Genomic DNA, 57,671 nt, shown 5'->3' with positions numbered 1-57,671 from the left:
ATACAGAAAGTAAGCATAATTCGGACATATAATTTAGTCATATTTCCATCTCACCTACTAAAAGTTGTTAACATACATTGTACCAGAATTAGCACGTTAGTTGATCAACTCTACTGCCTGTTACTTTAATGGAAGCATCCAAATCACTAATCGAATAATTTTCTTGATATTGGAAAATCTAATTTCGATGAAAGGAGGTACATGGATGGTTGATTACACTAATATTCAAGACAACTCCGAAGAAATAATGAAGTGTATTGTTAACTGCGATACCGAGCAAGATGTGAAACAAGATAATAACCTTTTGAACAGTATTCCGAGCGAAGAAGAATATATTGATGAACCGTAACTAGCTAAGCTTCAATGAGGGACTTTTCACCTACAATTACAAATCAACTAGAAGCACCGTACAAAGTGAAAAGCCCTGAGGGAAAGCATCCCCAAGGGCTTTTTTAATTGTTACATTATTACTGATTTTTGTGTTTCTTTTTTTCTCTGCTGCTATTTTGATTCGGTTTATTGTCATCCTGGTCTTTTGCGTGATTTACTTGTTGCATTTTCTTTTGGTTTGTTTCTGGTTTTATAGACATGGATATCGCCCGCCTCATCAGAGTGATTTAAAAGCATAAATATTTTACTCATCTAAAGGGAGTTGTACGCAGCCACTTTGTACCAATTAACAGATATCATCAAGCAATATATAAGCTTCCATTTCTGTATCAAACACTACGATCTCGCCAGAATCGCCATGCATCATGTCATTCATTTCTGAAGCAGTCAACGTCTTATCTTCGCCTGTTACCTTGTGCTTTACGCGGTATTCCAACGATCTCATCCCCTAAACAATAAACTCTTCAAACACCGGCAACCGCATCGCTCCGGACTTATACCAATCCCGATACTTCACCTTGCAGCGTACAACTGGCTGCACATAGACGTGATCCTTGCTCTCTCCACTCTTATAAGCTTGAAACACAGGCCACATCGACTGCCGCGCTGACGGTGTTATTCCTAGTTCCATTGCACCGATCGGGTGGATCCGGTCACCATCTGGATAGCCAAGCAGCCATGAGTGTTCCTTTTTGCTATAACCTGTTATGAAGACTTCTGTCTGCTGATAGTTAATCACCTTTTGCCAGGACCAAGAGCGCTGAGCTCTCTCGTACTTACTCATTTTCTTCTTAACGACTATGCCCTCGAGCCCATGCTTACACACTAGATCAAAGAAAGATTTGGAGCTGCCGTCAACAGGCCGCACAATCCGGTAATGTTCATTCTCCTGAACCGTCTCATAAAGTAGCTGCTTGCGCTGCTCAAGTGGCACTGCCGTAACATCTACGCCGCGGTGCATTAAGATATCAAAAGCCATAAATACTACTGGTTGCCGCTTCTTACGTGATCTAAAACCCGCGTTCGTAGCTTCAAAGTCCGCGCGGCCTTGCTCATCTAGCACGACCATTTCCCCATCAAGAATTGTCCCTTTGGGGATCGGAGGATTGTGAAGCTCTGGGTATTTCGCCGTTGCATTCGTGCTCTTCGTATATAAATTTAGTTCATCCAAGTTTGAAACGATCAGCCTTATTCCGTCCCATTTTAATTCGGCCAGCATGGAAGAATCGTCAAACGGAAGATTGTTTTTACTGTATTGAAGTAACATTGGAGGAATAAACATTTTCTTCATCACCCATAATAATGTTACACCTTAGAGATATTCATGACTAATGGTATTTGAAGGGAAGGTTCCTCCCGCCCTTCCCTAACATTATTTAGAAAAGAGGTGAAGATAGATGGATACAAAGAAAACCGACTCTGACAATAAATCTGATTTAAATAACTATGATTATATATGGGGAAGTGATCAGGATGATCTTGTCGAAGATGAGGTTAAATCAGATACAAAAGGAAAAGTAGAAGAGGAGTAGGTTTTATATTGGTTTCGGCAATTTAGTGATAAACCTCGCATAACCATCCTTGCATTTGATTAATTTCAAGCTATTGTATCGTGGCAGGTTCAGTAAATCCTCCTCTGTGTACGGATGAAGCTCACTTGCCAGCTCCGTGAAATTTTTTTTGTCACAGCCTGAAATAAGCATGTATGAGGCGTTTGGCATCCCCAAAGTTACCCTTATTATTTAAGCAAAGCTATAAAATTCTGCCAGTTACTTCAATGAAAAAGGGAGCAGCTGCCGGTCGCGGCAATTTACTCCCTGTTTGTTGAACTATAGTTCCCAGTTAGCTCAATAGTCTTATGTTTTAATTAGAGTCGCTGCTTATAGTTATAAGGCTTGCCGAACACCTAATGCAGTGACGTCCCGACGGGCTTAAGGGGCTGGATGTGGTCACTCGCTTCTCAGAGTGACCCAGAGCGTCAATATGGTGTTAGCCGAAGGAAGATCTGGAAGCAGCCATTGCTTTTAAGGCGTTCTCAAAATAGCTATTTACTTCATCTGCAATTCCCAGAAACTCTTCAACAAGTACATTACTATCCAAGTAAGAAGCATGCAGGTAATCAACTAAAGCGGAGTCAATCTCACAATAGTTTAATATGGCATTCTTCATCTTAATAATGTCATCTTGCCATATACCTGTATCTTCTAAAACCGAAGAGTATAATGCACGAATTAATCTCTTAGAGTAACCTTTAATATATCTAGTTTTCATTGTGTTATCACTAGCATTAGAAAGTAAACTATGTATGCGATTTACTTCCTCCTTGGTCTCTTTATTTAAGTCTAAAATGAACTCTGGAGAAATAATTATCGGTGGTACTTTTTCACCAACGTCATGACCATATATGCAAACACAAATTATCTTAACCCAAAAACCCCACTCATTTGGCTTACTTAATACATCGTCAATCGAGCAAATTATCGTATCAATCTTAGTTAATACTGGATATTCTTCCAAAAGCCTGTCTTTAATTTTTGACAATCTTTCGTAATCAATATCTTTGGGATTTACACATACGATAGTAAAGTCTGCATCTGACTTAAAAGGTTTAGCAGTTCCTTTTGGAATCGAGCCACACATATAAATGCTATGAACCTTACCTTTAAATTCGGTAAGTATATTATCTATATACTTATCAACAAAATCCTTATATTCACTTTGTATTACAATTTTATTTATAACTTTTTCTAATATCATATAGACTTCTCCTAATCTAATAGCTACCGAGAATAATCCGCGGTAGCCTGTTTTAGTATTGATCTTACGTTAGTGCAATGATCATATGTATGTGCTTCTTCCACCTTGAATGGGAAGTATCTTATAAGTTATAAAACTCCCCGCCCGAACCCGATCTTCAAGGGAATATAATAAAACTGCCTTTTTCACATTAAATTTTATCTTGGAGAAGCTTAAATTGACTTCATTCTTCACTTTCTCAAGTTCTTGATACTGGTTATAGCCATAGGTTAATGTCGAATGGAAATGGAACTCATGTCCGTCAAATCCAGACATTGGAACGGAATACTGACTCATTAATTCTGAATTTAGCTTATTATGAATGTTTCTTAAATGCATATTTTCTTCAATATCTACCCATAACACTTGTGATTCCTTTCCTTTGCTTCCCATATTGATTAAATCAACTTTATTAAAGGTTAATTCAAATGAATATAGCTCTTTAACAAACCGATCAAAGTAATCTTCAATCTCATAAATATCTAAAGTATTAAACGATTGCTTTAGTGAAATATGCTGAGGTAGTAAAGCAGACTCTATTCCGTAGTTACCTTCGCTTAAAACTTTATACAACATTTTCCTGATCGAATTATGTGCTTCATCATCAAGCAACAATGCAATACATGCAAACATTTATTCCCCTCCTCATTATATAGAATGAATTGTAACCTATGGAAATTACACTCTTCAAGGGTAAGTATTTTTTTATCGAAGAATCCTGCCCGTTAGCGGGGTGAAGGGGATGCCACACGGCAGCCCTTTTGTTTTTGAACTCTATTTTCTCTCGTTAGCTGAGTGACCGTTGCCCCCCAAAAAACTCTGGATTAAATTACCATAATAATGGAATTACTAATAATGTCAACTAGACATACTCTTGCTCCAACAAAAAGCCAATCGGTCCTCTCTCCGATTGGCTTTACTAATTCTTAGAAGGCTGCCGAGGAACTGCCGCGAAGCAAGCCCCTCAACTATAGTTCTCCGTTCAACGAGTTATTGAACTTGCCTCAATGAGTTCTTCCATCTTAAACAAGGATAAAAATGATAAGCCTGAATTTTCTAGATTATCTCTTCCTTGCTGTTCTCGTTCGATTACACACACCACATTTTTAACAATAGCACCGTATTCCTTCAAATCATCAGCACTCAACAATATTTGTCCACCTGTAGTCACGACATCTTCAATTATACAGACATTTTTCGCTTGAATTTCGATACCTTCTGCAAGTTTGCAAGTACCGTATTCTTTAGCTTTTTTTCTAACAAAGGTAACTGGAATGCCAGTTTTAAGTGATAATGCTGTCGCTATAGGAATACCACCCATTTCAAGACCCGCAAGTATTTCGGTGCCAGTTGGGATTAACTTTGATAAATGTTCAGCGATTTCGTTTAACAAAACCGGATTAGATTCAAACAAATATTTATCAAAGTAATCATTAGACACTTTTCCTGACCTTAATTTGAAGGTACCTGTTAAATGTGCCGTCTTATAAATCTCATTTGCTAATATGATTCTGTCCATTTTTACACCCCATCTAAAATATTTTCTTTATTTTACCATAAGGACATCTTGCTGAATATTACTGCCCGTTAACGTAATGAGGCTGCCACTCGTTTGAAGCGGCGGCAGCCTCATTTTGTAGTTTATTGAAGAAACGTTCCTCGTTAGCTTAATCTCTTTTTCGAAGTGAAACCTTTTAACTTCAAGTATCTATCCATTGGGAAGTCATTATTAACCCATTTTTCTTTGTAGCCTTCTCGACCATATTGCTTCAGCAATAGGTCCAGTGCCTGAACTACTGCTCCTGTAAACTCCAAAATAGAACAGGTTTCATCTAGTTCAATAACTTTTTGTTTCTTATTACGTAAATTTTCAAAAGATATAATTTGTACACGCAGGGAATCATTATCAATTTTACTTAATGTCCAAACAGTTCCACCTGGCTCCTCATTCCATTCAAATTGGACCCTTGAAACAGAGTATGGGCTGACTTCTGGAATAAGTGCATTAATTGCTTTTAACATGTCATTAAGTGCATCAGTTATATAACTTGTAGAGAAGTAAACCGTACTTGAGTTCATTTCAATACTGCCATCGGCCCAACCAATACCTGTAAGTTCATATTCAAACCTCATAACGCTCTCCGTTCTAAAAGGCATATTCTCTTCGAGGTAACCCCACGATGTAAAGCTCTTTAGCTTTATTGATACGTTTTTTCAAACTGTAGCAACATTGTAAAGGCAGATTCAATAAGTGTTTTTTGCGTGGCTAAATCCGATAGTACTTTTTGCTGATCATTGTTTAAGTAAAGTCCCTCTCTTGCTACCGCGGCTATGTACTGACAAAGGCTTTCTGTCTCCTCATAACCCATATAATAAATAGGCTGGAGTGCGATGATAAGAAGGTTTTGAGTTATATTGGTTCGAAGAGGTGATACGGCAGCTAGCAGCTCTAAATAGCCATTTGCGGCCCCCTCACAACCTTGACTGGGAATAAAACACCCCACTTTAACTGTAATTTCATCATCCGATAAATTACAGTCACCGTCTTCAAGTGAAGTGAGCAACTCGTCAATTTCCTCGCGAGTTGTCCGATTGTTTGCTTTTTTATAGATAGTTTGCCACATCGTATTTGTAATTTTGATTCAGTCCTTTACTCTGTTTTGATATTTCTCAAAGCAAATAAACCTTTCATACTTACACCTTACCGCGCAATTAATTTCCAAATGAGCTACTAAAATAATTCACCAAATATTGTAACTATCCTGCCCGTTACTTCAATAAAACAAGGGACAGCGTGCCTGCCGCGGCGATCTGTCCCTTGTTTTTGAACTATCGTTCCTTCATTAGCTTAATCTTCTAACTTGTATTGTTGATTGTTAAGAATCTCCTCGATAACCTGATGGATATCATCGGCATTTTTCTTGCTTGTATTGAGCAAATGTTTATTTTTTAATCCCGACTCTTTAAATTCATCAATTAAAATGAGGCACCGTTCCCCCATTTGGTGTTCAGGTGTCCTCATCTGGTCCCTTTTTAGTAAGGTCTCATGGTCAGTCCATAAAACCACATAGACAACATTAATGGTGAATGCCTTTAATTTGTCTTTTAACCAATTTGCCTCATCTGGAAAAGTTACATAATCTATAACAACATCGATTCTATTGTTAACAAAATTTTGAGTCAAACTCAAAATATTACTCCAAATAAGAGACAACTCGGATTCGCTTTCCCAGGGCTTTTGACGACCACTAACGTGCATATGACTTACATCGTCACCTGAGATATACGCACAGTTATTTAAAGCCCTCAGTAGTGCACCTGAAGTTGTTGACTTCCCTACTCCTGCTGGTCCTGACAATATATAAACAGTTTGCATTAACATTCCCCACTTCAATTATCAACTCGTACTTATGGGATATTGTACCATATTAATCAGGGGACTATTGAGCAAATCTGCCCGTTCGTTGAGCGCTACCGCGTGAAGCTAACACTTTATTTTCACCAAACATCATGGGAAAGTTATGCCCCCTCTACCCCTATACCCCACTCCCCTTGATCTGTCGAAGCAATTCTCGACAACAGTAGGAGCTGCAGGTCGAACTTGTTTGTTTCTAAGCTTACGAAAGGAGGCAATACCCCTGCATCAACGAGACGCTTGATATGATACTCCAGTAATGATTGATAATAATAAGGATTGTTCAGGTACTCAAATACTTTGGATAGGTCATAGGATACCGTTTTGAACCTGCTCGGTCTCGAGTGCAATAGATAATAATGGGACAGATTATCTTCGGAGTCAGTGTCATCATCTTCATCTCCAAATTTCATGCCTTGGAGTGCATCATACAGTTCATTGACTAATAGTTTAAGGGAAGTCAGGTACTTAGCTACCTCTTCCCTTTCACGCTCGGGAAAGTCTTGCGGAGCCGTGAACAGCTTAATCATCGTCTCGATCTCAAATTGATACCCAGATTTATCACATATCCGAGCATTGTTTTCTTCTAAAAGTATTTTCAGTTGCTCAACAATGTCAGAACTGCGCTTAATAGTCCGCTGCCGCTGCTTCTCGACAAAGCTACCCTTCTTTTCCTCAATTACGCTTACCACATTCGATAAGAGGGAGTATCGCTTTACTGTATACTCATGAATTTTTGCAAAACTCATTGAAAGAGGGATTGGTTTATCATCATCGGGATTGTTGCTGTAGTGGTAAACCGTATAGTCACCATTACCCCCTACATCGCTAGACCAAGAAGCGAAGTATTTATCTGCGCTCTTTCTTCCATTTGCACTTCTTAAATCGACCGGATGCGCCCCGAAGCTTGCCCGGATTTGCGCGAAGTACGTATCGTCAGGAATGTCCTCGTTAAATACCGAATTGTCCTTCTTTAGTGGGTGTTCCATTTCGAACACACGATGGAGCTGCTCGATGGATTGAAGGACAAGATCGTATGCCATAATCAGCTGTAAAACATTCAGCGAACGGAAATCATCATTTTGGTGATTCAGGTTGATGTGCGGCAACCCGTTCACGCTGACCGATAGCCAATCCTTTGCTGAGAAAATCAGGTTCATTAGGTTCTTGCCGTTGTAGTTTTTGTAAGTGTTAATTAAGAAATCGTCATGATCGTGTACTGCTTGCTTAAACCCCTCAAGCAGGGAGCTGTCTAGAATATATGGGTTCATTATGAGTCCTCATTTCAGGTTTCGGTAGCCTAATACCATTCTACCTGAAAATGCAAAACAGAAAAACCACCCTCTGGTGGGTAGTTGGGTACTTGGCATCAAATAATCAATCTCTAAGGGTAAATCCTTCTTTCAAGCTAATACCCCATTTTATGAAGGATACATCTGGATAGCTTGGTCTGTACTTATCGTATTCTCCTGCAATTTCATTACAAGTGTTTTTTCTATCCATTTCAAAACCTCCCATATTCCCTCTAAGTTCGATTATTTCAATAATAGTGAGTTACTGTTTTGGCTTCAATGGATAGGATTTATTAAACAATTCTGCCCGATAGTTGAATGGATACCAAAAAGAAGCTACCTCAAGGCAGCCTCTCTTCCGCTATCGTTTCTCTCGTTAGTTGAATAACTCTATACTATCATTCTTGAGTTCACAAGTAAGGGACGATCCATTTAATCCAATAAGCTGCGGGTACGAATATTATTTGTGCTAATACCGTGCCACAAAATCTAGAGAGCATTAGAGATCCAAAAACTTTATTAATTGATGTTAGCTTCGCCTCTTTTCTCAAAGCCTTATCTGTCAATAATGCCACTTGTGGATCAATAAGCAATGTTAAAAGTATAGTTGCCATTCCGTTTATTAATCCCGAAGATTGAGATGCTCCTATACTGTATTGTCCAGGTAAAAACGTTGCATATAGAGCTGCCAATACACCTACTGTATAAATTGCTGTTACTAAACAATTCATAAGTATTAAGCGTCTTGGGAACCCACCTACTCCAAGACGTTGAACCATTTCCCATTTTGGGATTCGAATATGGTAGGAGGCATTTCTTATCACATCGGCTCGGAGTGCATCTTTAAACATCTTAGGGACAGATCCAGCCTTCTCCAAATGTGATATCAAGCGTCCAGATAACGCTACAAATGTAGGAAACAATGCTATTGCTATTAGTGTACCTAGGGAAGCCGCAGCTAATATAATTCGAAAGTTTCCAGCAAGGTCAAATTCCAAATGGCTTTTAGCAAAATCAATAACTTTTCCCGTCATAGTTCCCTGAGCAATATTTGACGTTCTTGAAACTAGAACAATCATACCAGTTAAAGAGAGTGCTATAGCTAGCTTACCTGTTCTTATTCCTGCCATTCGCACTGCATATGAGAGTGTCTCGGCGGAATGGATGATTAATGTAAGTATTGAAATTAAAACGATTCGTTCAATCAAGTAAGATAACCCCCATCCTTTTTGAAATACGCTAACCGCCTCTAATTTTACCATATACTTCAAGTTATTACGAATAACTCCTTGGCTTTCCATCAATCCTTTGTTTAACTCTTCTGCCCTTTAGTTGAGCGGATCTCACAAAAACAAAAACAAGCGATGGATTGGTTCCACCGCCGCGCTATCGTTTTTCGTTAGATTCCTGTAGATGGATAAATTTCGGCTTTGTAAAAAAACGAGCGCCTCGGTACGATGGGGTTACGCACGAGGTCATTGCCTCAAAAATCCCATCCAGGAGGACGCTCTATTATGAAGTTTAAATCACAAGATAAGCAAAATCAACTCATTGAAAACATTACCTTTAATCATATTGTTGTTGGTATAGACATTGCTCAGGAGGCCCATGTTGCTAGGGCCGTTAACTTTCGCGGTGTCGCTCTAGGCAATCCTCTTGAGTTCAGTAATGACGAAGATGGATTCAAGTCTCTCCACCGTTGGATTCGTGACTTGTTAACTTTGTACAAACTAACTCAAATAATTGTTGGTATGGAACCGACCGGCCATTACTGGCTAAGCCTTGCTGGGTGGCTTAAAAACAACGAAATTGAAGCCGTACTTGTTAATCCTCATCTAGTTAAAAAGAATAAAGAAAACCGCGACAATACACGCTCTAAAAGCGACAAAAAAGATGCTTTAGTTATTGCCGACATGGTGAAAAACGGCTACTACTCCCCTGTCCGCTTTCATTCTTCCCAATACGAGGAGCTGCGAGTGCTTATGGCTAACCGAGATACGGTCGTTAAACGACTCGTAAGTGCCGTTAACCAGATTCACCGCTGGGTCGACATTGTCTTCCCTGAACTGAGACAAGTCTTTAAGATCTTAACTTGTAAGGGTGCGTTATTAACTCTTCGGCTTTTTCCGCTCCCGGCAGAGCTATGTAAACTTAGTCCTGACGATGTCATTAAAGGATGGCAGAAATCAATGAAGCGGCATTCTGGTGTGCGTAGAGCTCATCTACTCATCGAACTTGCCAAGAAATCTGTTGGATCTAAGCAGGCAACACATGCTTACAAACTTCATCTAGAGCAGCTCCTTGAGGAGCATGACTTAGCCACTAAACAACTGCAGAGGATAGAAAAAGAAGCCAAAGACGTTGTTGAACGAATCCCCTATTCAGGCAAAATCCTTGCCATTACTGGAATAAGTCCTATTGCTCTAGCTGGTGTTTTAGGAGAGTCTGGGGATCTTAGAGGTTATGCCCACGGGAATGCTCTACTCCGTCACGCAGGACTTAATATAACCGAAGCAAGCTCTGGAAAATGGAAGGGACAACTGAAACTCAGCAAACGAGGTCGTCCACGTCTGCGTCACTTTCTCTATTTAATTACGATGTGTATGGTCATGAGTAACCAAGAATTTAAAGCCTTACACCACTACAATGTTCAGGTAAAAAAGCTTAAAAAGATGAAGTCTATCATGAAGCTATGTGGAAAGCTAGCTCGACTCTTAGTAGGAATGGCTCGTAGTGATGAAGCTTATAACCCTGATAAAATCTTTGCACTAGCAGCTTAAAACTAAACCTCACCTCACGCAAGTTGGCGTATTCGCAGGAGAAAAAGAAAGCACGGAGTATCGGGATACGTTACGCAAAAGGGCTCCGACCCGTTCCGTTAGAAAGACCGACCTCCACCCCTTGGATAGATGTGACGAAGCATTCCTGTAGAGCGTTAATTTTCCGCTTTGAAAAAAATGGAGCCTCCTCGTAAGATGGAATTATGTACAGGGTCAATCGCTCTATTTCACTATCGAGGAGGAAGCTTTACTATGAAATTCAAACAACAGTATGCTCAAAATCAACGGATAGAACGTATCACCAGTAATCACATTGTTATCGGCATCGACATTGCCAAAGAGACACAAGTCGCTCGAGCTGTAACTTACCGTGGTATTGAGCTTGGCAGGCCTTGTTCGTTTAAAAATGACGATGTGGGTTATCTAAAACTATTAAGTTGGGTCAAATCGTTACAAAAAGAACATAACAAGAATAGTGTTATGGTTGGTATGGAGCCAACAGGTCATTACTGGCTTAACCTTGCCTGGTGGCTTTTAGAACAGCGTTTTGAAGTAGTGACTGTTAATCCTTATCACGTTAAAAGCAACAAGGAGAATCGAGATAATTCCCCAACCAAAAGTGATCTGAAAGATGCTCTGGTTATAGCCGATATGGTGAAGAATGGTTATTACTCCCCCTTACGGTTGCCAACTGGGAAATATCAAGCACTTCGTGTTTTAATGAGCGACCGAGAGTTTGTCATTAAACAGTTCATCTCGATCCAGAATCAGATTCATCGCTGGTTGGATATTTGGTTCCCAGAGTATCATCGAGTATTCAAAGATTGGAGCTGTAAAACCTCTCTAGTAACCCTTAGGTTGTTCCCATTACCTTCCGAACTAAAGATCCTTTCTCCGGAAGAAATCTATGCCAGTTGGAAACCTCATATGAAACGCAGAGCAAGTATATCGTTCGCTAAAGTGCTGGTGGAACAGGCCCAGCAGTCCATTGCTCAGAATGTCGCCCCAGAGCAAGTGAAACGTTCCCTGTTGTTTCTGCTAGATCAGTATGAACGATTGACAACACAATTGGGAGAGCTTGAACAAGAAGCTATTTCCCTAATGAAAGAGATTCCACAAGCCAAAAGTTTATTGACAATTCCAGGCATCGGTAAAATCACAATAGCTGGTATTTTAGCTGAGACTGGGGATTTAAGTATGTATCGCCATGGCCAACAAGTACTCCGTCTCGCGGGGCTACATTTAGGCGAAGATAGTTCTGGCAAGCATAAGGGGCAGGTTCGTATTACTAAACGAGGACGCTCCGGTCTTCGAAAGTTCTTGTATTTAGCTGTATTGCACCTAGTTGTGAACAATGAGGAGTTTCGATCTCTCCACCATCACTACACTCGAACCAAAAAGATGAAAAAGATACATTCTATCATTAAATTATGTGGGAAGCTGGCAAGAATTCTGGTAGGTATTACTCGTCAAGAACAAACTTACAATCCTGAGAAGGTAGTTACTGCTGCAATCGCAGCTTGAGTAGAATAATCTCATTAAATAACGTAAATTGGCTTGTTCGCAGGATTTCGGACAAAGAAAGCACCCGAGTACTGAATTCTCATTCCTTAAGGGCACAGACCCGTTAACGAAGCAGATCAGCCTCCATCCCTTGGATAGGTATAACGATGGAATGACAGGGTACATTGACCCGTTGAGTCATGGGAGGGAGAACCACCGAGGGAAACATGGAGCAGCGTGCAGAACATGGAACAATATGGGAATTTATAGATATCCCTCTATTTCCGCATGCCCTCATGTTTCAAGGGGACTCCCACTACAACCTGATTCTTTCGTTCACCACTTCTATGAGATGTGAAATCCTGCGAACTAGCGAGCATGCGTAAGAAAATCTCATCATTCTGAGGGAGGAATGTAAGGGCTATTGACCCGTTGAGACATGGGAGTGAAAATCGCTAAGGGCACCGTGGAGAATACGTGCAGCATTTGGAATGAATTGGGTGATTCAACTCCACCTTTGTTCCCGCATGCCTTTTTAACGACACATCCTAATATATCTCGCTATCCTTCATTTATCATTGAAACCTAAAGGGATGAAATCCTGCGAATAGACGAGCTTGCGTGAGAAAATCAAATCATACCGAGGGAGCGTAGCAGTTAGCATGTTATTCAATGTGGATTTAAAATGAAAAGTGTTCAGCTACTATTCCACCAAATAAGATTCCGCTAATTGTTATAATACATATCCCTAATATAAACATCCCCCACCGAAAACCAGTACTCATCCTTCTGAAAATAAAAATATTTAAACAAAGACAACAAATAATATATCCAGACCATATAAGTAAACAAAGAAACCATTCCAACTCAGTTGGTGACGGTCCCATAAAATGAAAGATAAAGGAAAACCCTAAGATAAAAACTGTTACTGAAAACATTCCAATTAACACATTTAGAAAAAGAAATGTTGCACACTTAATGTAGAATAAATTAGTCATATTCGGATGAAAATTATTATTCAATATCTTCACTCCCCAATAAATTTTGCCTGTATTAACTCTTTCCTACAACAGAAGAATACAGTATTTGGGGTTAATTAATTAGTACTATTTTCATCTAGTACCTGCTTATATTTATAGCAAGACTGCTCGTTAGCAAGTTACATCATCACCAAATGACAAGAACTTGAGGAGGTAAATAAAAAAGCCCACGGTATACGCGGACTTCATTCTGACAAGGTTCTTGACACCGACAAAGATCTTCCTGAACCAATTTACAAACTACTTCTCGAAGCCTTCTAACGCTACTGGCTCTGTCACTGGTAAGCAACTGATTCAAATACATCATACCAAGGAGCCTTTTTGTTTTCAAACCTCGTATTTCTACATAATAGGAATGCTGCCCGATACTTCAAGAAATAAAAAAGAAGCCCGCCAACAAGCAAGCTCCTCCACTATCGTTCACCCTGTAGTGTTCAATCTAATTTATCATCGATTTATTATTCCCCATAATAACCAATCCCAAAAGAAGAGTATAATCATAATAAAGATAAAGATCCCAATCGGATTCGGACCACGACCTAAAAAATAAAGAACAGCGCTGAGTATGATTGTCAAGATAGCGGCGATTACTACTTTTACAAGAATGGACTTAATCATTTTCCTCATTGTTATGTTCTCGCTCCTGTGATTTCCTTTGGGTTCATTTTCTTTAATGTTGTGTTGTATCCTTCATTATCAACTCAAGACCGCTAACTTATACTGTCCGTATACGTAACAAAAGCTGCCGAAAAACGTCCGGCAGCTTCACTTAGTTGTAATTGAATTCTCGTTTCCCGATAGCGCTTAATGAGTTTAAAAAAAGTACATTTAGCTCAACAATGGCTGATCACGAGAATATTTTCTTGAACGAAAATTTAAAAAAGATGGCTCCATAAATGATACCTACTAGCAAAGTGAAAACAGACAAAGGACTGTAATTCAGTGAGATATAATATTTGTTTATGTTAAAAAAAATAATCAAATATATAAATGTCATGATAAAAGCTAATTTCCATACGTATGCGGACTTAGTTGTCTTTAATAAGTAAAATGTAATAAGTATGCTGATAATATTCCCTATGATCCCCATTATAAAGCTCCTTTTTATTTAAAACTCCTTATGGCAATATCTCTCCTATTATAACCATTCTCCAGTATCGAATATCCTTAATTTCCTTAAGAGACTATGAGCTCAGAGTATTGAAGTAATCTGCCCGTTAGCGGGGTGAAAGGCGTTCTGTGAGTTAGGGCATCTGTTCAAATTTTTCAGTCACCAATATTTAACTTTTCATGTATGTACGTTTTGGGTCGAAATTGTTTGAGAAATATATATATTAAACGAGTAACTCCATACCCTAATATTGTACCAATTGTATTTAGAATCACATCATCTATATCAACGATTCGTGTATCCATTCCGCCGAAAATGACATTCTCAACCCCCTGTAAACCCTCGATCGAAGCTGATACCAAAATGCCAGTGAATATTGCTTTACGAAAGGAAACAAACCCTTTTCGTAATAATGGAATGTAGAAACCTAGTGGGAACATCATGACGATATTTCCTCCGTTTTGACGAAGCCCTTCTCCAATTCTTATTGAATTAAAAAAACTTCGGAAAGGTATGAAGTTACTATCTGGAAGAATTTGAATGTTTCCCGCATCTGTTAATCCAATATAGATAGGAAACAACGTAACAGAAATTAGTTTAAGTAGATAATACACGAATGAAAGTTGAATTAAACACGATCTCCAAGAAAACGTTTGTTTCCGTATTTTAACGACAAGATAAAAAATGATAACAGTAACCATGACGATTATTTGTAGAGGAAGACGAAACTCGATATGGATTCCTAATGGCATTAAGTACATCTCCTTTGAATCTTGTTTATCCATCCCCTTTAATTTCTTCAAATGATTTCCATTATCCTGCCCGTTACTTTAATAAAAACAGGGAGTATCTGCCGCGGCAATCTGCTCCCTGTTTATTGTGCTATCGATATTTCAAGCGAGATTCACAACATTTTTCCCATCATATTTGTCATGGTTAGATTGCCGTACATACATCGACTTGATGATTTCTTCAATATCGGGCTCTTTAATTTGCAAATCATCAATTTGGTGACGCCCAGTGATGTGAGAAACTGCTTCGGCAACACTAATATCTTCCTTATGGAAAGAAAAATGCTTCCTTGGCCCCTCCTGCTTTACCAATTTCAAACGTGGGTCGCTAACCAAGGCGCTCTCATCTTTGAAATCAACGATAAGCATATACCCGCCACTGTAAGTGCGTTTGAATTCATCCAATTTACCGTCAAATTGCAGCTGTCCCCTGTCAATCATAATAAGGCGGTCGCAAATTTGCTCGATATCATCCATATCATGCGTTGTTAGAATCACAGTCGTCTTTTTTTGACGGTTAACTTCACGTAGAAACTGGCGAATCCTACTTTTGGCTAGGACATCTAGTCCGATCGTTGGCTCATCCAAATACACAATTTCCGGATCATGGAGCATCGAAATCGCTAAGTTGGCTCTCATCTTTTGACCCAAACTTAGTTGGCGGACAGGACGATTTAGAAACTCTTCCATCTCAAGCAGCTCGATAAAATATTCCAAGTTTTCCTTGTAGCGTTTGTCCTCAATCTTGTACATTTTTTTATAAAGCTCAAACGTCTCTCCCATCGGCAAATCCCAGAAAAGCTGTGATCGTTGCCCAAAAACAACGCCGATTCGAAGTGCATTTTCCTTACGGCTTTCATAAGGCAACCGGCCATCAACTATGACCTGTCCAGAAGTCGGTGTTAGAATACCACATAGCATTTTGATCGTCGTTGATTTACCTGCGCCATTTGGCCCAACGTATCCGACCATTTCTCCTTTAGTTATAGAAAAACTGACTTGATTTACCGCTTTCTTTACTTCATATTCCCTCGAAACAAGACCAGCAAGTGTGTTCCAAAATCCTTTTTTTCGCTTATATACAAGAAACTCCTTCGAGACCTCAGAAACCTCAATTAATTCCATGTTAGTTCCTCCTTACGATCCTGTGCTGTTGTAATGTTTAAGACCTAGCTTCCAATATTGGTATGCGATGAAAAAGAGGACGCCACCCACAGCAAGCGTCATATACTGGAGCGTCTGTGGAAAGAGCACCGTTTCCTGCTTTTTCAAAAAAAACTGAGCAGGATAGTAGCTTATAAAAGCATAAGGCAGAACCACAGTCAAAATGATTTGAATCGCCTTATTGTAGGCTGTAATGGGATAACGAACAAAGTTACTAGGAACTCCCATAAGCAGAGACTGGAGTCGGTTATTCTTCACGATCCAGAAAGAAGGCGTATTTGTTAATATGAAGGCCGCACCTTGGATAAGTGAACCGCCCAGCACTGTCACAATTAGGAAACCAATATTTGCTGGCGATAATGGGATTTGTAACTTGAAGAACGTGAACGCTAGAACTGAAAAAGCCACAGTCAAATTACTGAGATACCCCGTACTGAATTCTCTGCAAGCCAAATAGAGAAAGGGATTCAAAGGTTTCGTTAAAATTTCATCGAACTCTCCAGACTGGATACGCGACGATAGCTTGGTAAACGGATGAAACAGAAAAAAAGCAGAAAACGAATAAGAGACCAAGTTAAGAGCATACAACAACATGATTTCATAGGTGTTCCATCCTGCAACAGATTGAAACCGATAAACTAACAGCCAGATCATGATGAAATCCGTTGCAAAACCAATGAATTTTGCGAAATACATAGTCCAAAAGGCACCTCTATATTCAGCAATCCCACGAAATTTTATCTGAACGAATTTGAGGTAAAGCGATAAGTATTCCATCTTCAGCCTCCATGAATGTCGACGATTTTATGAGCATTGTTCCATAGCATTTTCTCCACAGCAACAAACACAGCTATCCATAGAAACTGTAAGCCAATTACCGAAAGGGATCCCGAAAAATCTGTTTTCCCGACGAAAATGGAAATCGGCTCGAAAGTAAACAACCGGAAAGGTAAATACATGCTTATGTTGTATAGAAAAGTCGGATAAAACCAAAGTGGCACGAAGGCTCCTGCAAACAATTGGAACAGGGCGGCGCTAACCCAATCTATGAAAAACGGTGAATCCAGGTAAAATACGAACAGCCCAAGAATGAAATTAAAATAATAACAAAGAATGAGCCCATTGATTAAACTAATAATAAAGAAAATGATCTGATAAGGTTGTGTAGGTGGATGAAATCCCCATATCAGTGCGACGAGCAAGCAGGCTGGAATCGTGTTGAACAATAGTCTAAATAAGTTATCCCCTAGCTGCTCAGCGAACATATAGAATTTAAAATTCATCGGTTTAATAAAATCCAGTGACAAGGATCCATCAACTACTTTGGTTCCTATTTTCGTATGGATACTAGAGTCAATCAAACTGCCGATCAGCGCACTTACGATGATATAATTGATCATATCAGGTAACTGAATGCCCTTAACCATGGACTGATTATGAAACAGCGATGACCAAATATTTACTAGTACCACAAGGCTGAAAACGGAGGTAATCGTTGATATGTACGTATTCAGCCGATAGGCAAAACTTTGTTTGAAAGCCGTCCTAATTACTTCGATGTATAACCCCATCACTCTCTCCCTCACTTATTTTCATAGGATAAAATTTTTGGAGAAATGAAAATATCTCGTAGATTTCATTATGTGGTTCTGCGTTTCAATCCGGAGTCTGACTTTACGTGTTGAAACTAAGCTATCGTTCCAAGGGTGTTGTGAATCCATATACAAATCTCCATCCCCAAATCATTTTAAAAAATGCCTTCATAAACCAATCAATATAAAAAGAAGTATTCATTCAGAAAGTGGTTAAACCTAACCTAAATAAATTCATTAGTTTAATAAAGTCTGTACTAATTGAACCATTAACTTCTCTGTTCCCAATCTCATTTGCAATATTCGAATAAATAAGCGAACTTAATACAGAATTCACGATAACAAAAGTAATCATATCCTTTATAAACACCGCTAATCTCCTGCTGTCCTTTAAATAGAGCCGCCCATATACTAATTTGAACTTGCAGCACTTATATATGAGTTCATACGATAAACAAATTTTTGAGAGAAAGATATTTTAATAAGTAGACCCCCACCTTGAATGAACCTCCTGCTTTTTTTCTAGTTAAAATCTCCCGAAATTCATTAAACTATATCCTATATTTAACAAATATTAAATCACCAAAACCTAAAATACATCATTAAAATTAAAACAACCCTAGAACGTGATACTAATTACATATCCAATTCTAGGATTTTATTTAAATTACATTACTTAAACACCTCACACACCACTCGCTCCATTTCGGGGATACAAGATCCCAAACAATGAATAATGGGATTCATTTAAGCTCAGTAACTTCCCCTTAGCTCAATGAAAAAGCAGCCGATATCTAACTGGTCGGCTGCCGCGAAGGTACTATTGAGCTAAAGTTCTCAGTTAGTTCAATCATGCTCGAATATTATTTTTATTTGCATTACTGTTGAACCTGATTTACTAAACCTATGAAGTCGGATTGAGCTAATTTATTGCTACCTAGTTGCTCACGATTTCCGTCAATATAATAAACAAATCGAGCTAAGAAACCATTTTGACCTTCCCACCATATTGATTGGCTAGTCATATCTTCTTGGTAATACGCTTGTTTCCCACTTTTAAGTTCTAGGGGCTGCTTGCTTTGTTTGGGTAGTTCCTCTGGTTTATCAATAACCTTGCTTAAAATGTATTTTATTTCTTGCAGAGTCTGCTTGTTTTTATAATGAAATACGAATTGTTGGATATATTCTGGATTATCAATTGCGATCTCTGAACGAACCTCATTAACTTCAAATGGAAAGCTAAAAGGTTCTCTAAAATCATAAAGTATTGATTTGCTTTTTACTTCAACCTGTTTGCTACTACTACACCCAGTTATTAGTATGCAAAGTATTAATAACACATTAAATTTCCTCATTTATCCACCTCTTCTAATTTGACGCATTAGGATGGTAAATGTTGCGTTAATCTGCCCTTTAGTTAAGCTAAGGGCTGCCTCGCGGCAGCCCTTGATATTGAACTATTGTTCCTCGTTAGTTAAATCATCTTTTTCTTGTTTAGCCACTTGAGATTCTCTAAATGATCCGAGTATGCCTGTAATAAGCCCAATTAGCCCAAATGTAAATCCAAATCCAGGAGAATCTTTAAAAGCCAGCAAAACAATTATTCCGAACAGTATAATAATAACACCTAAAAGCTGAACTTGAAGAGCGCTTGGATTAATAAAGTCTAATAATACGCATCCATAAAAAATCGCTACAACTAATGGAGTTAAAACGATTAAACAGATTAAAGCAAAACTCCCCATCCTGACCTCCTCTAGATATGTAATCCTCTAAAGTATATTCGCTTAAATTAACTTTTTTCCTACATATTGTATTTTTGAAATTCCTTCAACCTTACCCATCTAAACTGCCCGTTACTTTAATAAATGACTATGTTAAATTATTAAGTTGATTTTAGACCAAAAAATAACCGCCTTACGCTGAAGGCGGCTAAATTGACAATCGTTTCCCAAAATAACTTTATAACTTTTCCATCGCTTTTTGAATCTTGTCACCGAACTTTGTATCTATCTCACCGAAGCTATAATAAATGACCAATGCGTTTTTTTGTTCATACGCCTTTACATAATACGCTAATTTGGCTGTTTCAAGGTGCTTATTAAATGTTATAAGTCCATCTATTCGTGCTTGTTCAGAATCAAAGATATAAACGTGGATGTTCTCAAGCTTAGCTGTATCTTCAAGTGGACTTCCGATACTGAACACATTTGGTTTCACCTTGCTAAGAACAACAAATTCATCATCAAGTTTACCTTTGGAAAATAACTCTGGTCCTTCGGCCTTTATTGCCGTAATTACTTTATCCAAAGTCAGTTGATTTCCTTTTTTTACTCCATCAGTACAACCTGTAATTACTGAAATAATGGCTAGAACGAGAATTATCATTCGAAATTTCAATTCGTTTCCTCCATTTTTCTAAAGTTACTTCCTAGACGAAATAATTGTGAAAAAAGTTACATTTGCCTGATTGGTAATTGTTGATAAATTTTATTAACTGTAATCATCAGCACTAATAAGTTCAGTAAGAAAAAGCTGTTCGTCGAAGTGTATCTTTGGAATATTAAATCCCCATTATCCCTTTTACACATTGATTTGGATTATATTACTTATCATTAACGTAATCTGCCCGATAGTTCAACAGGCTACCGAGTAATAAACTGGCAGCCTGTTGTTGTGTAATAATTTCCGTTAGAGTTTTTAACAAAGAACTTCTTTAATACCAAAAAATAAATCTTACTTGTAAGACCAACTATTTATAATATTATAAGTATACTTTGAAAAGTCTTCATAAGTTACATGACCATAATACACTGATACTTTTAACTTCTGCATTATTCTATTCCCTAGCTCTTCAATATTTGAAGGGAAATTTTTTAATATAAATATTACAGGGCATTCATATTTTCCATGCTTCCAATTATGTTCTCTTGCTATATCGAAATAACAATCAGTTCCATTTTGATCTCTAGCTACAGATTCACACCATTCCCATGTATCTTCATAGTCACTATAGTAGTCAGGTAAATTTAGACTATGTTTCAGGTCTTCAGTAATTTCTGGTAGTTCTCTTTCAATAAAAAACCAAAACTTATTTTGATTCACTAATTATCCTCCCTTAATTTTTAGCATTCCTTTCTCGTTAGAGCAGGAAAACATCAATTTATTGTAATTGCATACAAAGATCCTCTATTCATCAATAATTGCTTTAAATGGGGCATGTCCAGTTTCTGCATTTCTCAATAAAGTCGGTTTTCTAAATCTTAGGCTACAACGTAACTTAATAACAGCGGTATTTTCAATTATTTCGACGAATCGTACATCTATCCATATAGGTACTAATGGTTGTAATCCACAAAGCATATTTACAGTGTTGTCCAATGTTATTCTTCTGTTTCCGATATTTTCTTTACTTAAAACGTGCAGCCTCATCATATCATCTGCAGCATTTAGTGGCTTGTCTTTTTCCTCCACAGGCTCTATAACAAATTTGTAATCGGTAAAAATCAATCCTTCTTTCTTAATTGAAATTTCCTCAATTGTCTTCAACAAATTTTCTTTGAAAATTACTTTATTCATTTGTTTTAATTGAAGCAGGATCATCACCTACTATTGGATGGATTTGAATATTAACTTCGCGTTTGTAAGCGCCAGACGTTCGAATGACAAACTGCCTAAGTCTTTAAACTATAGTTCCCATTAGTTGAACGATTATCTGTTAAAACAATGCAGGATATTAGATGATTTTTTCAACATTATCTATTACTTTTATTATAATCGATTTTTTAGTGTTGAGTGTCTCAGATTCAAGAATTCTCCTTAATAAGTCCAATAGCTTTTCCCTGCTTGGAACCCCGTAGACCTTCAATTGTATGAGATCATATGGTTTTTTCCGTTCACGAATCATATCTTCTAGCGCATGAATAAGGGTTAATTGATGCCGAGTCTCCATTTTTGACCACTTATTAATATCTTCCCATGTCGGAGATGAAAATGCGAATAGTTCAGCCCAACCGTTCGTGGCAGGCAGCCGACCATTCTTCTCAAGCCAAGTTATCACACGATTTGATTGGAATGCTGACAAATGCTTTAGAGCTTCATAAGGATTAACCTTGGATTCTGATATTCCCTCTAAATATTCGATGACCAACTGGTAGCCTTCCTCAAATGGCAAACACCTTGCAGTCAAATACGACCTATCAGCAGTATCTAAAGAACTCTGCTCTGACCACAGTGTTCTGACCCATGCTTGTGCGTCACTTTTGACAACCTCTCCTATTATTAAACATAAAGCTTTCGATTCTTTTGCATTACAATTGGGTAACCGCTTTTGAACCTTTTCAAGAATATCTAAATGATTAAATTGACGAAGTGCGTTTACTTCTCTTGCTTTTACTTCCCCATGGTACAAAATGTATTGAAATATAGATTCGAGTGACTGACTGGCCTCTTCAAAGCGTAGGCTCCGAAATGATTGAAACCATTTTTTCCAGCGCTCTGCTTTGTCAGATTTAGTTTCAATCCCATTAGGGCCTATAAACTCTTCATATTGCCATATCTCTGCACCAATACAACTGAGTTCTGTCATCTTATTAAGATATTCCATAAAGGACGGAGCAATAGGAATTACATTGTCTGTCTCATGATCCCAATAAACAACAGGTGGATTATGATCATTATTCATACTTAAATCAAAAGCTAAATAATCACCATTTCCAACTTGAAAAAAAGTAAGTTTTCCCTTCAAGTTGATTGCGTAATCTTCTGTCGAATCTACACCCCAATATTCCAACCAATCAAGACTCCAACCTATTTCTCCACTAAATATTTCTGTAAATTCTTGCGGAAGTATTGCTTCATCGGGTAACGACCATCTAAAATAAAGCTGTTTTGAATCAATTAGTACCTTCTTAAACTCACTGGGGATATTAACTCCTAAATTGAATTCTTTATCTTTGATTTCCAATTCGCTTGAGGGTTCACTCTTCGCGAGTTCAATTATTTTACCACCATTGTTTTGTATCTTCTCTAGTATTGAAGACCATTCTTCAATCAGTCTATCGATAGCCACATTTATCACCCTCGAGTTTACTTTGTGCTCTATTTCATAATATATCTTCCTCGTCGATATTCAACTATCCTGCCCGATAGCTTAATGAGGCTGCCACTCGTTTCGCGGCGGCAGCATCATTTTGTAGTTTATTAAAGTAATGTTCTCTCGTTAGCACAACTATCCGTGTCCTACATTAAATAAAGAGAAAATCATTTTTTCAGAAAATCATCAAAGCTTGATGCGATGTAATAGTCTACAAGATCTTCATCATAAAAGTACACAACTGATGGATCTGTTAACGAATTTCTATAGTCCAAACACACATAACCATGGTTCTCAACACTGATAGGTAAAATCATTTTATACGATTGATAGATATCTCTATTATGATCGCTAAAAGCTAACTGCTCTTCAATTATGTTTATATGTTCCTGGAAGTTAATAGCTACTTTTTCTAAAGGATAAAACCTCCCCGTGCAAACAGATTTTGTTCCCGTTTTCTTTTCACAGTGAATTACGTTTTTTTGTAATTCGCCACCATTCTGAATCCCTAATAATTCTATATAGCTTTTTGGTAATTTGTATCCCAAAGTTGTTTCAACTTCACCCACAATATTTAAATCTAGTGGTTTGTATTTATTTTCATGATCAATGCGCCACAATAGTATAGCCTCCTACATACGAAATTCTTGAAACCGTAACGAGATTCTGATCATCTGCTGCAACCTCTAACTCATATCCATATTTTAACACGATTTATTGAAGTATCCTGCCCGTTAGGTGAGCAAACGGCTGCCGATCGTTCCGACAGCCTTCTCTTGATGTCTATTATGCTATCGTTTCCCGTTAGTTTAACGAATGGTTACCTTTAGAAGCCTTCCAATCAGATCCACAAAATTATTACTTATTTTCCATAAGTTCTTCTGATGACCATATTACAGTACCTGTTTCATCCAATTCGTATGTCTTACTTTTATAGGCTTTTGATTTTGGCACGATTTCATCCTTATTATCGAAAAAGTAGGTAATACGTTTTAACCCACCATGTTGACAGTTGACCTCTGAATCAATACTTACAGCTGGGTCATTACTAATTTTTGACTGGTTCATATAATAATGGGCTACTTCATCTATACCTGTCCATCTTCTAAATGCCCATTGTTTCTCTCTGTTCTCAGTTAATGCAAAGTCCCATACTCTTGGATGTAAAACAATCTTGATTACATCATCCTTTAACGAATCGTTCTTAAAACAACTTTTAAAGCTTTCTAGAACTTCCTTAGGTATGAATTTATAGTATCCTTTAGAAAACCACATTGACCAACAAGATCCAAACCATATTTCGTTTGCTATATGAGAATGACCAGGATTGTATTCCACATCTATAATTTGCTCACCTGTATAAATCGTTGAATACTTCGTTTTGATGCCTTCCATTGATTTTCCGTATACTTCATAAAATTGTGGATCTTCGTTGTTTTGCCAAAAGTCGTCCTCAAGTGAGCAAACCCTTGCAACGATTACATTATATTTGCAAACTATTGTATCTATTTCATTCATGATTTGGATCATCTTATCATCATAAACTGCATCTAACAAACACATTGAAACATTGACATAATGTAATGCTTTGGTAAAAGTAACCCAGTTTCCCAGCTCATCTTTCATACCATAAATAAATCCATTGTCTGTTTTTTCTTCTTTCACCAGACCGTCAATAAATTTTTTTTCGTTATATTTTCGATAAGAACCACCTGTTATAGCCTTACCCTTCATTTTGGATGGAACAAAAAACTTTGTACCGATTTGTAAAATGTCTTTTTCTAATACACTCGTTTCATAGTTAAAAGTTATCTGAATCAATACTCTATTTTTCATCCATCTACATCCTAACTAAATTCTTTAGTAATATATCAAATATACTAGAATAACAGACAATTGTATCAATTATTTATTAACACTCCCACACAATCCTGCCCGTTACTTCAACAAAAACGGGAGAAGCTGCCGGCCGCGGCGATCTGCTCCCTGAAGATTCAACTATAGTGTACCGTTAGCGCAACGAGTAGCATTAAGCATTTTAAGTTATTGTTTTATCTCTTTTTTAATGTCAGATACTTTATTACACCATTCTTAGTATCTGCATTGAGAAATACTTGGTAATCCCCCGCCTCATAATACAGATACCATCCGCTTTCAACGTCGTTTAATCCTTCATCTTTTGGCTCACCGATTACTTTTTTTAATTCATCAACTGTATATTTGACTGAATCTCCACCTACTCGAATTGCGCTGACACTGTCATCGGGATTACCAAAGAAATAATAATAATCAAACCATGAAAAATATTGCGTTTGCCAACTTCCTATTTTTTGGGGCTCTCCCCATTTTTGAATAATATCGTTTTTATTTGACCCGATCCCAAACTCAATTCCTTTGATTTTGCCTTCTGACGCATACGAATAAAAATCTTTATCCAACGGTAATTTTTTACTTAAATTAGTTTGTTCAATGGAAATCGTATGGGTAGTATCTTCATACTTGACCAAAGCCCCCATATTTTCAGCTACGAAACGAATCGGAACATATGCATGACCGTTATGATTCAACACTACATATTCCTTATTGTCCACTTCTTTGGTGATACCATTAAATTCAAATTTGGCAGGAAATAAGTACGCTTGGATTGTGTCTGCGGCATAGACAGCAGTTGTCGCGGTTAAACCAATTCCGCAAATTAGACCTAAAACAAACTTTTTCAAAACTCATCACTCCCTCTGTTTATTCTAACGAATTAGACGAAATGAAAAAGTAAAAAGTTACCATTCTCATTGATTTTTTTACAAAACATCTATTTAGTACGATATTCCATTAAACTGCCCTTTAGTTTAATGAGAACAGGAAGCATCTTCCGTTGTCAGTATACAACAAAAAAGCCAGCTCATTGCTGACTTAATGCAATCTTTAGCAACTGAATTGAAGCAACTCATTTTTAGTATTCTTCACCCTCGTCACCATAAACTTTAGCATTGAGTTTGCCTGCTATTTCTTTCATTTTTGGAATTTGAAAATCATCAACATAACGTGCAGATATTTCACTTCCCCGTCTACCATCTCGAAATGAAAAAGTAAGTTCAAACTCTTCATTATTAAACTCTGTTCTCCATACACCCATGCCTACAGATTCAATCCTTATTGTCTCATTTGTCTTAGGGTTAGTTGCTTCAATAAAATCAACATATTCAAGCTCAGAATCTAAACTGATACAATGCTTCCATTCATCTAGAGTTATTTGTGCTGCTGGTTCGATTCTTTTAATTTTCAAGTCATATCCCATTTTTTTACCACCCTTTGATTAATAACGAACAAGGAAATAATTAAGGCTGTATTACCTTTTACTACTATAACATCATTTTTACAATTTTAGCTTCATCAATCATTATTATCTCCTTCAAATTGAGTTAAATCTCTCTGTATAGTTTGTGCAATCACTTTAATTGTCCTTTTGCTGTATTTATTACATAGGCTATGTTAAATCTTGTTGTTGATAATTGATTAACTCCGAACAAATAAGGGCATAATAATAGATATAATAATGTTTCGGAGATGATTGAACATGGATTTAAAGGAAATAAAGAAACTAGCTGACGCATTAAATGAAAGTGGTAAACAGGAACTTGTATATTTCTTGCAGTCTCGAATGAAACCCATGTCGGCTCCTATTCGTGCAATTGATGAAATCCAGGAGCAAAAGCATAAAGCTGGTCTTGTCTGCCCACATTGCGACAGCCATTTTGTTGTGCGATTTGGAAAATACATGATTAAGATGCGTACTGGAATTGTAAAACGGCAGCGTTACCGCTGCAAAGCCTGCCGTCAAACTTTCAACGATCTTACTAACACGCCTCTTCAACGCACCAGAAGACCTCATCTATGGGTTCGGTTCATCGAATGCATGATTGAGGGCTTTTCACTAAGAAAATGTGCCGAGCAATTGGGTGATGAGGTGACTCATGTAACCTTGTTTTACTGGCGGCATAAGATTCTTTCCGCTCTGAAGCAAATTCCTACCGAATCGTTCCAAGGCATCGTCGAAATGGACGAAACCTATTTCTTGTACTCTGAGAAAGGGAAAAGAAACATCTCTGAACGCAAATCCCGTAAACGCGGCGGCAAAGCTAAATTTCGAGGTATCAGCAACGAACAAATATGCGTATTGGTCGCTCGCGACCGTCAGAAGATGACTTTTTCTGGCGTTCTTGGACGCGGGCGTATTCGTACTGCGAAATTGGATGAAGCGATTGGCGGTCATTTATCAGATTCGAACGTACTTTGTACTGATTCGTGGCGAGCATTTAGTTCGTACGCCAATTCGAAAGGGTTAGACCATTACCGCTTCAAATCAGACGGAAGACAGCGTGTGAAAGGCGTTTACCACATTCAGAACGTGAACAGCTACCATAGCCGACTGAAACGCTGGATTGACCGTTTCAATGGAGTAGCAACGAAGTATTTACAACATTATTTGGCATGGTTCCGTTACTTAGATAGTAAGGAATATGAGAATACAACGTCGAATAAGAAGAATATGTTGGTCACTTCTTGTTTGTTCACTGTAAAGGACACAAATAGCAGACTTCGACAAACCTCTTATTCCTCATGAACAAAATTGAGCAGGATAGTCTAGTTATCTTTAAAAGGGGGGTGTCATGTATATGCGGAGGAAATCCAAGATTAACTTGATAATACTATTCTCAGCCTTGCTTCTAGCCATTGTTTTATTTTTTCTCGTCAATCTATTTACCTTGAAATATAGAGGAGAAGGTCACAGTATTTCAGGGAATGGAAACTTAGGACTACTCTTCATTTTCCCTGCCGTTACCGTGTATTTATTCATGTTAATCTTCGTTTATAAAGTCGGCGGGTCATATTATCGTCATCTTAAAAACATTGTCAAATTACCTGCGATATTATCGTTTTTACTAATCTTTTTCATTTACGGAGAATATTATTTGGTCCAATCTTTACTCCATCATCTGGGAGGGGGACCAAATTCCCCAGAGTCTGTGATTTACAGATTCGGCTGGTTAAATCAATATACAAATACACTGTATTTTAACTTTTTCACCTTCGCTATTGGAGTTTTACTAACATTGTTGATTTGTTCGTGTGTAGAGATATTCAGGAGAAGGAAGATATGTCACGCACAGCAATTATGATTACTCCTCTGTACCAACGTGGGAAAGAGAAGTCAAACAACCGCCCTTTCAGATGGCGGTTTTCTTTTGAACAAAAATCAACATTAAGAATTAACATAGCCATTACATAAAAAGCATAACGGACGTATCCATTTCCCAGTCATCTAAATTACGGTTATTCAGAATCATTTCAACTTCTTTAAGAAGTTCTATCTTTGGAATGGCTGATTCTGACTCACAAAATAATTCTATGTTTTCTGTCAGTGACATTTGCAATACATCACGATATTGACTCATAAAATATGAGAAAACTGGTATCTCCATTTAATCCGTCCTTTAAATGAAACTTCTTCAGTTAGCGTAATGATGGTTCAATACTTTTCGAGCTCCTGCTCTAAATCATTTAGTAGAACTTGAATCTCAAGAACTGCAGAATCATCTCGGTTCCAAAAGATCGACGGCTTACGCTGATCCTCAGACATATTGGGTAACCAGTCATTAATGAACTCGTTTAATGAGATACCCTGTGCTTTATAATTTGACCAATCTTCATAAGCACAGTAATCTGCAAATTCTTTCTTAGGCCAGAATGGAATAAGCAAGCTCCCGTTTTCATCTGAAGACATTGCCCATCCGTCATCATACAACCCCCAGACTTCTTCTGAATCAGCAACCTTCTTTATAAAGTATTCATATCTAATATTCGCGGGGAGTTTAATAATAGCCTCGAATTCTTTCGGGTTTATCGGGTGCATCAATGCTCCTCCTAGTTAGAATATTTACTTAAATTCTATCATACCACACCACGTTAAACTGCCCGTTAGCGGAGCAAAGGGCTGCCATGCGGCAGCCAATCGTCTAGAGATATTTTTTAAATCCTTTACTAACAGATCCATAATATCCTTCTCGTTCGAAGAACTGATGTGCTCTTTAACGAGTTGAATTGCTTAAAATCATAATCCTATGACAATTTATTGGGCTTGAAAATGCGATGCAGTTGACGATTCTTTGGTTTTCTGGCTGACTTATTTTTCAAAAGCGATTTTTAATTATTTGTTATCTTATTAATCTGATCTTGGGTTATCTCTACATCCCATTTTTGGTATCGTGCAAAATCATATAGCGTTTCAGTAACATCTGACCCTACAATATTATATTTCAGTAAGCTAGGTACGATAATACTTACTTCATATTTACCAGGTGCAACTGGTGCAGCGTTTTGATCCGTAAGATTCCATGCAGGAAGGTAAGCTTTGTACCATGACATTGCGGGAATTTTACCCTTGAGATCAGATAATTTATAACTCTTGACGATCTCCTTTCGATCTCCAATTACTTTGTTAATTTGAAACTCGATTGAGAGTGGTTCGATATTTAAGTCATTTTTGCTTTGATTTTTAAATTGGAGACCAGAAATGAGAACTATTTTGTTTTCATCTATGGAAGGTGGGCCAAATGAAATGCCGGCAACATTATTTATCATTCCATCTGAAAAAAAATCTAAATTGGTTAGTCCCCACGAATCTTTGACCACAACTTCAAATGAGTTTGGTGTCCCATGTGAAAAAATGGGTGCTGAAAACCTCAGCGTGTCCCCAATTTTTGCTAATGAAATTCCCTCTATTGTTATCTCCGCAGTGGAACCCGTTACCGTCTTATTTGAATCTAAGGCGTGTATTTCAACAACTTTCCCTCGGAGTTCTTGATTTATTGTTATCACTCCTGATAATGAATAACTATTAGTGCCTGATGCGCTGCTTTCCAGATTGCTGATGGATACAAAATTGTCATGGTCTCGTATTACATCTTTATCATTATCCATCTCAGTAAGCTTGAACCAGACTGGCCCGAGCCACGATTCTGTGCGATACCAATCGCGCCACACTGCATTCACTTTTACTCTTTGGGGGCTCAATGCTGCACCCGTTTCCAACCCAGAGGGGGAACGAAGCAACTTTATTTCATTATGGAGTTGAACCTCACGTACTACCTCCTCCACACCGTACAACGATTCGTAGCGTGGAGCGATCCACCTATCGCCCTTTTGTGTTTCGATTAGATAACGGTCTCCCCATTTCGACTTGACTTTGACGGTTTGTGGAGCTAATTGAATCCAAGTCGGATTAGTAAGACCAGGATCGAAGTATAACGGTTCAACACCGAATAATTCAAGATTCGCTTGGGAGGGAACTTGCTCTCCAAGAGCAGCATTTAATGGCATAACCCACGCCTTTCCGAGCCAAGTAGAAATCTGATAGATAGGTACAAAATACCCTTCCCCATGCCCTACTCTCCTTTGACCAGTTTTAAGAATTGTAACCGTTTGGGGAGACAGTATTCCGAGCGTATTCCCGTTATCGCTGAGCAGAGGCGTGTTTTCAAACAAGGTAATAGTAGTTTCTTTCGGCTTGTTCGTCTCGGTTGACATGGCAAAGGCTGAGTACTTCTCCCAACCCAAATTCCCTACGCATAAAGCCATAGTTATTACAAGTACCAACTTCTTTTTCATGATCAGCTCACTTCTCCCTTCATAATCTGTCTCACGGCTTGAATAATACCTGATGCATACACTACTGTACTTGCAGTTAAAGTAATGCCATAGCTAAAACCCTATATAAACTTTCTCAAAATGACTCCTCATTTTATTGTTTAAAATGTAGACGTTAATTAAATGAATTAGTTTCCAATATTTAGTATTTGTTTTAAAGAATTATAAGAAACCTTATTTAATTAACCTGCCCGTTACTTTAATAAACAAAAAGAGGAGCTGCCGCGAAGCAATCCCCTCAACTATAGGTTGCAATAGGTAAGCATTTGATGTGATCTCCAGCTTTTCCCCTGCTCCACACGGAGCGTACGAGTTTCCCAGTACTCCGCGTTCCCTCTAACTGAATTTACTAAATCATAAGTTCCTCGTTACTCATTGATTTGGGATATGTTAAACTGGTCTTAATGCATACTTTTCACGGTATTTGTTGATCTGAACCATCATCAATTCCGTTAGATCCAGTTTTTCCTTGAGTACGTCAATTGTCTCTTTGTGTGTTTGTAGGATAAGTTTCCCGACCTCCTTGTGGAGGATACGCAAGTTGTTAAACTTGTCGTTTCCACCTGCGTGGGGTGGGATATAGTGGTGACAGTGAACATCGGATGCGAAGAGATACATGCCTGTAATTTCGCATTTCCCCATTTTCATGCTATACCGACTAATCCGATTATCTATATACTCTACACTCTGATTCGGGATGCTAGATTTCGTTAGGAAGTAAATCTCCTGACGTAAATCTGGTCGAAGCTTTTTGTATATTTGTTCTCTGCCTGCTGTGGTAAAGAGCGAAAGACCTTGACTAAAGCCCATCGTATTCTTTGTTTTTACATTGGCCAGAGGGTATAAATAAACATCTGCTACTTTAAAAGTCCTGTACCCCAAGCTGTAAAATTTACTGTATGTTGGCGGTGGGTTTGCAGGATGTTCATATTTCCCGATTTGTTTAAGACGATTATACATGAAAGCTCGCAGATCATAGGCAAGACGTGAGAACGCAACATTTACATGTGTTGCCCGATTGAAATAGTTGTGAATTCCTAGAACAAAGCTGTTGAAACGTGCAGCGGTTAGCGCCGTTGGCGAAGCCCTCATTTTGAGAATATGTTTCTTGACTTCGCTCCTCATTTTCTGTATTTTGCCCGATTTGATCCCCGTATGCGCTACTCGCTTTTGACCCTTTTTGTTTGCTCGGATTGTAAAGCCAAGAAATTCCGACTCTCTTTTTCGCAGGTTAATGATTTGCGATTTCTCTGGAGAGATGTCGAGCTTTAAGCGGTCTTTGAGATACAAAACTACCGCATGATACCATCTCTGAGCCGATCTCCAATCTCTGCAAATGATTTTAAAGTCGTCGGCGTAACGCACCAAATAGCCTTCTTTAAGGGTCGTGCGGATTTTAGCGTATCTTTGGCTGTCCCTTGACTTTTTAGGTTGCTTCTTCAAGGGAAATAGCTCCCATTGACCTGCTACCCAGTGGTCCAAGTCGTTCAGTACGACATTCGAAAGCAACGTCGACAACAGTCCTCCTTGAGGCACGCCTTTTGACGGTATTCCTTCTCCATCGATTTCAGCTTTTAGCATTTTAGAAATGCAGGCTAGTACCATTCTATCTTGGATGCCCATGTTCCAAAGTTGCTTCATAAGCAACGTATGATTGACGTTGTCGAAGAAACTCAATATGTCGATGTCTACTACATAATGCATCGACGCTTGATTGATAAGAAATTGGACTCTTGCCATGGCATGATGTGTCGATCGGAGGGGTCTGAATCCGTAGCTGTGGTTGTAGAATTTAGCTTCAGCTATGGGCTCAAGGACTTGCTTGAAGCACTGCTGGATGATGCGGTCGAGAATGCATGGGATGCCAAGCGGCCTCATTTTGCCGTTATCTTTTTCGATGAGCTTCCTTCTGACATTCTTGGGACGATAGTGTTGCAGTCTGTTTTGGATTTCACTCACTAATTCGTTTTCGGGGCGTTGTTCGATGTCTTTGATGGTTAGCCCATCTGTTCCTGGTGTCTTTGATCCTTTATTGGACTTCATCGTACGGTAAGCCAACAAGATGTTCTCTCTGGATGTGACGATTTCATAGAGACGTGAAAATATCTCATTGTTTGCTGATCTTTCGTACAAATCCGTAAAAGCTTCCGTCATGCCGTAATACTCCCAATTTCGTAAAGCTTGCACTGTGGCATCCCTCCTGACGAAGCGATGTCCCCACATTCCTACCTGATCGGTGCAATTCACGTATGGAAAATGATCGTTCTTTTCAATTAGACTTGGGGCTATTCCTCCGCCTCTATTACAGAGGTTTCATCAGTCGTGCCCCTGCCCTCACAAGGATAAATGCATTTCGGCATGTGCCTTATTGTAACCGTTTCGGGTAACAGCCCTTCTTGCAACGTCCCTTGCTTTCCAAGTACCTTACAGCCTAGCTATCTTTTCTGAACTTAGGTGCTTCCTCTAAGCCTGTGAGACCAATGCCTCCTTAGTTTGGCATAGCGTATTTCATAGAAGAAAGTTTTACTTTACGCCACTCACCCCATCGTCTGATGGTACATACGTTTCCGCATGCTCTAACTTTAGACCCGTACATTCAGAAGTTCGTCATGTCGCTTTAATGCGAAAATTCTCACCATATTCAATTTTTCAGCCGCGCGACATATCCGTTGGCATACCTTTTCTATTTAGATGGCTTTAGCCTTCGTTCTGTCGAATCTACCTGTACTTCACACCTCATGTTCTGTTAAACATGACGCATGCAGGAGTGTTGGCGGGATGGTTTCGGGATACATGGTTCCGTCATTCCCATCCTCGGTTGTAAAGTTGAGATTACTACTGTAATCTCCTGCTTTTCGCACTGTTGGTGCTTATAGCAGAACTTGTCGTACTTTCTCGTTAGCTGAAGAAAGTGTTTAATTTATATCTCCCGTATAGAATCCATGTGGTATTTCATCATTTGCAATTTCAATTATGTTTTTAATCAATCCTTTTGGGAAAAACCTAAATTCATTAAGACATGTTACTGGAATCCACTCAATCCCAATGTAGTCCTCATCTGGGGCAATCCCATTTCCGATATTATGCTCATCCACTATTTCACAAATAAAAACGTGGTCCACCACATGAGTTTTTGGGTCTATCAAATTGTTCCCATGATGATTCTTACCAATGTACTCCCTAAGAAACACAAATTGCTTTACTTTTATAAGGCATCCTACTTCCTCTAGAAATTCTCTCTGAAGGGCTTCAACTAAATTTTCACCATGTTCTTGACCGCCACCTGGTAGTGTATAGTCAGCTTCGAATTTATCGTCATGTTTCTTGATGGTTAACAAACTATTATTTTTAATTACGATTCCCTTTACACCACTTCGAACTTTCAAAACGTTTCCTCCTGTCAAAAGGAATTTTATTTATTTAGTTACTAATTCGAGGGAGATTTCGTGATTCCTGTATGGTTTCTATTGAAGTAATCTGCCCGTTAACGTAATGAGGCTGCCAATCATATTACGCGGCAGCCATGTGGTGTTTGTTTATTCAATTTTAGTTTCCCTTTAGGTCTATACCAAACGATTATAAAAATGACACATATGCTCCTTTACCTTGAATCAGAATTTACTTTATTGCTTTAGCTATGGGAGCGACTCTGCCATTAAGTATGAGAATAGTAACTTTTTCACCAGTAACACTACCTTGTAGGTAGACTCTGACTTCACAACCTCCTATCATATGGCACTCTTTTTGTGATTCTCCAATGTAGTTATACATTTGGGTATTGTCAAATTCCTTAATGTATTTTAATGCTTTAGTTCTGTAACTACTATTGTGCAAGTGTTGATTGTAGAGATATCCGCAAAAAACAATCAACATAAAAATTATAATAATACCCAACTTTGTAGCATTGCTTTTCAGTATTTTCACCCCACGGATACAGATAATTCAATTTTAACACATATTGGAAGTATCCTGCCCGATAGTTGAGCCGATCGCACAGAAACGCAAACAAGCGATGTATCGATTCCATCGCCAGGCTATAGTTTCCCCAGGGAGCCTTAATGATCTAATGCCCGATGCGTGAATATGATGTTAGATTAAGTCCTCAACAACTTCCCCAAAGTCACTAAATTTCATCTATATATTCTTTATATACTTTTAAAATTTCCTCGGTTGTATCTTGAATTCTTCTATTAAATGATTCTTTATATTCTTCTCTAGTATCTTCTGGATCAAAACCATAATATTTATAAGAATCGATAAGTTCTGTTTTAAGTTTTTCCGTTTTATTAGCTAATAGTAAGTAGAGGACATATGCAACTAAGACCTCATGTTCATTAACAGGTGCACCATTTCTTATTAAAGATACGGGATCAAATTCATTGATAACACTTCTAACTTTATAGAATAGATCAATGTTAGTTTCTTTTATTGATTCAAATTCGAATTTACTCATGTAAATGTTCATCCAAGCGCCCTTTCGTTTGAACTAATTTAATCTTTAACTTCTCTGTATTTAAGGATTTTATCAAACGTCATATTTGCGAATTTCGCAAACACCTCAATACTTTACATATTCGTGAATCGATTCAACAATTCTGCCCTTTACTTCAGCGAAATAGGGACCGTCCATACTGCGCGGCAGCTGGCGATCCCTATTTAAGTAACGTTTCTCGTTAGCGCAAATGGTTCCCACGCTATTAATATTCGCCATTGTATTCAACAAAACTCGTTTTTTTAATGAGAGAAATATGATAAGGTACATAGCGATTCTTTACATCTGGTAGTATATTTTCGATGAAATCAATTGCTGCTTGCACTATTTCATCATTTTTAAAGAAACTTTCATCTAAAAATCCGCTTAGCAATGCCGTATCTTTACCCTTATACTTCAAACATAGGTACCCGTGACCAGGATGAACATGAACTAAATTAATAATTTCATCTTCATGTTGTTCACTTTTTTTATCATAAAATCTTACCACTGTATTTCGGTCATTTAGGAACAGTTCAACATCACACGAGACGCATTTGTAAATAAACTTCATTCGTTCCTCCTTACTATCAAGGCACTTCGATAATCTGGGATGATTCAGCTATCGTTCCTCGCTAGCTTAATGTAGGGCGAATTCCCGATGCGTGATCACATTGTTATGCGAAGTAATTGCGCACGTCCGTCACCTAAAAATCTTTAAAAATTTGCTCAAGACTGATAATTTTGCTAAATACAAGTTCTCTAGTATCTCTATCAAAATGACTTTTAGCTTGCTTAATGGCTCCAATCATTTCCAGTCGCTCTTCCTCATGGCCAACGATAATATATGAAATGTCTTGTGGAGTAAAATCTAAGCTTATTGATTCTCCCAGTTTTGTATTCAAATCGCTGTTATAAGAATCATATTTATTCTCAAATCTAACTAATTCATCACCTGAAATCGACATCGGTAACCCCTCATCCAATCTCTTTAACTCATCAAGAGATGGAATATAGCGCCATTCCCTTTCATCATAAAACTCCTTTTGTAAAATTTTATCTTCTGATCTGTTATACTGCTCACCTGTATATGGTTTCAAAAACCACAGATTATAATAATTTGATATATAAGCATCAAGATTACTTGTACCATTTTTTATGCCCTGTCTAATGTTCAACAATGCATCTGACAAATGCTTTATAGCATGTGAATTGGGATTATAGTAATGAACTGGAGTTAATCCTTTTTTTAAAGCCCATTCTTTCTTCATTCCAATACCGTATTTACCATACCACTTAACGTGTTCATCAATACTTGACAGCTTAATATCGCAAAAGCAAAGCATCGGTAAAGCAATTTTAGCCAATTCATTAGATTCAAATGAAAACTCTTCTTTCACATACCTCGGACGAAAATTATTTTGAAGTATACTAATTAAAAAACTCTTTTCACGTACATAATGAAATAAAGTTTCAGAACTTAACCTTGACATAATCTACCTCCAAACTAACTCACTTTCGACACAAAGCAATTATTTCGTATAACATCTTTTCTGCGAACTTCTTAAATTCGCAATGGCTTAAGTTATTCGAGAAGTCATTCAAGTATCCTGCCCGATAGCTGAGCAACTGCGCAGAAATGCAAATGAGCGGTGGATCTGTTCCACCGCCGCGCTCTCGTTCCCAGATAGCTTAACGTAGTGCCTCTTGTCAAAATCGGGAATGACAAGAACTTTATGTGCAGCGCTTTGTTTGTCACGGAGCTCATTGATTCGTGAGGCCCCGTTTTTGTTATGACTATATGAGTAATAGATTAGGTTCTCGCAATTGCTAGTAGCGTATTCGCCCATTCCTGCAAGTCCTCGTTGGAATCGGTCATTTGTTCAGCTAATGCTATGCAGTTTTCACGCTGGTCTTCTGTAAGCTCTCCTGCAAAATGTAGTGCTTCCTGATAATATGCGATGAGCTCATAATCATTGCGTTCAAGAGGCTCATTCCAATCAAACTTTTTCAATCGCTCCAAACACTCCCTAGCAAGAGAGTTACTGTAACACTCCAGACGCATAAATAGATCATATTCGAATTTGATATATTGGGCTGGTGACTCTGGCACATAGTCCGAATGAACAGCAGGGAGCCAGTAATCCAATGCTTCACTCACGGATAAGCCTGCAGTCTTATCAATTTCCGCTTGGAAGAGCGCATCCTTCTCCTTAACATCTGGAAACAAGCGATAAAACAAGTCTAGATCTATTGTTTTTCGCATCGTCAAGCTGTAGTCCACATAATCATTTCCCGTCGCAGCAAATGCGATAAAGTCTTCTGTGCGTTGTAACGGGGCAAAGGCATTTTCCTCAATAAGTTGAGCTGCTGCCTTCAAGGTTAGTAGATTAAACCCATCTTTCAGAATACCCGCTTCGAAGGCAATCACAGGCTCATCCTCTTCGCTTAAGCAGTCGTCCTCATCCAGGTCCATAACCGTATAAGCCAAGTTTTCAAAAGCTCTGATGATGCGGCTGCTTTCCCCCATATCATCTGGGAAGAGCTGAAAGCCAAAGTCCCCTTGACTGTATTTTAACGAAAGCACCTCACTGTCTTTCTGGTATTTGTCTCCGTACTTGCCGCCCCGATACTTTTCCAGCGTTTTCTCAAATCGATCTAGCGTGTTCATATAGATGTAGTAGCTATTATGTTCGTCAGCATATAAATTAAAAGCGTATACGTTCTTGTTATCTGGGCCCTCCGCAAAAGATTGGATGACAAACTTACAGCCTTCCACCAGCGCATGGATAAAGGCTTCCGCTGAAATGAGTTCTACGCCCTCTGGTTTCTCTGGACTGAATTTAGCCTCGTCACCTTCACACATCACGTAATAACCTTCCTGGTAGATAGGTGTTTTTTCATCCAGAAGTCGTCCAAGTCTTGAATAATAGGTGTTCATATTATTGCTCCGATCTGTTTATTTTCAAGAATTTCGATGAGCTTAATCTATTCTCTAATTTCTTCAACGATAAGTTGAAGGCATCTATTATATTGTACCATCTTTCCCGTAAAATGGTATGTTCTACCTTCTTGAAGAAAAGGAAACCTGAAGATCATGTATCAGCTCAAGGGAGTGAAAAGTGTATTCGCTTTGGTTGTCGGGAATGGAATAATGTTCTTGTCATACATCGGGAATTGGATAAAGTTCTGTCATTGAGATTTGACAACAACCTTATCCCATAAAATAAAAAAGCCGCGTATTACACGAATATTAATGGGATAATGTTCTTGTTACCCGACAAAAATCATCATCCAGTCAATCGGTCAAAGTAACTGGACAAAACGAAGTATATTTGTCGGTTGGACGCTCGATGCCACCACGCAAATCTGCCCGATAGTTGAATGGATACCAAAAAGAAGCTACCTCAAGGCAGCCTCTCTTCCGCTATCGTTTCCCGTTAGCTTAGGGCTTTGGTGGACGATGGTATGGTATGTACATTGGTTTGATTCTGTCAATATTCTTTAGTTGTTCATCTGCATTCCAATTACCACTGCGTCTAGTATCGAACAACCATTTCGCACCATTAGATAACCATTCCATTCGGTATGTTTCAAACGTATAAAGCATGTCATCAACGCCAAACTCAAAACTGCAACATACGCATATCTCGAATGATTCATTACCCTTTTCATCATATGGTTGTTTTTCTAATTCATCATAACCACAAACTGGACAAATGTAACCCATTTTTCCCTCCAGAGAAGTTAGATTATTGAGCTATCGTTCTGCTTAAGCAAGAATACGATGCCCTTGCTTAATTGAATCTACCCTACCATTCAATTTCTTGAAAAAGTTCTTTTAAATATTGTTCTCCGATTTTGGCGTTTTCAAATAATTCTTCCGAGTTATCAAAATCTTGTGTATAACCATCTACATTCCTTGTGAAATAGACTCCCGTAGAGTTCTGGCTAATCCAATATCCCTCGTCTTTATGGTAAATAAGGAACTCTTCTCCCCAACCAACTCGTTGTTTCATTTCGAGGAATTTTTCATTTGTCATTCGATAATTCCTTTCTTGAATTTTTGTTTTGATACAGGATACATAAAATCCATAATCGAACTATTCGTGAAGGGTTTGAACTATCCTGCCCTTTAGTTTAATAAAATGAGCAGACTGCCGCGGCACCTGCTCATTAATGTTCTGCTTTAATTTGTGTTTTTTAAAAACCAGAGCTTTTTAATTTTCATGGGAGTTCAATGAGTATTGGTCAATATCTTAGCTACTACTCTCCAAGGCACATATCTTGGAAACTCCTCATCGAATATACCCCAGCCACATGTCTCCAGTACTTATAAAATAGCTTTTTTCTTGTTTCCCATTGATCACATATTCGTTGACTTCAAAAGCTCTTCTTTGAATGTCTTCTATTTCTTCCTCTGTTTCCAAGTCACTTTCCCAAACATAATATCCATTCACATATCTCTCCCAAGTAAAAAAAACAAAACTAGGATGAAGATTACTATAAGGAAACGATTTGGGTACTGGGTTATTAATAAATATCTGTTCATAATATTTTATTTCTGATCCTAGAGCCGTTACAACTTGAGAATCAATAAATTCAGGGTCCCCTAACCATATTTTTAAGTAGTAGGGTTCATCCAATTGACTTAGCTTCTCTTGCCATGCAAGATAAATCTCGATTAATTGATACAAAACTTGTTTTCTAAATTTAAATGGTGGGTTTTTCTTCCCAACTTTATCTTTACCGATCTGATATAAGTTATAGAATGGATTAATCCATAACTTAACATAATGTTTCTTCCTGTTTAGTAAGGATTCGAGATTTAGTTCCTTTTGATAGTTTCCCCATAAAGGAAGCTTTCTAGCTCTCCTCTTCATTCCCCGTACTTTTTTATAAATTGATGTAAACTTCATAGAAAGCTCCTTCACAGGCAATTTCACCTAACTCCTTTTTTACGAACCTCGTAAATTCTCCATAATTGTAGTATTCGCGAAGGTTATTAAACTATCCTTCCCTTCAATGTAACGAAGGCTACCAGGTCAAATCTGCCGGCAGCCTCATTCTGAAGTTATTGAACTATCGTTCTTACGTTAGTTCAATCCGTTGGAGTAATAGTAATTCTGATAAAAAAACAAAAAACCAACGTTGAATTTAAAAAGGTTGCCATGTTTTTACTGGTAACCAAGTTGATATTTATATTATTATCATTCCAGCTATTTCTTTATCAAAGCCTTCCTACGACGGCCAATAAACTTTCTAGTTAAATATATTGAAATACCAATACTGAGTACCAAATTTATCTGATTTGATAACTGATTTATTGGATGTATTACCGCTCTTATCAAAGCACTACTAACAATAAAAATGACCAAAAACACACAAATTGAATAGCAGAATTGTTTTATTGAACTTGTTTTCATTATAAGAAATCCCCTTTTTTATGTCTTCGAAAAGAAGCACTAATTATTCGGAAATTTGGAATATATTGATCTCAATCTATATTAACATTATTAGGATATCAGCGTCTCTCTTTTATTAAAAACCCTTAAATTTCAGAGTTTATCGACGCTCGTTTTGCGGGTCACAAGATAAAACGATTATTGCGATAATCTGCCCGTTACTTTAATGAAAAAAGAGAAGCAGCCGCGATGCAGTCTCCTCCATAATATGTTCCTCAATACTTCAATAAGTATAATTTCATTTTTACAATGTTCTTCCCCCGAATGAACGATGGGGATTCCTTTCAATAATCTCATAGAATGTACGTTTGTTTATTTCAAATCCACAACATGTACAAACTTCATGCATAGATTCAATTTTCATCATTTTAGTTCCACAATTCACACAAAAGAATTTTCCTGTTTCATTGTTTTCAACTTTTGGTATCCGTACTTTAACATCTTTACAATTATCTATTGCTTCATTAAAAACTACTTCCATATGCTTTGAAAAATAACTATCTCCAGCATTGCAATATAACTCTCCATCATTAACTCTCAGTTCTTCTTTGCAATATGGACAATACATTTCGTAAACCTCCCTCACATTATTTTGTTAATTATTTCTCGCAAGTCCCTAGGAGTTTAGTTGTTAATATCGGCAGTCTGTAGTCGGTAGAACTATCGTGTCCCGTTAGCTTCACTATGCCACTCCCAAAGTGCTTTAGCCTTATCAAACACCCAATTCAAGTCCATATAGCCTCGTTCCATGTGAAGTTGAAGTGCATCTTCCCATGCTAAATATTGAGCACTTTCAACTTCGTTAGCCTGGTGAACAGGCTCATCCTGTTCTTCGATGGCTTCTAGAAGGAATAAGCGGACCTGATTTCGAATGGTTAGTCCTTTTTTCTCGATAGGATATTCAACGTCGCCAAGCGGCGAAAGAATTCTTGAGTTAATTCCTGTTTCTTCGAATATTTCTCGGACTGCAGCGTCCTCCCATGTCTCTCCAGATTCCAGATGTCCTTTTGGGAAACCGACATGTCCATATCTATCGTGAATAAGTAGAGCTTGTAATCCTATCCGAGAATTGCGAAGAAACTAATCCCCCTGCAGCACGTTCAATGAGTTTCATTGTCATAGTTAACCCTTCCTTTGTCAATAAAAGCCGAAAGCAAGTATCTGTTGTCTGTGATTACAAAATTTTAGTTCTTTCTACTTTATAACCTTATTATACCAAATACTCAGATAGAATCTCATAGGAATTGGGTTAGCAAATCTATCCCTTACTTCCATAAAATCAAAAAGGAGCTGCATCGCGGCATACTCCTTCAACTATCGTTCTTACGTTAGCTTAAGCCAGTTTGCATAGTCAATCTTCGAATTACTTCGTTTTTGATATCTTCTGTAATCCCTGTTCTAAAATCTGTCTCAACCAAAAATGGTTCTAATTCACCCATTTTTTCCTCGTCATCGATAATAACAAAGCATTCTACGTCACGACTGGTATCTAGAAATGCTTTGATTTCTTTTCCCCTGATTGTTTCCCCGTTAAAGGAAGGAGTTAAACCAATTATGCAGTCATCGATTCCATTAGCTTTAAAGATCGATTGTAACTGAACCAAGGTTCTTCCTTCTCTCCAGGAAGAAGAAATAACGATTTTTGCATCAGTGGCATCAAGAATGTCAATTAGATATCTAACAGAAATAGGATCAAATTTGTTGCCAAAATATTTATCACTGGGAATTAGTGAATTCGTGGTAACTAAAACACCATCAATATCTAAAAAGATTATTTTCAAATTAGATTCACACTCCTCAGTAAAAAATCAACCTACGTGCTCGCTACATCCATATATTAACATGAACTATTGAAGATAACTGCCAGTTACTTCAATAAAACAAATAGGAGCTGCCGCGAAGCAAGCCCCTCATCGTGTTTCCGTAATGACCAACACTTTTATTTATTAGTTGCCTCTAAGTTGGTCATTCGGTGCAGCTCATCGAAATGTGCTGTAACCGTCAGCTTATCAGAAACACCCGTTAAACTGTCATTCGATTCAGAAACTTTAAACCCTTTGTCCTTCAGATAAAAGTATAATGCTTTTCTGTGATTGAGTCCAAATGCCGTAATCAGTTGAGGAAATACAGTTAATACCGATTCGGGTTTTTCCAGTAAACCTTCTTCTGCTACATCAATAGTAAAAAATGCTGTTCCTACACCATAGTTGCCAGCATAATAAAAGCGTTTTTTAAACATTCCAGATGCTATACATGCAATTACATGTCCTTCATTATCGGTCGCAGGGATTGTTTTTTCTGTCAGTTCAAGAATGTTGTTCTTTATGCCATAAGCTTTCAATTGCATTGCTTGTGTCAAACTATCAGAGGAAATCTGTGCTTGAGCGTTTCCCCAAGCCCATAACCAAGTGTTTGATTGGTGCGAAACACTACCCAACATTTGAATAGGGAAAGTTAAATCATTACCAAAAGTCGCTGTTCCTGCACTCATATCAACATTCCAATCAAGGTTACCGATTGAATCGTTAATTGCTAGTTGTTTCTCGAAAGCAATACCACTATATCGCTCTAATAATTCTTGCATCGATGAAAAATTCTCAATATCTTGTAAATTTACGTTTCTTACTTCCTGCTCCGAATTTTTTTGTTTCTTTAGAAAATCGAATAATCCCACTCTGCCACCTACTTAATAAATTTACATAACACTTCTCATCCATAAATTACATGTTTAAATTCTGCATGTTCTTGCAAGTATCCTGCCCGTTACTTGAATGAACAAAAAAAGAGCAGCCGCGAAGCAAGCCCCTCAACTATCGTTCACCGTTTAGTTTAGTCAATGGTCGTCGTCAATCATCCATGGAAACTCTAGCACTTTTAGCGTAACAAACAATACTTGCTAAGTTCAAAGTGATTACATTGAAGTAATGCCGATCGCTAAAACTAACAACCCTAAAAGTCCAAAACCCAATATGATTTGCAAAATAGAAATAACTGAGATAAGCCTTGGACAGTTAACGCCTATAAAGCCAAAAATAATTCCGCTCAAACCAGCACTGACCCAATATATATCCCCCCAAGGGTTAGAAAAATTAGCTAAATGATCAGATAAATAGACAAACATGAAGCTTAACTGATAAAGGAAGGAAAGAATCGTTGCTAACGTAGATAAGGTATTTAATTTTCGTTGTGGAAGAATATCAAATTTCGGTGAAAATTTACTTCTTAACCATAGTGCAATAGGCACAATGATACAGACTCCAATAAAGCCAAGAACTAAAACCAATAAAGTTAATGTCATGTAACCCTCCTAAAACTAAAATAGCCTCTAGGCATTCGCCGAGGCAGATGGGACAAGGCTTCGCCGATCCCATTAAATTGATATTCTCCATTTAGACGTACACTATTGGAAAATGTTTCAACTTAATATTGAAAGTTCACTAAGCATTTCTGCCCTTTAGTTGAGAAGAGGCAGCCGCACCATTAAGGTCAGCTGCCAGTTATTGAACTCTCGTTCCTCGTTAGCGTAATGATTACCTGTCATCTATTGTTACGTGGAGTAAAATCAAATCCATGTTGCTAGTGAAAAGGAAAGTGTATTGATATGCTCCATATTATTGAAAATACAATGAATCCAAACATTATTGCACCCAAAGCCGTATTATAAGCGGTTTTTTTATCGCCTTTAATTTTCTTGACAAGTGAAACACCGTTAATGAAAAACAGAATTGCTATTATTGGGGTAACATAGAGAAATAAATAGAGTAACGATGCCATTAATCCCATTCGACTCATTCCCTTCGTATATAAAATTGCTCTTTCATTAAGATATGATGTAGGCTAATCTACGTGAACTGTATCATAAATGAATAAGGACTATAAAAAAAGTTAGTACCACGCTATTCTGCCCGTTAGCACAGTGAAGTTTCCCGATTATTCCCACGGTAGTGTGGTTTACTAAGCTTTTGTGCTCCCGTTAGCTGGACAAAACGAGGTTGCCAGCATCCTGCCCACGGAGTAACTGGCTGGCCATGTTGGCAGCCAGTTGGTCTCAAGATGTTGTCTCTTGTTATTTTAAAAATGCATTGGATAATCTTTGGGATTAAACGGTACTTTCTTGATTTCTTTTTTGATCCATCCCACAACGCCGCCGCGGATATCTTCATTTGATACGGGGTCTTCTATAATGCCAACTCGCCACCATACATCACCAGCAAGAATATAATGATTTGGTGGCACATCGATCGAGTCAGGCATGGTATACGAATTTTTAGTTCCATTTATAAATTTGCCATCATAATATTCTTTACCATAAAAAGTATCAAGCCTATGGCCATTGATGTAGACTTGCCCTTTTTGAACCGTCACAGTTTCCCCAGGCAAGGCGATCACTCTCGCCACATCAAATTCCATTCTTTTTTTATTTTTGATTTCTTCATCTGTAGCCGATGTTTTATAATAGATGACATCACCTCTATCGACCAATTTGGCATCATAAAAGTGTGGATCTACAACCAAGGTATTACCGCCAGCATATTGCTCTGATCGAAGCATCCCGTCTTGCATAAGTTGGTAAGGCAACTGGTTTGGACCTAACTGTTCCATACGCGGTAAGTCATACTTCGTTGTGGAATCTGTAATCGAGCGGTTTTCTCTGCAGCCACTGAGCAGCATGGCTGTCGTGAGAAGAATGGATAGCAGCTTATTCATGATATCCCCCCTATTACCATCTTACTCGAATCAAAGGATTATTACCTAAATAATTCCAATAGTTTTTTGGAATTAACCTAAATATATGGCGAGAGCCATAAAAAAAGGAACTGCCGCGAGGCATTTTCCTCCACTATAATTCTTACGTTACTTTAATAACAAATATCTGAATACGAAGGACAATAAATTGTTCAAAGTAATACATTTTTACCGAGACTTACTACTCTCGGACATCTATATATTCCGATACTCTAGCTTTAAGTATTTCAATAAGTTCTTCATCCATATAACTATAATCGTCGGGTATATCTAGGTTCCAGATCGGCTTTTCAATTAGTGTTGATCCAAATTTATGTTTGAGTCGGCTCAAATGCTTTTTTTCCATTACAAATATGAGATCTGCCCATCCAATGTGTCCACTTGTTACCTTAATCCTAGCACTATCTTCTGTCCCAGCAGACCTCACATCATAACCATTATATTTATGGAATATTTTTTCGGCTGTTGGGCTTCTCCATTTGTTTCTGCTACATATAAACAAAATTTTTATTTTAATCATCCTCTTATCAAATTCACTGATTTTTACCACTCTATGGATAACAATAAACTAAAAATGGCATCTATATTTGCGTTCATCTGCCCGTTACTAGAATAAGCTGCCCAATAGCAGCAGCCAGTTTTTGTATTTCCGATATCAGTTCTCGGCTAAATATTACTGAGCAAATATAACTATACTAATAAAGAGAATAGCTGCAAAAAAAACCGAAGTCGTGAAAATAAGCACATCACTTTTATCTTTGTTTACAATTGCTCGAATTGTACTTAAGAATAACAACATAAAGAGAAAGGACAATAACGCAAAGGCAATATCCACTTTTTCATCCCTCCGTTCTAAATATTCCTTCTACGAGTTATTTAGGGAACTGCTTCGATGCCAATCTCCCAAATTAAATTTTAATTAGTTGCAGTAAACTTTAGGAAATTATCCCATATATAAAGACGCTACACATACAACGCAAGTTGCGCTTTACTGCCCGTTACTTCAACAAAAATGGGAGCAGCTTCTGACCGCGGCGATCTGCTCCGTGATGATTCAACTATACTGCCCGTTACTTCGACGACACCAGGGAGCAGCTGCCGCGGCGATCTGCTCCCTGGTTATTCCGCTAACGTCTCCCGTTAGAGCTTGACGAATCTCGAACTAGAAATATGACATAGTTCGATTCATATCAGTTATTAAAAACGGATTGTCCTTCTTCATATTCTCAATTAAAATCTCAAGTTGATTGCTGTCCTGTTTCAATAATTCTAATTCTCGTTGTGTAATTCCAACGAATTGAATAAAATCAACTTTTCCGTGTAGTGTATTAATCCCTTTCACTTCAGTATCGTTTACTGTTATTAACGCTGTAATCTCCGACTCAACGCCAATATGAAGTGATTTACAATTCCCAGGAACATACTGATAAGGTTCAAATATTCTTTCTTTCGTGTAGGTATAGCGAGCAAGATTAGAAAGCATATCTATTGCCCATAGACAACTTTCAACTGATTCCTCTTTTAATTTTATCGTCATTTCGTACCCCCAACGACTCCACTCACCACCAAACGATTCCTCTTCAACATAAAGCTCGGTCATTCCATATGTCAGTAAATGCTTATACCCATTTGGAGATTGATAAATGCTATAACCATCTAGATACTCATTCCCACCAAAAATTGCACGTTTATGCATCTCTGTCCCATAATGTACTGGATTCTGTTTAGGATAGAGCTTTTCAAATTCCTCATCGATGGCATCCCATCCAGGAGCCCAATCTTCCTGTACATACGCCCGATTTTTATACTCATCTAGTGTCAATTCATTTGACCCCCTCGAACTTCTCTATAACTACTTCTGGTAGCTCTGAACTAACGTTTCCCGTTAGAAATTATTCCAATCATTTATTTTTACCTCAAAACTCTTGGAAGCACAATGTATTGCCTCTTCAATAGAATCAAAGTCAAAATCATTTTGAACTTCCCAGTTCATATCACATAAAAATAGATAATACCCCTTCCCATTTTCATATTTCGCTATCGCCATTCTTGTAATGGGTACTTCCTTTTGAGAACCATCATCTTCTTCAAACTTCATTATCAAGAATGGACGCTTGTCATTTTCAATGTACATTATCACTTTCGCACCGTCTAATTCAGCAGGCACATTCACAACATTTCCCCCAAAATGTGATTTGAAAAATTGAATTTACTATTTCAATCGTATCATAACCTTTATCACGCTATTCTGCCCTTTCGTTCAACAATCGAAAAGGAGCCGATGTAAAGCACGACACCCTCAGCACTCAATTTTTAAACCATCTGGAAGAATAATTTCACCATTATCACTACTGACATTGAAAAAACCAACATTATGCTTAGTTGCTAACATGCGAACATGTTCGTACGCCTTTTCAGCTACTGACCATGCAAAGGCCATGTAAATAGCATTCGATGCAACACAATAATCAGTTAATCTTTCCTCAAGCTCCTCATTCCCATTAAATTCCTCATCAGATGGTGCAAATGAACCGTTCATAGCAGGAAATGACTTGATACTTTCTTGAAACCAATTTTGTAGTGACATAGTTGTGTGTGATATCTCGTTATAGTCTACATCTTCACCCCAAGTTGTTAAGTTTTCATACCAAGACATAAACTCTTTCTTTGTTTTTGGAACTCTCGTATTTTCAAATACCAATAAATAGTAACTCATGATTCGTTTACCCCCGCGGTAATTTGGTAAATCAGGTGTTAGTGTATATATTTTAGCAAGTGTTGCTATTGAAGAAAACTCCCGTTACTTGAACGAATAAAAGAGGAGCTTCTACAAGGCAACTCCTGCACTATCGTAACCGTTAGTGTTATGAAATAATTAGTAATTGCAAAAATATACTGACTTGATTCTTTCTTGTGGTTATCGCAGTATCCTTGATCGGTTAGGTACTTGCATCCTGGCTGATGGCTGAGCGTTTCGGTTTAGATAGCACAAGCATCAACCCCTAAAGAAAAAGCACCCGAAGGTGCTCTTGTTATCATAGTCTCAATGATTTGCTGCTCAGTTTATTTTGGCGCTTCACACGCCAAGCCGTCCTTATCAGCATCTAAACGGTGTGGATCTTTTTCCGGTCCACCCGCCGCGATAAAGAAAGCCTGTGCCTCTTCATGCGTTGCAAAGTCACCACAATCGCGGTCCGGACCATTAGGATCGTAATTAACTGTCGGTGCCGGTGATGCCGGTAATTTAGCCCATAATCCGCGATTTTCACTGCGAGCATCCGTCTGCAAGTGACGGAACAATTCAACCCATCGTACATTTGGTGGGAATGTCGCCAGTTGGGCGTAGCCTTCCGCGACTAACTTTGCATTGTAAAACGTACCATCTGCAAGGTACACGTACCCAAGGAGACGACCGTACTTATCGCGTTCCTCGACATCAACTTCTATAAAGATACTGGCATCGGTCAGTTCTTTTCTCGTATAGTCGGAAGCTATCTTACCAAGCTCCGAATTTCGCGTCGCATCAGGATGAACAGACTCCGCTGTATCGACTCCAATTAAACGGATCGATTCTTCCTTTCCGTTCCAATCGATTTTTACCGTATCACCATCGACCACACGCTTAACTTTCGTAATTACCTTCACTGCCGAAGAGATCGTAATCGTGCGACTTGCTCCTTCCCAACCGACTGTCGCACCAAGGGACTCACTTACAAAACGGAGTGGTACAAGAGTAGATCCGTCAACAATCTGACCTGGCACAGATAAGGCAATATCAGCGGAGTTTTTCTTTGCCATGGTATCACCAATCACATAAGTTATCGTAATATCGCCTTTCTTAGCAGTGACAGTTCGAGTGCTACCCTCCCATTCTATCAAAGCACCCAAGCTTTCAAAAATTTTTCGCATCGGAACGAGTGTCGACCCGTTAATTACGGTCTGCGGAACCTCAAACGTGATCTTCTTACCATCGATGAAAACGGCAGGTGTGGTATCTGAAGGGGCTGCTATTGCAGTATGGATACTAGAAAATAATAGGATTAGTGCTAACGTGATGGATACGAATTTCTCTTTCATTATCAAGCTCCTTTTATGATTTGGATTGAGGCGTTTTAGTATTTGCCTTCCAAGGGGAATTCCTACCATTTTATTACGAAATAAGAAGTTTCAGACTGGCGCTAGCAACAACGTAATATAACTCCTTTATTCAAGGGTATGTTAAATCTTAATGTTGTTTTTTACCCCAAAAGAAAACCGCCCTTTGAAATGGCGGTTAATTTAAATATCGTTCCTGCGTTAGCTCAACGATGTTTTGAATTAATACTTGTTTCTTAGCTTATTGAAGTTATTAATTGTAGCATTTACATCTTGAATATCATTCAAATTAACAATTTTGCGAAGTTTCATACCCCAGCAACATAAGTTCAAGGAATCGCATAATATCCTGCAAATATGTAATGCTTCAGTTACATTTCCTTCTACTTTATAAATATTAGTTCTGACAGATATCATTTCAGCCTCTTCAGCTATAGTACCTGTATTTAGTTCAATTTCAACTTTGTACTTCCCGTCGTTATAGACAAAATAACACGCATCATCGAATGAGTTCCAACTTTTCAAGGTTGGGTCATTTTTCATATAACGTAATTTCTCGAGCTCTTTGACTGCTTGGACAAAGTTAAAATAATTAGGTCCAACAAATTCCATTCCATCTTCCGTTAAAATAGGCGAATTTCCTATTGGATAAAGAATAAATTGATAATCCCCTATTGCCATCAAATATCACCTCCGAATACGGTTGGTAACGCTTCGCATATTTATTAATCATTTATTCAAGATAGTTTCCACGCTATCCTGCCCGTTAACGTAATGAAGCTACCGACATATACCGCGGCAGCCTCAATATCCATTTTTTAATCCTGGATTGTTATGTTGTGCTCCTTACACCATTCAATTACTAATTGCCTTATCTTACTTTCTTTGTATGTGTACCATTGCTTATCAACTCCAAGTTCTATTATTTTATCTTTAAATCTTCGAAAAGCGCCTCTTCCTTGAATGGCGTTATACAGTACTCCTCTATTTTTTTGATCCTGATGACTTACAATAAACTCCTCCATGATTTCATATTCATTGAAGTTGTTTCTTAATGTAAAGTCCACGTAAACTCCATCATCATCCTCAATTATGCCGATAGCTTTTTCAATATTCTCTCTTTGCCAGTCAGGGAATTTTTCAAGTGGTTCTTCATCTTCTGCAGCTCTCATTTCTTCTCTCATTAATGTAATAACTTCGCCTGTATTAGTATTTATAAAAGTAAAAGTATCATCAATTTGAAGCTCAATCTCACTACTTAGATCCTCCAATTTTACTGGTTTGTTATTCTTCAATTGATTTTCCCCCTTTCTCTATATATAAATAGCATATCCAAAAAAATACAAATGAAGCTCCCAATTGGCAGCTTCAATCATTTAAGATGGATAATCCAAATTCCGTCATCAAACTATCGTTCTTACGTTAGTTCAATGCGTTTCGATAAAGAATACAAGAATTATCTATTAGAGTGTACTGTCCTTCAGGCAGTTTTTCATTTAAAGATTGATTTACTAAGATAGCTTGAAACTTATGTAGGTTATCTTTGAAAGTAAGATTTGCAAAGTTATATTTTTCATTTGGCCATACTTTATTAACATTAAACAAACCTTTCATATCTTCTTCAATTGCTAGACCACCCACACTAAACTTTAATTCTCTATAGAGTGAGATTAATAAACAGATAATCTCATCAAGCTCATCATCTCTTATACCTGGCTGATTCCACTCTGGGGCATCATCTTTATCTCCGAAAAAACACATTGAAAATGATAATAACTCCAAACTTATTTTCTCAACAAATAGTATAGCTCTCCGTTGTCGGGTTGTGTGCACAGTTAAGTTGATTTCGATTCGATGGATCATCACACTGTGCGGATCATCCTCGTCATAAGGATAACCCTCGTAAAATTGCTGAATATGTTCTGGTGAGTTGTGCACTTCTATTTTGACGTTAGTATTAATCAGTTTAGCGATTACTTTTTCGATTTTCATTGGTTCATTAAATATAAAGCTTAGTTCTAAAAAAGGTCCCCCTTGTAACCACCTCAATATTAATCACCTCACAATAATAATACCACTTTTTGTAACTACCCCGCCCATTACTTTAACGGAAAACGGCAGCCGGTCAGAGCCGGCTGCCGCTGTGTCAATGTTCAACTAACGTTCCTACGTAAGCTTAATCCCACAACCCTTTTTCTTTCGAAAAGCAGGAGGCCACTAATCATTGGGCAGTCCTTCTTACATGACATCAGTTAAGCGGTCGAAGCTCTTCCATCAGCTGAGTTATGAATACTTCCAAGGTTATAGCGCCAAGGTCGCCTTCGCCCCGTTTGCGGACCGAGACATTCCGGGTTTCCTTCTCGCTTTCGCCAAGCACGAGCATATACGGCGTTTTCTCAAGCTGCGCTTCACGAATTTTGTATCCGAGCTTCTCTTCCCGCGCGTCGATTTCTACTCGGATTCCAGCCTCAACCAGCTCTTTCTTCACTTGGAAAGCATAGTCGTTGTACCGCTCCGAAACGGGCAGCACCTTCACCTGCACAGGCGCAAGCCAGAGTGGGAAAGCACCTGAGTAATGCTCGGTCAGAATACCCATGAAGCGGTCGATCGAGCCATAGACAGCACGGTGGATCACAACGGGCCGATGCTTCTGATTATCCTCGCCGATATACGTGAGATCGAACTTCTCAGGCATCTGGAAATCCAACTGGATCGTTCCGCACTGCCAGCTCCGCTTTAGCGCATCGAGAATGTGAAAATCAATTTTCGGCCCATAAAAGGCCCCATCACCCTCATTGATTCGATACGCGGCTCCGCGGTTGTCCAGCACATTCTTAAGCGCTTGCTCCGCTTGGTCCCATAACTCTTCCGCCCCCATCGAATCTTCCGGCCTAGTCGAGAGCTCGATTCTGTACTCGAAACCAAATACGCGATAGACATGGTCGATCAACTCCATAATATTGTTGATCTCATCTTCGATTTGCTCCGGCAAGACGAATAGATGCGCATCGTCCTGGCAGAAGGTGCGGACCCGCATCATTCCGCCCAGCGCACCTGAAAACTCATGGCGGTGCACTTGGCCGAATTCCGAAAGCCGGATAGGCAGCTCACGATAGGAATGCAGATCATTTTTATAAATCAACATATGGCCTGGACAGTTCATCGGTTTAAGCGCGAATTTCGTTTCGTCTACATTAGTGAAATACATATTTTCCTTGTAATGATCCCAGTGTCCGGATTGCTCCCATATCCGGTTATTCATCATAAGTGGTGTCCGTACCTCATCGTACCCGAGTTTCCGCTGAATATCCCGTGCAAAGTCCTCTAGTGCTGTGCGAATCGTCATCCCTTTCGGCAAGTAGAATGGCATTCCCGGCGCTTCCTCCGAGAACATAAACAACTCCAGTTCTTTCCCCAGCTTGCGGTGGTCGCGCTTTTTCGCTTCCTCCAGCATAAACAGATGGTCGTCGAGTTGGGTTTTACTCGGAAAGGCTGTTCCATATATACGCTGCAGCACCTTGTTATTCGCATCTCCGCGCCAGTATGCCCCGGCCACACTGAGCAGCTTGAAAGCTTTAATTCTACCTGTTGAAGGCAAATGCGGCCCCCGGCATAAATCCATGAATTCACCTTGATCATAGATTGTAATGACGGCATCATCTGGCAATGCCCCGATTAACTCCAATTTCAACGGCTCATCCAGTTCCTCGAACGTACGTATCGCTTCCGCACGGCTTACCGCGCGCCGGACAATGGGGAGGTTTTCTTGGATAATCTGCTGCATTGCCTTCTCGATTGCCTTCAAATCCTCGGTCGACAACGGCTTTTCTATATCAATATCGTAGTAGAACCCATCTTCGATAACCGGCCCAATCCCCAGATTCACGACTTGCTGTCCATAGATTCGCGTAATCGCTTGCGCCATTACATGAGCTGTACTGTGCCGATAGATCATTAAACCATCCTCGTCAGCGAGTGTTATCACTTCCAGGCGGCAATCATGGTCGATCGGTTGATCCAGATCAACGAGCTTGCCATTGATTGTCCCAGCTATCGCACTCTTTCTAAGTCCCGTCCCCAAAGAGCCCGCCACTTGCTCCACGGTGGTTCCTTGTTGATACCTCCTAACTGTTTCATCTGGCAATGTTACTTTGATCTCCATGATTGTAGCCTCCATTTCTTCGTTATTAGAACGTATTGAACGCAAAAAAACGCCTCTATCCCAGAAAGGGACGAGTGCGTTCAACTCGTGGTTCCACCCTAATTCAACCTGCGGCAAGCTATTCCCGGTTTCGACCAAAGAAAGCTGCTACAAGTCCTCATAAGTATCCGGTAACGGGGATCAGACGGTGCCGCATACTTACGTCATCCAAGAAGGACCGACGCGTTCAACGCCACGGCTACAAAGGGGTAATTTCAATCCGTTTACTGAAGAAGCTCGCAGCGAATGCTTCTCTCTCTGGGCAGTTCGTGAAGGAAATCATGTCTTTGGTCAGCGCCAATAGGATTATATTACATACATATTCTCACTCTGTCAAGGATTGGTAATCTGCTTCCCGATCATACAGTTCAAAAATTCAGTATTTATTTATTTTGTCTCTCCTAACGAAAAATAGGAATTATATGTTATTCAACTAAACTGCCCGTTAGTTGAGCGCTTAGGGTTATTTTGTTGGCAAGTGGAGAATCTCTTTAGTGATTCGACCCGATCCAAAAATCGATCTTTATAATGTAGGTGAATTTGTGTCGTCAGACTACAATGTTGGGACATTTGTGCATTTTTAGATGACACAAATCTTCCTACATAAAAATAAAAAAGCCTGATTCCTCAGGCATTTGGATTTGAAATTATGTAGGCACATTTGTGTCATTGGACAAGCGACAACAAAAAAATCCACTGCTTAAAAACGGCGTGGATTTTTTCTTGATTACTAAGCGACACCCTTCAAGTCAAGAAGACTTCATTCAGGTGACTTTTGCCTCGGCTTTATCTTCTTACTTGATCCCATGAAAACTTTTCATGATCCCACTTGAACAGACAAGGCAACCGATAGTGTATCGGCTGCCTTTATGAGAGCTTTTGTGTCATTGTTATGCGCGCCAAATGAACTTATTTCAATGGATCGATTGTCTGCTCGAACCATATTTACCGTTACCGATACGGATTTGAAGTCGGTAAAATCACCCTTGCCTGCAGTTTCGAATATCGTCGAAGGTCGAAGTGAAACTTTCTGCACTGCCGCTCCCCGTCTGCTTCAATTCCGCAGTACCAAGCGCCTTACCTGCTGCATCATAGAAGTTCAACGTGGCATCGTATCGGTAATTGCCCGTTTGTTTTAGGCGGCTGATCCAGCGGCGTATTTTTGTAAAACCGTCCTGCGTGTCCATTCGGAAATCGCCAACGCCAAGTTTGTTCGACGAATCGTAGACATCGACGGTAGGCGGAACCGCCAAGCCCATAGGAACAGGACCTACACAATTGCTCATCTATCTTCCACATTAATGGTGCTGCTTCGGGGAGCGATTTTCCTCGACTCTCACGTTTAGGCATTGAAACTATTTTATGATACTTCGCCTCCAAAATTTGTCCGTATCCCTTCTTCGAATTCTTTCTGCAGTGTTTGGATAAAAAGAAAGACATCAAAAACCGGCTGAATCCGGTCTTCTGCCTGCCGTGCCCAATCAACAGTGCGCTCCCAGTGTTGCCGGGCTTCCGCTATACGTCCGTCCGCACGCGCTTGAAATGCATCCGCAAGCAAAACCACAAGCTCCGCATGCTCTCCCAAGTATGCCCAAGATTTTCGCCTGCACGGGTCCGTGTTTCGCTTTAGGTTTTTCTCTATGCATGGCTGAAATTCATGCACAACACCTCGCACTTGTGCAAGTCGACTGACAGCTTCACGACTGTATCTCGGTTTCTCACCACGCATATAAGGTGGATCGAACAAAGTGGACAATTTCCTAAGATACCATTGGCAAGCCTCAGCATCGGCCCCAAATGCAGCTTCATAGTAGGCTTTTGAAAGTGCGTCGAAATCGGCGTTTTCGTTCCAGAGTGTCTTGCCCAAGACGTACATCCCAAGCCCACTTGGGAAAAACGAGCGCTGCGTCTGATCGCTGACCATGCCATTTAAACCAAGGTGCCGGAGTTGCTTCACGTCAGCGCTGATTATATCGGCAATATGTTCATAACCGGGATCAAAATAGTGATCCCACATGAAATGGTATTCATAAGCGAAGCTGTCACCGTCAAAATGCTTCTGCCATTCTTTCAGGAAAGCGACATTCTCGCGAATACCTTGCGGGAACTTAAGCCGATTGCGTTCATAGGGCGGGAGCTGAATGCCGGTCGTATCCGGGTCGTAAGTACGGCTATATGTACGACTAACCGGAGCAAATAACAGTAGAAACCTTCCGGGATTACGCAGCTTTTCCGTCTCGGGCGTCCATAACAAATCCAAATACAACAGGAATACAATTCGTGTTTCCAGCTGCCTAGCGATTAGTTCTTCATCCAACTCATTGAGCAGCCTCACGTAAAAATCCGCTGGACGAGCACGACTGCAAGCCTCGCACTCGCAGTGATTATTCGGCGCATCCGCCAGCCATACATGCAGCATGGCAATTTGTGGATTCTGCTGAGCATAATCCGCCGCATCCTTCACCATCAACCTTCGCGCCTCCGCATTGGAATAGCACAAATTCGAATTAAGTGGCACGCCATGCCAAAGCTTTCGTTGCCCTTGGACCTGGGCGAGCAGGGAAGCCGTTCTCTCATCGGGTTCAACGCAAACAGGCTCCCAGCCCAGACAAGGCAACCCCAGCGGTTCACCAGTCCAGCCGTGTCCGACGGCATGATACAGCAGACCTCTTTTAGCTATTTCAATTTCTAATTCAGCTTTAAATTCTTGTACCTTCGTTATCGTTAGCCCTTCCGGCTCTTTGTAGGCATTGTGTCTATGATTGTACCAGCGTTCAAAGAAGGTGTACGGCGTTTTAAACTCAAGGAAGTAAGCATTAAAACCGACCTTCGGCGCCCATTCGATGTGATCTTTCATATTCTCAAGACTTACGGCACCTTCAATACAGATGCCTCTGTGCCGATAGGCTGCGCTTTCTTTTACTTTGACGGTTTGCGGCTGAAGGAGTCCTACAGGAACAAAGTCTCCATCCTGGCCTGGACGAATCCATCTACATCCAATTTCCTCCAAATAACGATAGACTGCAAATAAAACGCTTCGTACATTGGCTCCAGCCAGTCGTCCGTCACCGTTCATTACATCAATCTCAATGGCATCATCGAGTTCGGTATTTTCTAACGTTTCCGTCGAGATCCCGAAGTCTTCGAATAATCCGAGATAGAGTCGATGTGTCTGAATGGCATCTAACTTCGATTCAGCACTAGCGTCAATATCATGTTCGGAGGTCATTTTTCTCAAATATTTGGTAAGTTCTTGTGAGGCATATTGGATGACAGGATGTTCCCGTCTTGTAATTATGGTCCAACGGTTAATAAGTAACTCCCTCCCTGCTATCCCAGATCAATCGGTTCGGCAGCCGGAAGGTGTCCCCGGGCTTCAGGTCGACGAATACTTCTTTCCCCTCGAATACGACTCGGCTTTTGATGCCGAGACCCCGGCGTTTTGATGGTGAATTTGCATCCGTATCCATCAGAATCAGCGGAATTTCACTACGGAACGTGAATTCGGTTCCGATCAGTTGCGGTTCACGAATTGTATAGGTGGAAGGCTTGCCGTAATCCGGTGAATCCAGCAGTGCGACGCGTCCCTCCAGCTCATTAGGAGGAATAGTCAGCACTTCGTGCAGGCGAATGGTGATGCGCCGGCTGGTGAGCTCAACAGCTTTAACCGTCCCGGCAAGTACCGATTCATGCTGCGCACAAACTAACCCGGGAACCGTTATGCCCGTGAAGCCAACTGCTTCCGCCGCCAAAAGAGCACCCTTGCGATAACGAAGCAACAGCGCCTCCGCATCCGTTTCGTACGCTTGGCCGTCCGTGTCGAAGAAGCATACCGAAGCTTCTCTGCGGGAAGCTCGAATGAAGATGTCCCGATGCCCGTCGCAATGGACAATTTCAACGCCAATGGTTGCGGGATCAACGGCTTTGGGTGCGGGATCTCTCCGAAGTGCACGAACTGCAGCTAGGTGCTCAGAGTCTTCGAACGGTTCGTAAACGGTTGTGAACCCAGCTTGATGGATA

Annotated in this window: 63 protein-coding genes (2 of these 63 cut by a window edge); 6 read left to right on the top strand and 57 right to left on the bottom strand. The window is 39.1% G+C overall.

Going from position 1 to position 57,671, the window contains the following annotated elements:
• On the bottom strand, positions 1–41 hold the start of the coding sequence (locus MJB10_RS12675; protein WP_314805340.1) for a DUF3139 domain-containing protein. The gene continues 298 nt to the left of window position 1, outside the view; 41 of the gene's 339 nt are visible here — the first part of the coding sequence; it begins with the start codon at positions 39–41; the stop codon falls past the left edge of the window.
• Between the two features lie 164 nt (positions 42–205).
• On the opposite strand from MJB10_RS12675, the gene MJB10_RS12670 reads away from it, so the two are divergent.
• Positions 206–349 carry a hypothetical protein gene (locus MJB10_RS12670; RefSeq protein ID WP_314805338.1) on the top strand — a complete coding sequence of 48 codons (144 nt, stop codon included), beginning with the start codon at positions 206–208 and terminating at the stop codon, positions 347–349.
• Between the two features lie 118 nt (positions 350–467).
• Here the strand turns inward: MJB10_RS12670 and MJB10_RS12665 are convergent, their stop codons facing one another.
• The 3 genes from MJB10_RS12665 to MJB10_RS12655 all read right to left on the bottom strand — a co-directional run bounded on the left by MJB10_RS12665 (position 468) and on the right by MJB10_RS12655 (position 1,672).
• Positions 468–590, bottom strand: a complete 123-nt coding sequence (locus tag MJB10_RS12665; protein ID WP_314805336.1) for a hypothetical protein — start codon at positions 588–590, stop codon at positions 468–470.
• A gap of 86 nt (positions 591–676) precedes the next feature.
• Positions 677–835, bottom strand: coding sequence for a hypothetical protein (locus MJB10_RS12660; protein WP_314805334.1), 159 nt, complete (start codon positions 833–835; stop codon positions 677–679).
• A gap of 3 nt (positions 836–838) precedes the next feature.
• On the bottom strand, positions 839–1,672 hold the full coding sequence (locus MJB10_RS12655; protein ID WP_314805332.1) for an ATP-dependent DNA ligase: 834 nt from the start codon (positions 1,670–1,672) through the stop codon (positions 839–841).
• 115 nt (positions 1,673–1,787) lie between these two features.
• On the opposite strand from MJB10_RS12655, the gene MJB10_RS12650 reads away from it, so the two are divergent.
• Positions 1,788–1,922, top strand: a complete 135-nt coding sequence (locus MJB10_RS12650) for a hypothetical protein (protein ID WP_314805330.1) — start codon at positions 1,788–1,790, stop codon at positions 1,920–1,922.
• 457 nt (positions 1,923–2,379) lie between these two features.
• Here MJB10_RS12650 and MJB10_RS12645 read toward each other — a convergent pair whose 3' ends face one another.
• From MJB10_RS12645 to MJB10_RS12605, 9 genes are all read right to left on the bottom strand, one after another.
• Positions 2,380–3,147, bottom strand: a complete 768-nt coding sequence (locus MJB10_RS12645; RefSeq protein ID WP_314805328.1) for a nucleotidyltransferase domain-containing protein — start codon at positions 3,145–3,147, stop codon at positions 2,380–2,382.
• A gap of 81 nt (positions 3,148–3,228) precedes the next feature.
• The gene (locus tag MJB10_RS12640; RefSeq protein ID WP_314805327.1) at positions 3,229–3,819 is read right to left on the bottom strand and encodes a 2'-5' RNA ligase family protein; all 591 of its coding nucleotides are present in this window, start codon (positions 3,817–3,819) and stop codon (positions 3,229–3,231) included.
• 349 nt (positions 3,820–4,168) lie between these two features.
• Complete coding sequence (gene pyrE, locus MJB10_RS12635) at positions 4,169–4,705, bottom strand: orotate phosphoribosyltransferase (protein ID WP_314805326.1); 537 nt, start codon at positions 4,703–4,705, stop codon at positions 4,169–4,171.
• 143 nt (positions 4,706–4,848) lie between these two features.
• Positions 4,849–5,343, bottom strand: coding sequence for a hypothetical protein (locus MJB10_RS12630; RefSeq protein WP_314805324.1), 495 nt, complete (start codon positions 5,341–5,343; stop codon positions 4,849–4,851).
• A 41-nt stretch (positions 5,344–5,384) separates the two neighbouring features.
• Positions 5,385–5,810, bottom strand: a complete 426-nt coding sequence (locus tag MJB10_RS12625) for a hypothetical protein (RefSeq protein WP_314805323.1) — start codon at positions 5,808–5,810, stop codon at positions 5,385–5,387.
• Between the two features lie 224 nt (positions 5,811–6,034).
• The gene (locus tag MJB10_RS12620) at positions 6,035–6,562 is read right to left on the bottom strand and encodes an AAA family ATPase (protein WP_314805321.1); all 528 of its coding nucleotides are present in this window, start codon (positions 6,560–6,562) and stop codon (positions 6,035–6,037) included.
• A 143-nt stretch (positions 6,563–6,705) separates the two neighbouring features.
• Complete coding sequence (locus tag MJB10_RS12615) at positions 6,706–7,872, bottom strand: hypothetical protein (protein WP_314805320.1); 1,167 nt, start codon at positions 7,870–7,872, stop codon at positions 6,706–6,708.
• A 106-nt stretch (positions 7,873–7,978) separates the two neighbouring features.
• Entirely contained in the window at positions 7,979–8,104 is a 126-nt protein-coding gene (locus MJB10_RS12610) for a hypothetical protein (RefSeq protein WP_314805318.1), read from the bottom strand.
• A gap of 199 nt (positions 8,105–8,303) precedes the next feature.
• Positions 8,304–9,098, bottom strand: coding sequence for a lipid II flippase Amj family protein (locus tag MJB10_RS12605; protein WP_314805602.1), 795 nt, complete (start codon positions 9,096–9,098; stop codon positions 8,304–8,306).
• A gap of 309 nt (positions 9,099–9,407) precedes the next feature.
• Here MJB10_RS12605 and MJB10_RS12600 point away from each other — a divergent pair, with 309 nt between their 5' ends.
• Together MJB10_RS12600 and MJB10_RS12595 are read left to right on the top strand one after the other, a co-directional pair.
• Positions 9,408–10,673: an IS110 family RNA-guided transposase gene (locus tag MJB10_RS12600; RefSeq protein ID WP_314805317.1), complete on the top strand. Its 1,266-nt coding sequence runs from the start codon at positions 9,408–9,410 to the stop codon at positions 10,671–10,673.
• Positions 10,674–10,925: 252 nt separating this feature from the next.
• Positions 10,926–12,197: an IS110 family RNA-guided transposase gene (locus tag MJB10_RS12595; protein WP_314805316.1), complete on the top strand. Its 1,272-nt coding sequence runs from the start codon at positions 10,926–10,928 to the stop codon at positions 12,195–12,197.
• Between the two features lie 2,285 nt (positions 12,198–14,482).
• Here the strand turns inward: MJB10_RS12595 and MJB10_RS12590 are convergent.
• The 14 genes from MJB10_RS12590 to MJB10_RS12525 all read right to left on the bottom strand — a co-directional run bounded on the left by MJB10_RS12590 (position 14,483) and on the right by MJB10_RS12525 (position 26,264).
• Positions 14,483–15,112 carry a VanZ family protein gene (locus MJB10_RS12590; RefSeq protein ID WP_314805315.1) on the bottom strand — a complete coding sequence of 210 codons (630 nt, stop codon included), beginning with the start codon at positions 15,110–15,112 and terminating at the stop codon, positions 14,483–14,485.
• 108 nt (positions 15,113–15,220) lie between these two features.
• Entirely contained in the window at positions 15,221–16,243 is a 1,023-nt protein-coding gene (locus MJB10_RS12585; protein ID WP_314805313.1) for an ABC transporter ATP-binding protein, read from the bottom strand.
• A 12-nt stretch (positions 16,244–16,255) separates the two neighbouring features.
• A complete protein-coding gene (locus MJB10_RS12580) occupies positions 16,256–16,978 on the bottom strand; it encodes an ABC transporter permease (RefSeq protein ID WP_314805311.1) in 723 nt (240 codons plus the stop codon).
• Between the two features lie 83 nt (positions 16,979–17,061).
• The gene (locus MJB10_RS12575; RefSeq protein WP_314805309.1) at positions 17,062–17,853 is read right to left on the bottom strand and encodes an ABC transporter permease; all 792 of its coding nucleotides are present in this window, start codon (positions 17,851–17,853) and stop codon (positions 17,062–17,064) included.
• 899 nt (positions 17,854–18,752) lie between these two features.
• Entirely contained in the window at positions 18,753–19,229 is a 477-nt protein-coding gene (locus MJB10_RS12570) for a hypothetical protein (protein ID WP_314805308.1), read from the bottom strand.
• 102 nt (positions 19,230–19,331) lie between these two features.
• On the bottom strand, positions 19,332–19,619 hold the full coding sequence (locus MJB10_RS12565; RefSeq protein WP_314805306.1) for a hypothetical protein: 288 nt from the start codon (positions 19,617–19,619) through the stop codon (positions 19,332–19,334).
• A gap of 217 nt (positions 19,620–19,836) precedes the next feature.
• On the bottom strand, positions 19,837–20,274 hold the full coding sequence (locus MJB10_RS12560) for a hypothetical protein (protein ID WP_314805304.1): 438 nt from the start codon (positions 20,272–20,274) through the stop codon (positions 19,837–19,839).
• A 336-nt stretch (positions 20,275–20,610) separates the two neighbouring features.
• On the bottom strand, positions 20,611–20,979 hold the full coding sequence (locus MJB10_RS12555; RefSeq protein WP_314805302.1) for a hypothetical protein: 369 nt from the start codon (positions 20,977–20,979) through the stop codon (positions 20,611–20,613).
• Positions 20,980–21,063: 84 nt separating this feature from the next.
• Entirely contained in the window at positions 21,064–21,453 is a 390-nt protein-coding gene (locus MJB10_RS12550) for a hypothetical protein (protein WP_314805300.1), read from the bottom strand.
• A gap of 157 nt (positions 21,454–21,610) precedes the next feature.
• Positions 21,611–22,945, bottom strand: coding sequence for an SMI1/KNR4 family protein (locus MJB10_RS12545; protein ID WP_314805299.1), 1,335 nt, complete (start codon positions 22,943–22,945; stop codon positions 21,611–21,613).
• A 191-nt stretch (positions 22,946–23,136) separates the two neighbouring features.
• Positions 23,137–23,589 (bottom strand): SMI1/KNR4 family protein, encoded by a 453-nt coding sequence (locus tag MJB10_RS12540; RefSeq protein ID WP_314805297.1) that lies wholly within the window; start codon positions 23,587–23,589, stop codon positions 23,137–23,139.
• 238 nt (positions 23,590–23,827) lie between these two features.
• On the bottom strand, positions 23,828–24,805 hold the full coding sequence (locus MJB10_RS12535; protein WP_314805296.1) for a hypothetical protein: 978 nt from the start codon (positions 24,803–24,805) through the stop codon (positions 23,828–23,830).
• 215 nt (positions 24,806–25,020) lie between these two features.
• Positions 25,021–25,689: a DUF4309 domain-containing protein gene (locus MJB10_RS12530; protein WP_314805294.1), complete on the bottom strand. Its 669-nt coding sequence runs from the start codon at positions 25,687–25,689 to the stop codon at positions 25,021–25,023.
• Between the two features lie 230 nt (positions 25,690–25,919).
• Complete coding sequence (locus MJB10_RS12525; RefSeq protein WP_314805293.1) at positions 25,920–26,264, bottom strand: hypothetical protein; 345 nt, start codon at positions 26,262–26,264, stop codon at positions 25,920–25,922.
• A gap of 279 nt (positions 26,265–26,543) precedes the next feature.
• On the opposite strand from MJB10_RS12525, the gene MJB10_RS12520 reads away from it, so the two are divergent.
• Complete coding sequence (locus MJB10_RS12520; RefSeq protein ID WP_397386601.1) at positions 26,544–27,590, top strand: IS1595 family transposase; 1,047 nt, start codon at positions 26,544–26,546, stop codon at positions 27,588–27,590.
• 658 nt (positions 27,591–28,248) lie between these two features.
• Here MJB10_RS12520 and MJB10_RS12515 read toward each other — a convergent pair.
• The 19 genes from MJB10_RS12515 to MJB10_RS12430 all read right to left on the bottom strand — a co-directional run bounded on the left by MJB10_RS12515 (position 28,249) and on the right by MJB10_RS12430 (position 45,866).
• Positions 28,249–28,422, bottom strand: a complete 174-nt coding sequence (locus tag MJB10_RS12515) for a hypothetical protein (RefSeq protein ID WP_314805291.1) — start codon at positions 28,420–28,422, stop codon at positions 28,249–28,251.
• Positions 28,423–28,496: 74 nt separating this feature from the next.
• Positions 28,497–28,880 carry a DUF2750 domain-containing protein gene (locus MJB10_RS12510; protein WP_314805289.1) on the bottom strand — a complete coding sequence of 128 codons (384 nt, stop codon included), beginning with the start codon at positions 28,878–28,880 and terminating at the stop codon, positions 28,497–28,499.
• 290 nt (positions 28,881–29,170) lie between these two features.
• Entirely contained in the window at positions 29,171–30,634 is a 1,464-nt protein-coding gene (locus MJB10_RS12505) for a hypothetical protein (RefSeq protein ID WP_314805287.1), read from the bottom strand.
• A 429-nt stretch (positions 30,635–31,063) separates the two neighbouring features.
• A complete protein-coding gene (gene ltrA, locus MJB10_RS12500) occupies positions 31,064–32,860 on the bottom strand; it encodes a group II intron reverse transcriptase/maturase (protein ID WP_314805285.1) in 1,797 nt (598 codons plus the stop codon).
• A 728-nt stretch (positions 32,861–33,588) separates the two neighbouring features.
• Positions 33,589–34,059 (bottom strand): NUDIX domain-containing protein, encoded by a 471-nt coding sequence (locus MJB10_RS12495; protein ID WP_314805283.1) that lies wholly within the window; start codon positions 34,057–34,059, stop codon positions 33,589–33,591.
• A gap of 737 nt (positions 34,060–34,796) precedes the next feature.
• Positions 34,797–35,126 (bottom strand): hypothetical protein, encoded by a 330-nt coding sequence (locus MJB10_RS12490; protein ID WP_314805282.1) that lies wholly within the window; start codon positions 35,124–35,126, stop codon positions 34,797–34,799.
• Positions 35,127–35,370: 244 nt separating this feature from the next.
• Positions 35,371–35,718 carry a hypothetical protein gene (locus tag MJB10_RS12485; protein WP_314796778.1) on the bottom strand — a complete coding sequence of 116 codons (348 nt, stop codon included), beginning with the start codon at positions 35,716–35,718 and terminating at the stop codon, positions 35,371–35,373.
• Between the two features lie 133 nt (positions 35,719–35,851).
• The gene (locus MJB10_RS12480; RefSeq protein ID WP_314805280.1) at positions 35,852–36,637 is read right to left on the bottom strand and encodes an abortive infection system antitoxin AbiGi family protein; all 786 of its coding nucleotides are present in this window, start codon (positions 36,635–36,637) and stop codon (positions 35,852–35,854) included.
• A gap of 320 nt (positions 36,638–36,957) precedes the next feature.
• The gene (locus MJB10_RS12475; RefSeq protein WP_314805279.1) at positions 36,958–38,085 is read right to left on the bottom strand and encodes a hypothetical protein; all 1,128 of its coding nucleotides are present in this window, start codon (positions 38,083–38,085) and stop codon (positions 36,958–36,960) included.
• A gap of 504 nt (positions 38,086–38,589) precedes the next feature.
• On the bottom strand, positions 38,590–38,874 hold the full coding sequence (locus tag MJB10_RS12470; protein WP_314805278.1) for a hypothetical protein: 285 nt from the start codon (positions 38,872–38,874) through the stop codon (positions 38,590–38,592).
• 82 nt (positions 38,875–38,956) lie between these two features.
• Positions 38,957–39,187: a hypothetical protein gene (locus tag MJB10_RS12465; RefSeq protein ID WP_314805277.1), complete on the bottom strand. Its 231-nt coding sequence runs from the start codon at positions 39,185–39,187 to the stop codon at positions 38,957–38,959.
• Between the two features lie 255 nt (positions 39,188–39,442).
• A complete protein-coding gene (locus tag MJB10_RS12460) occupies positions 39,443–40,084 on the bottom strand; it encodes a hypothetical protein (RefSeq protein ID WP_314805276.1) in 642 nt (213 codons plus the stop codon).
• 769 nt (positions 40,085–40,853) lie between these two features.
• Complete coding sequence (locus tag MJB10_RS12455) at positions 40,854–41,177, bottom strand: hypothetical protein (RefSeq protein ID WP_314805275.1); 324 nt, start codon at positions 41,175–41,177, stop codon at positions 40,854–40,856.
• A 92-nt stretch (positions 41,178–41,269) separates the two neighbouring features.
• Positions 41,270–41,650, bottom strand: coding sequence for an NUDIX domain-containing protein (locus MJB10_RS26715; protein WP_397386629.1), 381 nt, complete (start codon positions 41,648–41,650; stop codon positions 41,270–41,272).
• A 287-nt stretch (positions 41,651–41,937) separates the two neighbouring features.
• Positions 41,938–42,390 carry an HAD domain-containing protein gene (locus MJB10_RS12450; protein ID WP_314805274.1) on the bottom strand — a complete coding sequence of 151 codons (453 nt, stop codon included), beginning with the start codon at positions 42,388–42,390 and terminating at the stop codon, positions 41,938–41,940.
• Between the two features lie 158 nt (positions 42,391–42,548).
• Positions 42,549–43,283: a DUF6882 domain-containing protein gene (locus MJB10_RS12445; protein WP_314805273.1), complete on the bottom strand. Its 735-nt coding sequence runs from the start codon at positions 43,281–43,283 to the stop codon at positions 42,549–42,551.
• A 237-nt stretch (positions 43,284–43,520) separates the two neighbouring features.
• A complete protein-coding gene (locus MJB10_RS12440; RefSeq protein ID WP_314805272.1) occupies positions 43,521–43,907 on the bottom strand; it encodes a hypothetical protein in 387 nt (128 codons plus the stop codon).
• Positions 43,908–44,680: 773 nt separating this feature from the next.
• Complete coding sequence (locus MJB10_RS12435; protein WP_314805270.1) at positions 44,681–45,316, bottom strand: S26 family signal peptidase; 636 nt, start codon at positions 45,314–45,316, stop codon at positions 44,681–44,683.
• 220 nt (positions 45,317–45,536) lie between these two features.
• Positions 45,537–45,866: a low molecular weight protein tyrosine phosphatase family protein gene (locus tag MJB10_RS12430; protein WP_314805600.1), complete on the bottom strand. Its 330-nt coding sequence runs from the start codon at positions 45,864–45,866 to the stop codon at positions 45,537–45,539.
• Positions 45,867–46,367: 501 nt separating this feature from the next.
• On the opposite strand from MJB10_RS12430, the gene MJB10_RS12425 reads away from it, so the two are divergent.
• Positions 46,368–46,499 (top strand): hypothetical protein, encoded by a 132-nt coding sequence (locus MJB10_RS12425; protein ID WP_314805268.1) that lies wholly within the window; start codon positions 46,368–46,370, stop codon positions 46,497–46,499.
• Positions 46,500–46,517: 18 nt separating this feature from the next.
• Here MJB10_RS12425 and MJB10_RS12420 read toward each other — a convergent pair whose 3' ends face one another.
• The 11 genes from MJB10_RS12420 to MJB10_RS12370 all read right to left on the bottom strand — a co-directional run.
• Complete coding sequence (locus tag MJB10_RS12420; RefSeq protein WP_314805266.1) at positions 46,518–47,177, bottom strand: suppressor of fused domain protein; 660 nt, start codon at positions 47,175–47,177, stop codon at positions 46,518–46,520.
• Positions 47,178–47,240: 63 nt separating this feature from the next.
• Positions 47,241–47,528, bottom strand: a complete 288-nt coding sequence (locus MJB10_RS12415; RefSeq protein WP_314805264.1) for a hypothetical protein — start codon at positions 47,526–47,528, stop codon at positions 47,241–47,243.
• Between the two features lie 126 nt (positions 47,529–47,654).
• Positions 47,655–48,071, bottom strand: coding sequence for a hypothetical protein (locus tag MJB10_RS12410; protein ID WP_314805263.1), 417 nt, complete (start codon positions 48,069–48,071; stop codon positions 47,655–47,657).
• A 347-nt stretch (positions 48,072–48,418) separates the two neighbouring features.
• Entirely contained in the window at positions 48,419–49,432 is a 1,014-nt protein-coding gene (locus MJB10_RS12405; protein WP_314805598.1) for a stalk domain-containing protein, read from the bottom strand.
• A 240-nt stretch (positions 49,433–49,672) separates the two neighbouring features.
• Positions 49,673–50,131 carry a hypothetical protein gene (locus tag MJB10_RS12400; RefSeq protein WP_314805262.1) on the bottom strand — a complete coding sequence of 153 codons (459 nt, stop codon included), beginning with the start codon at positions 50,129–50,131 and terminating at the stop codon, positions 49,673–49,675.
• A 137-nt stretch (positions 50,132–50,268) separates the two neighbouring features.
• Positions 50,269–50,745 carry a UPF0158 family protein gene (locus tag MJB10_RS12395; RefSeq protein ID WP_314805259.1) on the bottom strand — a complete coding sequence of 159 codons (477 nt, stop codon included), beginning with the start codon at positions 50,743–50,745 and terminating at the stop codon, positions 50,269–50,271.
• Between the two features lie 127 nt (positions 50,746–50,872).
• On the bottom strand, positions 50,873–51,499 hold the full coding sequence (locus tag MJB10_RS12390; RefSeq protein ID WP_314805258.1) for a hypothetical protein: 627 nt from the start codon (positions 51,497–51,499) through the stop codon (positions 50,873–50,875).
• 199 nt (positions 51,500–51,698) lie between these two features.
• Complete coding sequence (thrS, locus tag MJB10_RS12385; protein WP_314805256.1) at positions 51,699–53,612, bottom strand: threonine--tRNA ligase; 1,914 nt, start codon at positions 53,610–53,612, stop codon at positions 51,699–51,701.
• A gap of 1,019 nt (positions 53,613–54,631) precedes the next feature.
• On the bottom strand, positions 54,632–54,937 hold the full coding sequence (locus tag MJB10_RS12380; protein ID WP_314805254.1) for a hypothetical protein: 306 nt from the start codon (positions 54,935–54,937) through the stop codon (positions 54,632–54,634).
• A 74-nt stretch (positions 54,938–55,011) separates the two neighbouring features.
• Entirely contained in the window at positions 55,012–56,880 is a 1,869-nt protein-coding gene (locus MJB10_RS12375; protein ID WP_314805251.1) for a DUF4838 domain-containing protein, read from the bottom strand.
• 79 nt (positions 56,881–56,959) lie between these two features.
• On the bottom strand, positions 56,960–57,671 hold the 3' end of the coding sequence (locus MJB10_RS12370) for a heparinase II/III family protein (RefSeq protein ID WP_314805249.1). The gene runs 3,050 nt beyond the window's last position; the window shows 712 of its 3,762 coding nt (coding positions 3,051–3,762); its start codon lies beyond the right edge, outside the window — the gene reads right to left on this strand; the stop codon is at positions 56,960–56,962.

The organism is Paenibacillus sp. MBLB1832, from assembly GCF_032271945.1.
GTDB classification, from domain to species: domain Bacteria; phylum Bacillota; class Bacilli; order Paenibacillales; family NBRC-103111; genus Paenibacillus_E; species Paenibacillus_E roseopurpureus.
This window is presented reverse-complemented; position numbering and strand designations above follow the sequence as displayed.

Excerpts from the sequence above, each read along its gene's own strand:
- MJB10_RS12550 (WP_314805300.1), bottom strand. The coding sequence starts at position 21,453 with ATGAATAAAGTAATTTTCAAAGAAAATTTGTTGAAGACAATTGAGGAA.
- thrS (WP_314805256.1), bottom strand. The coding sequence starts at position 53,612 with ATGGAGATCAAAGTAACATTGCCAGATGAAACAGTTAGGAGGTATCAA.
- MJB10_RS12645 (WP_314805328.1), bottom strand. The coding sequence starts at position 3,147 with ATGATATTAGAAAAAGTTATAAATAAAATTGTAATACAAAGTGAATAT.
- MJB10_RS12525 (WP_314805293.1), bottom strand. The coding sequence starts at position 26,264 with ATGGGATATGACTTGAAAATTAAAAGAATCGAACCAGCAGCACAAATA.
- MJB10_RS12455 (WP_314805275.1), bottom strand. The coding sequence starts at position 41,177 with ATGTATTGTCCATATTGCAAAGAAGAACTGAGAGTTAATGATGGAGAG.
- MJB10_RS12595 (WP_314805316.1), top strand. The coding sequence starts at position 10,926 with ATGAAATTCAAACAACAGTATGCTCAAAATCAACGGATAGAACGTATC.
- MJB10_RS12670 (WP_314805338.1), top strand. The coding sequence starts at position 206 with ATGGTTGATTACACTAATATTCAAGACAACTCCGAAGAAATAATGAAG.
- MJB10_RS12580 (WP_314805311.1), bottom strand. The coding sequence starts at position 16,978 with ATGTATTTCGCAAAATTCATTGGTTTTGCAACGGATTTCATCATGATC.
- MJB10_RS12375 (WP_314805251.1), bottom strand. The coding sequence starts at position 56,880 with ATGACCTCCGAACATGATATTGACGCTAGTGCTGAATCGAAGTTAGAT.
- MJB10_RS12630 (WP_314805324.1), bottom strand. The coding sequence starts at position 5,343 with ATGCCTTTTAGAACGGAGAGCGTTATGAGGTTTGAATATGAACTTACA.
- MJB10_RS12640 (WP_314805327.1), bottom strand. The coding sequence starts at position 3,819 with ATGTTTGCATGTATTGCATTGTTGCTTGATGATGAAGCACATAATTCG.
- MJB10_RS12665 (WP_314805336.1), bottom strand. The coding sequence starts at position 590 with ATGTCTATAAAACCAGAAACAAACCAAAAGAAAATGCAACAAGTAAAT.
- MJB10_RS12465 (WP_314805277.1), bottom strand. The coding sequence starts at position 39,187 with ATGACAAATGAAAAATTCCTCGAAATGAAACAACGAGTTGGTTGGGGA.
- MJB10_RS12520 (WP_397386601.1), top strand. The coding sequence starts at position 26,544 with ATGGATTTAAAGGAAATAAAGAAACTAGCTGACGCATTAAATGAAAGT.
- MJB10_RS12585 (WP_314805313.1), bottom strand. The coding sequence starts at position 16,243 with ATGGAATTAATTGAGGTTTCTGAGGTCTCGAAGGAGTTTCTTGTATAT.
- MJB10_RS12400 (WP_314805262.1), bottom strand. The coding sequence starts at position 50,131 with ATGGCAATAGGGGATTATCAATTTATTCTTTATCCAATAGGAAATTCG.
- MJB10_RS12410 (WP_314805263.1), bottom strand. The coding sequence starts at position 48,071 with ATGAGTTACTATTTATTGGTATTTGAAAATACGAGAGTTCCAAAAACA.
- MJB10_RS12440 (WP_314805272.1), bottom strand. The coding sequence starts at position 43,907 with ATGACATTAACTTTATTGGTTTTAGTTCTTGGCTTTATTGGAGTCTGT.
- MJB10_RS12615 (WP_314805320.1), bottom strand. The coding sequence starts at position 7,872 with ATGAACCCATATATTCTAGACAGCTCCCTGCTTGAGGGGTTTAAGCAA.
- MJB10_RS12425 (WP_314805268.1), top strand. The coding sequence starts at position 46,368 with ATGGGAGCAGCTTCTGACCGCGGCGATCTGCTCCGTGATGATTCAACT.
- MJB10_RS12655 (WP_314805332.1), bottom strand. The coding sequence starts at position 1,672 with ATGTTTATTCCTCCAATGTTACTTCAATACAGTAAAAACAATCTTCCG.
- MJB10_RS12475 (WP_314805279.1), bottom strand. The coding sequence starts at position 38,085 with ATGAACACCTATTATTCAAGACTTGGACGACTTCTGGATGAAAAAACA.
- MJB10_RS12590 (WP_314805315.1), bottom strand. The coding sequence starts at position 15,112 with ATGGATAAACAAGATTCAAAGGAGATGTACTTAATGCCATTAGGAATC.
- MJB10_RS12575 (WP_314805309.1), bottom strand. The coding sequence starts at position 17,853 with ATGGGGTTATACATCGAAGTAATTAGGACGGCTTTCAAACAAAGTTTT.
- MJB10_RS12515 (WP_314805291.1), bottom strand. The coding sequence starts at position 28,422 with ATGAGTCAATATCGTGATGTATTGCAAATGTCACTGACAGAAAACATA.
- MJB10_RS12435 (WP_314805270.1), bottom strand. The coding sequence starts at position 45,316 with ATGAATAAGCTGCTATCCATTCTTCTCACGACAGCCATGCTGCTCAGT.
- MJB10_RS12480 (WP_314805280.1), bottom strand. The coding sequence starts at position 36,637 with ATGTCAAGGTTAAGTTCTGAAACTTTATTTCATTATGTACGTGAAAAG.
- MJB10_RS12650 (WP_314805330.1), top strand. The coding sequence starts at position 1,788 with ATGGATACAAAGAAAACCGACTCTGACAATAAATCTGATTTAAATAAC.
- MJB10_RS12570 (WP_314805308.1), bottom strand. The coding sequence starts at position 19,229 with ATGAGGAAATTTAATGTGTTATTAATACTTTGCATACTAATAACTGGG.
- MJB10_RS12380 (WP_314805254.1), bottom strand. The coding sequence starts at position 54,937 with ATGAGCAATTGTGTAGGTCCTGTTCCTATGGGCTTGGCGGTTCCGCCT.
- MJB10_RS12660 (WP_314805334.1), bottom strand. The coding sequence starts at position 835 with ATGAGATCGTTGGAATACCGCGTAAAGCACAAGGTAACAGGCGAAGAT.
- MJB10_RS12510 (WP_314805289.1), bottom strand. The coding sequence starts at position 28,880 with ATGCACCCGATAAACCCGAAAGAATTCGAGGCTATTATTAAACTCCCC.
- MJB10_RS12490 (WP_314805282.1), bottom strand. The coding sequence starts at position 35,126 with ATGAGTAAATTCGAATTTGAATCAATAAAAGAAACTAACATTGATCTA.
- MJB10_RS12485 (WP_314796778.1), bottom strand. The coding sequence starts at position 35,718 with ATGAAGTTTATTTACAAATGCGTCTCGTGTGATGTTGAACTGTTCCTA.
- MJB10_RS12620 (WP_314805321.1), bottom strand. The coding sequence starts at position 6,562 with ATGCAAACTGTTTATATATTGTCAGGACCAGCAGGAGTAGGGAAGTCA.
- MJB10_RS12600 (WP_314805317.1), top strand. The coding sequence starts at position 9,408 with ATGAAGTTTAAATCACAAGATAAGCAAAATCAACTCATTGAAAACATT.
- MJB10_RS12565 (WP_314805306.1), bottom strand. The coding sequence starts at position 19,619 with ATGGGGAGTTTTGCTTTAATCTGTTTAATCGTTTTAACTCCATTAGTT.
- MJB10_RS12405 (WP_314805598.1), bottom strand. The coding sequence starts at position 49,432 with ATGAAAGAGAAATTCGTATCCATCACGTTAGCACTAATCCTATTATTT.
- MJB10_RS12535 (WP_314805296.1), bottom strand. The coding sequence starts at position 24,805 with ATGAAAAATAGAGTATTGATTCAGATAACTTTTAACTATGAAACGAGT.
- MJB10_RS12470 (WP_314805278.1), bottom strand. The coding sequence starts at position 38,874 with ATGGGTTACATTTGTCCAGTTTGTGGTTATGATGAATTAGAAAAACAA.
- pyrE (WP_314805326.1), bottom strand. The coding sequence starts at position 4,705 with ATGGACAGAATCATATTAGCAAATGAGATTTATAAGACGGCACATTTA.
- MJB10_RS12625 (WP_314805323.1), bottom strand. The coding sequence starts at position 5,810 with ATGTGGCAAACTATCTATAAAAAAGCAAACAATCGGACAACTCGCGAG.
- MJB10_RS12505 (WP_314805287.1), bottom strand. The coding sequence starts at position 30,634 with ATGAAAAAGAAGTTGGTACTTGTAATAACTATGGCTTTATGCGTAGGG.
- MJB10_RS12610 (WP_314805318.1), bottom strand. The coding sequence starts at position 8,104 with ATGGATAGAAAAAACACTTGTAATGAAATTGCAGGAGAATACGATAAG.